This is a genomic window from Mesorhizobium sp. M1143, assembly GCF_040318435.1.
GTDB lineage: Bacteria > Pseudomonadota > Alphaproteobacteria > Rhizobiales > Rhizobiaceae > Mesorhizobium.
The window spans coordinates 114,079-168,512 of record NZ_JAMYMJ010000001.1 but is presented as its reverse complement, the minus strand read 5'-3'; the positions used below and the strand labels follow the sequence as shown (position 1 = coordinate 168,512).

The 54,434-nt window shown below is 61.8% G+C and carries 59 protein-coding genes, 1 tRNA gene and 3 pseudogenes (1 of these 63 running past the window's edge); 28 read left to right on the top strand and 35 right to left on the bottom strand.

Annotated elements, in window-relative coordinates; all coding sequences use genetic code 11:
• The 3 genes from NKH35_RS00855 to NKH35_RS00845 all read left to right on the top strand — a co-directional run.
• A protein-coding gene (locus NKH35_RS00855; RefSeq protein ID WP_023733388.1) for a tetratricopeptide repeat protein crosses the window boundary here: on the top strand, nt 1-46 show its 3' portion. The gene continues 1,724 nt to the left of window position 1, outside the view; the window shows 46 of its 1,770 coding nt (coding positions 1,725-1,770); the start codon falls outside the window, past its left edge; it ends in the stop codon at nt 44-46.
• Between the two features lie 103 nt (nt 47-149).
• Nucleotides 150-953 carry an alpha/beta fold hydrolase gene (locus NKH35_RS00850; RefSeq protein ID WP_023686188.1) on the top strand — a complete coding sequence of 268 codons (804 nt, stop codon included), beginning with the start codon at nt 150-152 and terminating at the stop codon, nt 951-953.
• A gap of 84 nt (nt 954-1,037) precedes the next feature.
• On the top strand, nt 1,038-1,655 hold the full coding sequence (locus NKH35_RS00845) for a hypothetical protein (RefSeq protein ID WP_023669959.1): 618 nt from the start codon (nt 1,038-1,040) through the stop codon (nt 1,653-1,655).
• Here NKH35_RS00845 and NKH35_RS00840 read toward each other — a convergent pair whose 3' ends face one another.
• Nucleotides 1,656-2,582 (bottom strand): metallophosphoesterase family protein, encoded by a 927-nt coding sequence (locus NKH35_RS00840; RefSeq protein WP_023683636.1) that lies wholly within the window; start codon nt 2,580-2,582, stop codon nt 1,656-1,658.
• Nucleotides 2,583-2,653: 71 nt separating this feature from the next.
• On the opposite strand from NKH35_RS00840, the gene NKH35_RS00835 reads away from it, so the two are divergent.
• Complete coding sequence (locus NKH35_RS00835) at nt 2,654-3,154, top strand: NUDIX domain-containing protein (protein WP_031195394.1); 501 nt, start codon at nt 2,654-2,656, stop codon at nt 3,152-3,154.
• A gap of 16 nt (nt 3,155-3,170) precedes the next feature.
• Here the strand turns inward: NKH35_RS00835 and NKH35_RS00830 are convergent, their stop codons facing one another.
• Nucleotides 3,171-4,157: a glutathione S-transferase family protein gene (locus NKH35_RS00830; protein ID WP_023699707.1), complete on the bottom strand. Its 987-nt coding sequence runs from the start codon at nt 4,155-4,157 to the stop codon at nt 3,171-3,173.
• A 271-nt stretch (nt 4,158-4,428) separates the two neighbouring features.
• On the opposite strand from NKH35_RS00830, the gene NKH35_RS00825 reads away from it, so the two are divergent.
• From NKH35_RS00825 to NKH35_RS00800, 6 genes and pseudogenes are all read left to right on the top strand, one after another.
• Nucleotides 4,429-4,965, top strand: a complete 537-nt coding sequence (locus NKH35_RS00825) for a GNAT family N-acetyltransferase (protein ID WP_023686191.1) — start codon at nt 4,429-4,431, stop codon at nt 4,963-4,965.
• A gap of 106 nt (nt 4,966-5,071) precedes the next feature.
• Entirely contained in the window at nt 5,072-5,833 is a 762-nt protein-coding gene (locus tag NKH35_RS00820) for a 3-hydroxyacyl-CoA dehydrogenase (protein WP_352913101.1), read from the top strand.
• A 6-nt stretch (nt 5,834-5,839) separates the two neighbouring features.
• Nucleotides 5,840-7,005 (top strand): annotated as a pseudogene (locus NKH35_RS00815) (CaiB/BaiF CoA transferase family protein).
• A 35-nt stretch (nt 7,006-7,040) separates the two neighbouring features.
• Complete coding sequence (locus NKH35_RS00810) at nt 7,041-7,811, top strand: HugZ family pyridoxamine 5'-phosphate oxidase (protein WP_023823373.1); 771 nt, start codon at nt 7,041-7,043, stop codon at nt 7,809-7,811.
• A 153-nt stretch (nt 7,812-7,964) separates the two neighbouring features.
• Entirely contained in the window at nt 7,965-8,303 is a 339-nt protein-coding gene (locus NKH35_RS00805) for an ArsR/SmtB family transcription factor (protein ID WP_023669951.1), read from the top strand.
• A 71-nt stretch (nt 8,304-8,374) separates the two neighbouring features.
• Nucleotides 8,375-9,169: a TrmH family RNA methyltransferase gene (locus tag NKH35_RS00800; RefSeq protein ID WP_023828145.1), complete on the top strand. Its 795-nt coding sequence runs from the start codon at nt 8,375-8,377 to the stop codon at nt 9,167-9,169.
• A gap of 38 nt (nt 9,170-9,207) precedes the next feature.
• Here NKH35_RS00800 and NKH35_RS00795 read toward each other — a convergent pair whose 3' ends face one another.
• Nucleotides 9,208-10,368 (bottom strand): coiled-coil domain-containing protein, encoded by a 1,161-nt coding sequence (locus NKH35_RS00795; RefSeq protein WP_352913099.1) that lies wholly within the window; start codon nt 10,366-10,368, stop codon nt 9,208-9,210.
• A gap of 155 nt (nt 10,369-10,523) precedes the next feature.
• Nucleotides 10,524-11,060 (bottom strand): DUF1134 domain-containing protein, encoded by a 537-nt coding sequence (locus NKH35_RS00790; RefSeq protein WP_245259859.1) that lies wholly within the window; start codon nt 11,058-11,060, stop codon nt 10,524-10,526.
• A gap of 389 nt (nt 11,061-11,449) precedes the next feature.
• On the opposite strand from NKH35_RS00790, the gene chpT reads away from it, so the two are divergent.
• Entirely contained in the window at nt 11,450-12,079 is a 630-nt protein-coding gene (gene chpT / locus NKH35_RS00785) for a histidine phosphotransferase ChpT (protein WP_023669947.1), read from the top strand.
• Between the two features lie 243 nt (nt 12,080-12,322).
• Complete coding sequence (locus NKH35_RS00780) at nt 12,323-12,691, top strand: response regulator (RefSeq protein ID WP_023821625.1); 369 nt, start codon at nt 12,323-12,325, stop codon at nt 12,689-12,691.
• 85 nt (nt 12,692-12,776) lie between these two features.
• Here the strand turns inward: NKH35_RS00780 and ctrA are convergent, their stop codons facing one another.
• Nucleotides 12,777-13,472 (bottom strand): response regulator transcription factor CtrA, encoded by a 696-nt coding sequence (ctrA, locus tag NKH35_RS00775; protein WP_006203583.1) that lies wholly within the window; start codon nt 13,470-13,472, stop codon nt 12,777-12,779.
• A 449-nt stretch (nt 13,473-13,921) separates the two neighbouring features.
• On the opposite strand from ctrA, the gene NKH35_RS00770 reads away from it, so the two are divergent.
• Nucleotides 13,922-14,299: a flagellar export protein FliJ gene (locus tag NKH35_RS00770; RefSeq protein ID WP_023669945.1), complete on the top strand. Its 378-nt coding sequence runs from the start codon at nt 13,922-13,924 to the stop codon at nt 14,297-14,299.
• Nucleotides 14,300-14,407: 108 nt separating this feature from the next.
• Here the strand turns inward: NKH35_RS00770 and NKH35_RS00765 are convergent, their stop codons facing one another.
• Nucleotides 14,408-14,809 carry a winged helix-turn-helix transcriptional regulator gene (locus NKH35_RS00765; RefSeq protein ID WP_023669944.1) on the bottom strand — a complete coding sequence of 134 codons (402 nt, stop codon included), beginning with the start codon at nt 14,807-14,809 and terminating at the stop codon, nt 14,408-14,410.
• Nucleotides 14,810-14,900: 91 nt separating this feature from the next.
• Here NKH35_RS00765 and NKH35_RS00760 point away from each other — a divergent pair, with 91 nt between their 5' ends.
• On the top strand, nt 14,901-15,830 hold the full coding sequence (locus NKH35_RS00760; protein WP_023825384.1) for an NADP-dependent oxidoreductase: 930 nt from the start codon (nt 14,901-14,903) through the stop codon (nt 15,828-15,830).
• A 64-nt stretch (nt 15,831-15,894) separates the two neighbouring features.
• On the opposite strand, the gene sciP is transcribed toward NKH35_RS00760, so the two are convergent.
• Nucleotides 15,895-16,170: a CtrA inhibitor SciP gene (sciP, locus tag NKH35_RS00755; protein ID WP_013529904.1), complete on the bottom strand. Its 276-nt coding sequence runs from the start codon at nt 16,168-16,170 to the stop codon at nt 15,895-15,897.
• Between the two features lie 257 nt (nt 16,171-16,427).
• On the opposite strand from sciP, the gene mnmA reads away from it, so the two are divergent.
• A complete protein-coding gene (gene mnmA, locus NKH35_RS00750; RefSeq protein WP_352913097.1) occupies nt 16,428-17,618 on the top strand; it encodes a tRNA 2-thiouridine(34) synthase MnmA in 1,191 nt (396 codons plus the stop codon).
• A gap of 64 nt (nt 17,619-17,682) precedes the next feature.
• On the opposite strand, the gene NKH35_RS00745 is transcribed toward mnmA, so the two are convergent.
• Nucleotides 17,683-18,642: a Gfo/Idh/MocA family protein gene (locus NKH35_RS00745; protein WP_023695851.1), complete on the bottom strand. Its 960-nt coding sequence runs from the start codon at nt 18,640-18,642 to the stop codon at nt 17,683-17,685.
• Between the two features lie 235 nt (nt 18,643-18,877).
• Between NKH35_RS00745 and NKH35_RS00740 the strand changes: the two genes are divergently transcribed.
• Nucleotides 18,878-18,954 (top strand) — tRNA-Met (locus NKH35_RS00740).
• Here NKH35_RS00740 and NKH35_RS00735 read toward each other — a convergent pair.
• From NKH35_RS00735 to NKH35_RS00725, 3 genes are all read right to left on the bottom strand, one after another.
• Nucleotides 18,911-20,539, bottom strand: a complete 1,629-nt coding sequence (locus NKH35_RS00735) for a recombinase family protein (protein ID WP_084561122.1) — start codon at nt 20,537-20,539, stop codon at nt 18,911-18,913. The two genes, NKH35_RS00740 and NKH35_RS00735, sit on opposite strands and share 44 nt — an antisense overlap.
• 479 nt (nt 20,540-21,018) lie before the next feature.
• Entirely contained in the window at nt 21,019-21,474 is a 456-nt protein-coding gene (locus NKH35_RS00730) for a helix-turn-helix domain-containing protein (RefSeq protein WP_023711097.1), read from the bottom strand.
• A 7-nt stretch (nt 21,475-21,481) separates the two neighbouring features.
• On the bottom strand, nt 21,482-22,162 hold the full coding sequence (locus NKH35_RS00725) for a hypothetical protein (protein ID WP_352913095.1): 681 nt from the start codon (nt 22,160-22,162) through the stop codon (nt 21,482-21,484).
• A 137-nt stretch (nt 22,163-22,299) separates the two neighbouring features.
• On the opposite strand from NKH35_RS00725, the gene NKH35_RS00720 reads away from it, so the two are divergent.
• Entirely contained in the window at nt 22,300-22,542 is a 243-nt protein-coding gene (locus NKH35_RS00720) for a helix-turn-helix domain-containing protein (protein ID WP_031199210.1), read from the top strand.
• Nucleotides 22,543-22,628: 86 nt separating this feature from the next.
• On the opposite strand, the gene NKH35_RS00715 is transcribed toward NKH35_RS00720, so the two are convergent.
• Nucleotides 22,629-22,844: a helix-turn-helix transcriptional regulator gene (locus NKH35_RS00715; protein WP_023711095.1), complete on the bottom strand. Its 216-nt coding sequence runs from the start codon at nt 22,842-22,844 to the stop codon at nt 22,629-22,631.
• Between the two features lie 129 nt (nt 22,845-22,973).
• A complete protein-coding gene (traA, locus tag NKH35_RS00710; RefSeq protein ID WP_352913092.1) occupies nt 22,974-26,021 on the bottom strand; it encodes a Ti-type conjugative transfer relaxase TraA in 3,048 nt (1,015 codons plus the stop codon).
• A gap of 172 nt (nt 26,022-26,193) precedes the next feature.
• On the opposite strand from traA, the gene NKH35_RS00705 reads away from it, so the two are divergent.
• The 3 genes and pseudogenes from NKH35_RS00705 (at nt 26,194) to NKH35_RS00695 (ending at nt 27,710) form a co-directional block, all read left to right on the top strand.
• Nucleotides 26,194-26,520, top strand: a complete 327-nt coding sequence (locus tag NKH35_RS00705; RefSeq protein ID WP_023711093.1) for a conjugal transfer protein TraD — start codon at nt 26,194-26,196, stop codon at nt 26,518-26,520.
• Between the two features lies 1 nt (nt 26,521).
• The gene (locus NKH35_RS00700) at nt 26,522-26,770 is read left to right on the top strand and encodes a conjugal transfer protein TraD (RefSeq protein ID WP_023711092.1); all 249 of its coding nucleotides are present in this window, start codon (nt 26,522-26,524) and stop codon (nt 26,768-26,770) included.
• 407 nt (nt 26,771-27,177) lie between these two features.
• Nucleotides 27,178-27,710 (top strand): annotated as a pseudogene (locus tag NKH35_RS00695) (Ros/MucR family transcriptional regulator).
• An 88-nt stretch (nt 27,711-27,798) separates the two neighbouring features.
• Here the strand turns inward: NKH35_RS00695 and NKH35_RS00690 are convergent.
• A complete protein-coding gene (locus NKH35_RS00690; protein ID WP_023669902.1) occupies nt 27,799-28,110 on the bottom strand; it encodes a DUF736 domain-containing protein in 312 nt (103 codons plus the stop codon).
• A 662-nt stretch (nt 28,111-28,772) separates the two neighbouring features.
• Here NKH35_RS00690 and NKH35_RS00685 point away from each other — a divergent pair.
• A complete protein-coding gene (locus tag NKH35_RS00685; RefSeq protein ID WP_155929562.1) occupies nt 28,773-28,964 on the top strand; it encodes a hypothetical protein in 192 nt (63 codons plus the stop codon).
• Nucleotides 28,924-29,155 (top strand): annotated as a pseudogene (locus NKH35_RS00680) (hypothetical protein). The gene NKH35_RS00685 and the pseudogene NKH35_RS00680 overlap by 41 nt, the downstream one beginning before the upstream one ends.
• A gap of 282 nt (nt 29,156-29,437) precedes the next feature.
• On the opposite strand, the gene NKH35_RS00675 reads toward NKH35_RS00680, so the two are convergent.
• The 8 genes from NKH35_RS00675 to NKH35_RS00640 form a co-directional block, all read right to left on the bottom strand.
• Nucleotides 29,438-29,677 carry a hypothetical protein gene (locus tag NKH35_RS00675; RefSeq protein ID WP_156935520.1) on the bottom strand — a complete coding sequence of 80 codons (240 nt, stop codon included), beginning with the start codon at nt 29,675-29,677 and terminating at the stop codon, nt 29,438-29,440.
• Nucleotides 29,678-29,805: 128 nt separating this feature from the next.
• Nucleotides 29,806-29,889: a YHYH domain-containing protein gene (locus NKH35_RS00670; protein ID WP_348529716.1), complete on the bottom strand. Its 84-nt coding sequence runs from the start codon at nt 29,887-29,889 to the stop codon at nt 29,806-29,808.
• 66 nt (nt 29,890-29,955) lie between these two features.
• Nucleotides 29,956-30,099: a hypothetical protein gene (locus tag NKH35_RS00665; RefSeq protein WP_023686252.1), complete on the bottom strand. Its 144-nt coding sequence runs from the start codon at nt 30,097-30,099 to the stop codon at nt 29,956-29,958.
• A gap of 651 nt (nt 30,100-30,750) precedes the next feature.
• The gene (locus NKH35_RS00660; protein WP_352913090.1) at nt 30,751-32,094 is read right to left on the bottom strand and encodes a hemolysin family protein; all 1,344 of its coding nucleotides are present in this window, start codon (nt 32,092-32,094) and stop codon (nt 30,751-30,753) included.
• 481 nt (nt 32,095-32,575) lie between these two features.
• Nucleotides 32,576-33,292 carry a HoxN/HupN/NixA family nickel/cobalt transporter gene (locus NKH35_RS00655; protein WP_023669894.1) on the bottom strand — a complete coding sequence of 239 codons (717 nt, stop codon included), beginning with the start codon at nt 33,290-33,292 and terminating at the stop codon, nt 32,576-32,578.
• Between the two features lie 20 nt (nt 33,293-33,312).
• Nucleotides 33,313-33,957 (bottom strand): DUF1007 family protein, encoded by a 645-nt coding sequence (locus NKH35_RS00650; RefSeq protein ID WP_156935507.1) that lies wholly within the window; start codon nt 33,955-33,957, stop codon nt 33,313-33,315.
• An 87-nt stretch (nt 33,958-34,044) separates the two neighbouring features.
• Nucleotides 34,045-34,572: a hypothetical protein gene (locus NKH35_RS00645; protein ID WP_023685957.1), complete on the bottom strand. Its 528-nt coding sequence runs from the start codon at nt 34,570-34,572 to the stop codon at nt 34,045-34,047.
• Nucleotides 34,573-34,726: 154 nt separating this feature from the next.
• Nucleotides 34,727-35,539: a class I SAM-dependent methyltransferase gene (locus tag NKH35_RS00640; RefSeq protein WP_352757735.1), complete on the bottom strand. Its 813-nt coding sequence runs from the start codon at nt 35,537-35,539 to the stop codon at nt 34,727-34,729.
• A 153-nt stretch (nt 35,540-35,692) separates the two neighbouring features.
• Between NKH35_RS00640 and NKH35_RS00635 the strand changes: the two genes are divergently transcribed.
• A complete protein-coding gene (locus NKH35_RS00635; RefSeq protein ID WP_023669890.1) occupies nt 35,693-36,337 on the top strand; it encodes a TetR/AcrR family transcriptional regulator in 645 nt (214 codons plus the stop codon).
• 229 nt (nt 36,338-36,566) lie between these two features.
• Here the strand turns inward: NKH35_RS00635 and NKH35_RS00630 are convergent, their stop codons facing one another.
• From NKH35_RS00630 to NKH35_RS00620, 3 genes are all read right to left on the bottom strand, one after another.
• The gene (locus tag NKH35_RS00630; RefSeq protein WP_031192964.1) at nt 36,567-37,604 is read right to left on the bottom strand and encodes a Cj0069 family protein; all 1,038 of its coding nucleotides are present in this window, start codon (nt 37,602-37,604) and stop codon (nt 36,567-36,569) included.
• 86 nt (nt 37,605-37,690) lie between these two features.
• On the bottom strand, nt 37,691-39,106 hold the full coding sequence (chrA, locus tag NKH35_RS00625; RefSeq protein WP_031199206.1) for a chromate efflux transporter: 1,416 nt from the start codon (nt 39,104-39,106) through the stop codon (nt 37,691-37,693).
• Between the two features lie 17 nt (nt 39,107-39,123).
• The gene (locus tag NKH35_RS00620) at nt 39,124-40,101 is read right to left on the bottom strand and encodes a chromate resistance protein ChrB domain-containing protein (RefSeq protein WP_023669887.1); all 978 of its coding nucleotides are present in this window, start codon (nt 40,099-40,101) and stop codon (nt 39,124-39,126) included.
• Between the two features lie 533 nt (nt 40,102-40,634).
• Here NKH35_RS00620 and NKH35_RS00615 point away from each other — a divergent pair.
• Nucleotides 40,635-41,609 (top strand): Fe-Mn family superoxide dismutase, encoded by a 975-nt coding sequence (locus NKH35_RS00615; protein WP_023669886.1) that lies wholly within the window; start codon nt 40,635-40,637, stop codon nt 41,607-41,609.
• Complete coding sequence (locus tag NKH35_RS00610) at nt 41,606-42,076, top strand: chromate resistance protein ChrB domain-containing protein (RefSeq protein WP_023669885.1); 471 nt, start codon at nt 41,606-41,608, stop codon at nt 42,074-42,076. Before NKH35_RS00615 ends, NKH35_RS00610 begins: the two co-directional genes overlap by 4 nt.
• Before the next feature lie 39 nt (nt 42,077-42,115).
• On the opposite strand, the gene NKH35_RS00605 is transcribed toward NKH35_RS00610, so the two are convergent.
• The 9 genes from NKH35_RS00605 to NKH35_RS00565 all read right to left on the bottom strand — a co-directional run bounded on the left by NKH35_RS00605 (nt 42,116) and on the right by NKH35_RS00565 (nt 51,119).
• Complete coding sequence (locus tag NKH35_RS00605) at nt 42,116-43,093, bottom strand: ABC transporter ATP-binding protein (protein WP_352913087.1); 978 nt, start codon at nt 43,091-43,093, stop codon at nt 42,116-42,118.
• A complete protein-coding gene (locus tag NKH35_RS00600) occupies nt 43,086-44,096 on the bottom strand; it encodes an ABC transporter ATP-binding protein (protein WP_023711083.1) in 1,011 nt (336 codons plus the stop codon). The genes NKH35_RS00605 and NKH35_RS00600 overlap by 8 nt, the downstream gene beginning before the upstream one ends.
• Nucleotides 44,093-45,004, bottom strand: coding sequence for an ABC transporter permease (locus NKH35_RS00595; protein ID WP_023711082.1), 912 nt, complete (start codon nt 45,002-45,004; stop codon nt 44,093-44,095). Before NKH35_RS00595 ends, NKH35_RS00600 begins: the two co-directional genes overlap by 4 nt.
• Nucleotides 45,005-45,008: 4 nt before the next feature.
• The gene (locus NKH35_RS00590) at nt 45,009-45,950 is read right to left on the bottom strand and encodes an ABC transporter permease (protein WP_023711081.1); all 942 of its coding nucleotides are present in this window, start codon (nt 45,948-45,950) and stop codon (nt 45,009-45,011) included.
• Between the two features lie 28 nt (nt 45,951-45,978).
• Nucleotides 45,979-47,541 (bottom strand): ABC transporter substrate-binding protein, encoded by a 1,563-nt coding sequence (locus NKH35_RS00585; RefSeq protein ID WP_352913085.1) that lies wholly within the window; start codon nt 47,539-47,541, stop codon nt 45,979-45,981.
• Between the two features lie 130 nt (nt 47,542-47,671).
• Nucleotides 47,672-48,112, bottom strand: coding sequence for a YqaA family protein (locus NKH35_RS00580; RefSeq protein ID WP_031199202.1), 441 nt, complete (start codon nt 48,110-48,112; stop codon nt 47,672-47,674).
• Nucleotides 48,113-48,121: 9 nt separating this feature from the next.
• Nucleotides 48,122-49,444 (bottom strand): MFS transporter, encoded by a 1,323-nt coding sequence (locus NKH35_RS00575; RefSeq protein ID WP_023711078.1) that lies wholly within the window; start codon nt 49,442-49,444, stop codon nt 48,122-48,124.
• A 56-nt stretch (nt 49,445-49,500) separates the two neighbouring features.
• Complete coding sequence (locus NKH35_RS00570; RefSeq protein ID WP_023711077.1) at nt 49,501-50,826, bottom strand: cation diffusion facilitator family transporter; 1,326 nt, start codon at nt 50,824-50,826, stop codon at nt 49,501-49,503.
• An 11-nt stretch (nt 50,827-50,837) separates the two neighbouring features.
• Nucleotides 50,838-51,119, bottom strand: coding sequence for a metal-sensing transcriptional repressor (locus NKH35_RS00565; RefSeq protein WP_023669876.1), 282 nt, complete (start codon nt 51,117-51,119; stop codon nt 50,838-50,840).
• A gap of 103 nt (nt 51,120-51,222) precedes the next feature.
• On the opposite strand from NKH35_RS00565, the gene NKH35_RS00560 reads away from it, so the two are divergent.
• The 3 genes from NKH35_RS00560 (at nt 51,223) to NKH35_RS00550 (ending at nt 53,077) form a co-directional block, all read left to right on the top strand.
• A complete protein-coding gene (locus tag NKH35_RS00560; RefSeq protein WP_032910829.1) occupies nt 51,223-51,612 on the top strand; it encodes a hypothetical protein in 390 nt (129 codons plus the stop codon).
• 114 nt (nt 51,613-51,726) lie between these two features.
• A complete protein-coding gene (locus NKH35_RS00555; RefSeq protein ID WP_050588606.1) occupies nt 51,727-52,395 on the top strand; it encodes a HupE/UreJ family protein in 669 nt (222 codons plus the stop codon).
• Nucleotides 52,396-52,429: 34 nt separating this feature from the next.
• Complete coding sequence (locus tag NKH35_RS00550) at nt 52,430-53,077, top strand: hypothetical protein (RefSeq protein WP_023711074.1); 648 nt, start codon at nt 52,430-52,432, stop codon at nt 53,075-53,077.
• A gap of 212 nt (nt 53,078-53,289) precedes the next feature.
• Here the strand turns inward: NKH35_RS00550 and NKH35_RS00545 are convergent, their stop codons facing one another.
• Nucleotides 53,290-54,360 carry an NAD/NADP octopine/nopaline dehydrogenase family protein gene (locus NKH35_RS00545; protein WP_023711073.1) on the bottom strand — a complete coding sequence of 357 codons (1,071 nt, stop codon included), beginning with the start codon at nt 54,358-54,360 and terminating at the stop codon, nt 53,290-53,292.
• Nucleotides 54,361-54,434: the final 74 nt, after the last annotated feature.

Genomic DNA, 54,434 nt, shown 5'->3' with positions numbered 1-54,434 from the left:
GCTGGTTGAGGCGCTGCGCGCCGCGGGCCTAGGCAACGCCAGCTAGTCTTTCCGGATCGCGAAAACTTTACTGGCCATCGGTCTGGACTGGGAGCAATCCAGCCTCGATTCGAATTTCCTCTCCAGTCTTGCAATAATCGCACATTTTCATGGTCTCATCCCTCTATGTTGCCGAGCGGGGCGCCGGGCCGAAGACGGTCGTCCTGCTGCATGGCTTCGGTGGTTGCCATGATATCTGGCGCGAGGTGACCGCGTCGCTAGGGCCCGATGTCAGGACCTTGGCCTACGATCTTCCGGGACACGGACTGTCTCTCGAATTTCCTGGCAGCGGCCCGGCCAAAACAGCGGCGCGAGCGGTTCTCGCCGATATCGCCGCACGCGGGATAGCAAGGGTGCATGTCGCCGGTCATTCGATGGGCGGCGCGGTCGCCTCCCTGATGGCGCTTGCCGAGCCTGAAAGGATAGGCTCGCTGACGCTTCTGGCGCCGGGCGGTGTTGGCCCCGAGATCAACGGACCGCTGTTGCGCCGCTACGCCGCGGCCGCCGACAGACGGGAAATCCGCGCCTGCCTTGCCGCCATGTCGGGACCGCGAAGCCCGCCGCCCGAACGCATCGTTGGCGTCCTGGCGGACCTACGCCGTCGCCCCGGCCAGTTGCGCAAGCTGATTGAGATATCGGCCGTCATGACCAGGAACGAGCGGCAGGGGGTCATACCCCGCGAACAGCTGGACACCCTCGACATGCCGGTGATGGTGGTTTGGGGAACGGACGATCCGGTGCTGCCCTTTACCCAGGCTGATTGTCTGCCGGCGCATTTTCATATTCATCACGTGCTCGATGCCGGCCATATGCTGGTCGAGGAAGTGCCTGATGTGGTCGCCCAGGCCGTGCGCCGAAACATGGCACGCCGCGGCAGGCGCCTGCGTCCGACATTCGAGGCCGCGGCGAGCTAACTTACTTGCGCCCCGCATCTCGCCAGTGCATTTTGCCGCCGCCTGTGTTAACTCGCAATTAACCATATCAGCGAGGCGACGCCGATGAAGGACACTGGCGAAAACATCACCCCCATCGACACCTCCCGCAAACTGTCCGACGCCGTTCGCGATGTGAAAAATGCCTTCGCCGATCGCGACGATGTCGTGGTCGACATGCGCGAGGCGCACCGGATGCGGCTTGATCTGCTCGCCGCCGAGCTCGCCCCGGTCTTTGCCGACGTGCCCGCCGACATGGACAATTTCGACTTCGTCGTCTCCTCCGGCCTGCAGCCCCGCCTGTGGATCGACGCCATCAGCCATGTCGCCATGGGGCGCGACCGCCGCACCTACCGCTTTCTCAGGGATACCCGCATCGGCCGCGTCGTGCTCGCCGAATCGACCGATATGAAACCGGTCGCCGATCAGGTCACGCGCTATGTGGCGGAGCGTATCGTCGAGCGTCAGCGCATGATGGAGGGCGGTGTCGAGCCGGCCGTCGCCGACCTGAAACGCGCCGCCGTGCCGGAAGCTGAGCCGCCCTTGCAAGCAGCCGTGCCCCGCAGGGGCTGGTCGACGTTCCTTTCCGGTCTCGGCTTGGTCGCCGCCGGCGCGCTTGTTGGCCTGGCGGTGGCGGCCGCGCTGTTTTGGGATCGCCTGATGGCGATGAAGATCAGCTTCTGATCAACGATCTGGAGGCCTCGGTGTCTGCGCGCCGAGTTCAATGACCTGCAGGTCCGATGGCGGCAAGGCCGGCCCGGTCAGGCCGCGCCGCGTCAGGCGAATCAGCCAATTGCCCTTCTCCCCGTCAATATCGAGCAGATTGTACTGTGCCGCCGGGTTCTTGCTGCCTGGCGACTGCCCGGCGGCGGCGACGCCGACGACCGGAATCCTGGCGCCGCGCCCGCCGATGAAGAACAGCGACGGCAGATGCGAATGGCCGTGCAGCACGAGTTCGGCGCCATGCCTATGAACGGTCTTGTGGAAGCGGGAGATGCCGAACAGGCGCTTTTGCTGGGCGACGGCGCCGCGCACCGGCGGATGATGGATCATGATCACCCGCAACAGGCCGCGTTTGTTCGTTGCGTCGAGCACTGTCGCCAGCCTTTGCGCCTGACCTTCGAGGAAGAAGCCGTTGGCCATGAACGGCGCCGTGGCGCGCGCCGTCGAAACGCCGATCAGCGCGACATTGCCGCGTACGCGCAGATAGGGAAAAGCGTTGCGGTCGATCGGCGCAGTCACGCCGTCGCCGCTCATCCACGCCGCCCAGGAGCGGCAGACCTTGTCGAAGGCGCCCGGCACATAGGCGTCGTGGTTGCCCGGCACCACCGAGACATCCTCCGGCGAACCCAGCGTCTCAAGCCAGTGCTTGGCCATCTCGATCTCGCCGTCGAGCGCCAGATTGACCAGATCGCCGGTAACGGTGAGGTGGTCGGGTGTGCTCGCCTTCATGTCGGCGACGATGGTGTCGATGACGGCATCGTGCATATGGCGGCGGCGGTTGCGCTGCCAGTTGACGTAGCCGACGACGCGCTTGGACGCGAGTTCGCGATAGGTTACACCGGGAAGCGGCCCCAGATGGACATCGGAAATATGCGCGAGCCTGAACATCCTTCCTTCATAGGCGACGCGCTCCCCGCTTTCCACTCACTGTTTCCTGCCCATCCACGGTTTCGCTAGTCATGGCTATATCGGACCCGGAGCAGGCGTTTCGCCAGACCGGCTGGGCAGGCCTCAGGGCAAGGCTGTTCCATCTCTATTTCCTGCTGCGGCGGCCGATGACGCTGGGCGTGCGCGGCCTGATCCACGATCGCGCCTCAAACACTGTCTTCCTCATCCGCCACACCTACGTTCCCGGCTGGCAATTGCCGGGCGGGGGCGTCGAAGTCGGCGAGACGCTCGGTGAGGCGCTGGTGCGCGAACTGGCCGAGGAAGGCAACATCGCGCTGACAGCCCAGCCGGTGCTGAAATCGATGCATTTCAACCGCCGCTCCAGCCGCCGCGACCATGTCGGCCTCTATCTCATCGAAACCTTCAACCAGACCGCGCCGAAACTGCCGGACCACGAGATCGCCGAAGCAGGCTTCTTTCCGCTCGACCGCTTGCCGCATGGCACGACGCCGGCGACGCTGCGGCGGCTTGCCGAGGTTTTTGAAGGCGAGCCGGTATCGCCGTACTGGTAGGCTGTCAATCCGATGCTCACGCCGCCTGCCTGAACCGCGCCCGGTCGTGCGGCGCGCCATAGTCGAGCCCAGGCCCGACCGGCACGATGCGCGTCGGGTTGATGCTCTCGTGGCTGCCGTAATAGTGCATTTTGATGTGGTGCAGGTTCACCGTGCCGGCGATACCGGGCACCTGGTAGAGGTCGCGCAGATAGTTCGAAAGGTTCGGATAGTCGGCGATGCGGCGCAGATTGCATTTGAAATGGCCGACATAGACCGGGTCGAAACGCACCAGCGTGGTGAACAGCCGCCAATCGGCCTCGGTGACACGCTCGCCAGTGAGATAGCGCTGTTTTGACAGTCGGCCCTCCAGCGTGTCGAGCGCCGCGAACAGCTCGCCGAACGCCTCTTCATAGGCCGCTTGCGTGGTGGCAAAGCCGGCGCGGTAGACGCCGTTGTTTACGGCGGGAAAGACCAGCGCATTGACCTTGTCGATCTCGCCGCGCAGGCCTGGCGGATAGGAATCGAGAGCGGCATCGCCCCACTCGTCGAACGCCGAATTGAGCATGCGGATGATTTCGGCGGATTCGTTGGAGACGATGGTCTCTTCCTTCTTGTCCCACAGCACCGGCACCGAAACCCGGCCCGAATAGGCTGGATCGGCCTTGGTGTAGATTTGGTGCAGGAAGTCGAGGCCGTAGAGCGTGTCGCCGGTGGCGCCATCCTCGGCCAAAAACGTCCAGCCCTCAGCACCGAGGAAATGATGCACGACTGAAACCGGGATGATGTCTTCTAGCTTCTTCAGCGCGCGAAAGATCAGCGTGCGGTGCGCCCACGGACAGGCGAGCGAGACATAAAGATGGTAGCGTCCGGGCTCGGCCTTGAAGCCGCGCGTACGACCTTGCGCCGGCGCGCCGTCGCGCGTGATCCAGTCACGCCACTGCGTCTCGGCGCGGATGAACCTGCCGCTGCTATCGACATTGGCCGGACGGTCCTGCCATTTGCCTTCGACCAGCAATCCCATACGAAATCTCCTTGCGTGCCTTGGCCAATGTAGTCGCAAGGCGGCAATGCCGAAGCCGTCATCTGCTGAACAGAGCGTCACTCGTATGAAACGCCGGATGAAAACAGCCGATTGCAGCCGCCGGAAATTGATGCTAGCGGACACTCCGCATGTTCGATCTTGGCTTGATCCGGTTTGACCGACGACGAAAGGGCGCCCGCGCTTAGAAAGCGCTGACTGGCGAACGCTGCCGCTTGCAGCAACCTTTCCTCTTTATCGGACCGCGAAGACCATGAGCCTTGCCGACGTGAAATACCTGCCGGAAACTCCGGCGCATGATCCCGAAATCGAAGCCATCAACGACGAAGCCTTTGGCCCCGGCCGTTTCGTGCTGGCCGCCTACAAGATTCGCGAGACCGGCGGCCACGAGCGCTCGCTATCCTTTGTCGCCATGGATGGCGACATCGTCGTTGCTTCGGTGCGCATGACCCGCATCGCCGCCGGCGCCGGACGCGCGCTGATGCTCGGGCCGCTCGCCGTGCGGCCCGCCTTCAAGAATCTCGGTATCGGCCGCCGGCTCGTGGCGATCGCGCTGGAGGCGGCCGCCAAGGCCGGCGCGCCGGCGGTGATCCTTGTCGGCGACGAGCCTTATTACGGCCCGCTCGGCTTCAGAAAGATCCCCCGCGGCCAGATCTCCATGCCGCGCCCGGTCGACCTCGACCGGCTGCTGTCGCACGAGATCGTGCCCGGTGCCGTGGCGCGGCTCTCCGGCGAGGTCGGCCATGCCAGCCTTGCCAGGATCGCGGAGCAGGCACCAGTGATGGCCTGAGCTCCAGGATCGGTCGCGGCACCGGTCGCGATGGATCCCCATTGGTCAGGTTGCACCATGGCGGCGACCTCCGTAGCATGACCCGGAACACCACGGAGCACGCAGCATGAACCCGAACGGCCAGATTGCGATCATAACCGGCGGCGGCTCCGGCCTCGGCGAGGCAACCGCCCGCGCGCTGGCCGACAAGGGCGCGCGCGTCGCCATTTTCGATATCGGCATCGAGCGGGCATCGAAGGTGGCGGGCGACATTGGCGGCGCCGCCATCCAGTGCGATGTGAGCAGCGCCGACAGCGGTGCGGCCGCGCTCGCCGAGGTGGAAACGAGACTTGGGCCAGCGCGCATCCTGGTCAATTGCGCGGGCATTGCCATCGGCGTGAAGACCATCGGAAAGGATGGTCCACATCCGCTGGACCAGTACCGCAAGGTGATCGAGATCAATTTGATCGGCACCTTCAACATGATCCGCCTCGTCGCCGACCGTGCCGCCAAACTCGAACCGCTGCAGGGCGGCGAGCGCGGCGTCATCGTCAACACCGCGTCGGTGGCCGCTTATGATGGCCAGATCGGCCAGGCCGCCTATGCCGCATCCAAGGGCGGCGTCGTCGGCATGACGCTGCCGGTTGCCCGCGACCTGGCGCGCTCCGGCATTCGCGTCTGCACCATCGCGCCCGGCATCTTCAAGACGCCAATGATGGCCGGCATGCCGCAGGAGGTGCAGGATTCGCTCGGCGCGGCCGTGCCCTTCCCGTCCCGCCTCGGCGAGCCGTCCGAATATGCCGCGCTCGCCCTGCATATCGTCGAAAACCAGATGCTGAACGGCGAAACCATCCGCCTCGATGGGGCAATCCGCATGGCGCCGAAATAGACGGCCATGGCGGCCGGCGCAGTGAAGACCGGTCCGCTGGCCGACCTGAAAGTCATCGAGATGGCCGGGCTCGGCCCGGTGCCGCTGGCCGGGCTGATGCTGTCGGACATGGGCGCCGAGGTGCTGCGCATCGAGCGCACCGGTTCGGACCAACCCCTGCTGCCGCTCTCCGATGCGTACAATCTCGACCGTCACGGCCGCTCCATCCTGCGCGTCGACCTCAAGCAGGCCAAAGGAACGGACTGCTGCTGCGCCTTGCCGAAAAGGCCGATCTGTTTGTCGAAGGCTTTCGCCCCGGTGTGATGGAGCGGCTCGGTCTCGGCCCGGATGCTGCATTGGCGCGCAATCCGGCGCTGATTTACGGCCGCATGACCGGCTTCGGCCAGGACGGGCCGCTCGCAGGTCGCGCCGGCCACGACATCACCTACCTCGCCTATTCCGGTGTGTTGCACGCCATCGGCCGGGAGGAAGGCCGGCCGGTGCCGCCGCTGAATCTGATCGCCGACAATGGCGGCGGCGCCATGATGCTGATCGCCGGGGTGCTTGCAGCGCTGTTCGAGCGCTCGCGCTCCGGCAAAGGCCAGGTGATCGACGCGGCGATGGTCGAGGGCGCTTCGATGCTGGCGGCCCCCATACACGCCTTCATGTCGGCAGGTCTGTGGAACGACCGGCGCGGCGCCAACCTGCTCGATTCCGGTGCGCCCTTCTACGACACCTATGAGACGGCGGACGCACGCCACGTTGCGGTCGGCTGCCTTGAGCCGCGCTTCTTCGCCGCATTCGCAAGGCTGCTGCCGCTCGGCGAGGATTTTGTCCGCGGCCAATACGACAAGGCGTTGTGGCCGGACATGCGCGCGGCCATTGCCGACCGGTTCCGGCAGAAGACACGCGACGGCTGGGACGCGCTGTTTGCCGCAAGCGATCCCTGCGTGGCGCCGGTTCTGTCGCTGGCCGAAGCCAGGGATCATCCGCACAACCGGGCGCGTCACGCATTTGTGAAAGCCCGTGCGCTCGAGCGGCCCGCACCCGCGCCACGCTTCTCGACCTCGCAGCCGGCGCTTGCCGGCATGCCTGAAGATGACGATCAGCGACATCAGACCGTGCTGGCGCGCTTCGGCTTTTCGACAGCCGAGATCAAAGCGCTTGTCAAAGCCGGCATGATTGGCCAATAACTGGATTTAGAAAATCAACTTACCTGGTGGGCATTTTGGACCAGCCGAAGAAGGACGTCATTCGCGCGACGGACGCCGAGGCGATCAGGCTGGCCGCAACGCTGATCCGCAGCGCCCGTTTCGGCGCCCTCGCGGTGATCGAGCCTTCGACCGGCGCACCGCTGGCCTCCAGGGTCGGAGTCGCCACCGACATCGATGGCACGCCTCTGATCCTTGTCTCGGCGCTGTCAGCCCATACCGGCGCCATCCTTGCCGAGCCGCGCTGCTCGCTGCTTGTCGGCGAACCCGGCAAGGGCGATCCGCTGGCGCATCCCAGGATAACGCTGGTCTGCCGGGCGCAGCCGCTGGAACGCGGGTCGAGCGCGCATGCCCGCGCCGAGCGGCGCTATCTCAACCGCAATCCCAAGGCAAAGCTCTATGCCGGGCTCGGCGATTTCTCGATCTTTCGCCTCGAGCCGGAGCGCGCCAGCCTGAATGGCGGCTTCGGTAAGGCCTACCTGCTCGACCGTGCCGATCTCATCACCGAGGGGTTGATCGTTGACGAGCTGGCCGCCAGCGAACAATCCGCTCTCGACCACATGAATGCCGACCATCTCGACGCCATCGCCGTCTATGCCCATCATTTCGCCAGGGTTGAAGGTGATGGTTGGACCATGACCGGCTTCGATGCCGATGGCATCGACCTGGCATCGGGCGACACCGTTTGCAGGGTCTATTTTCCGCAGCCATTGAAGACCGCGCGCGACCTGCGGCCGGTTCTGGTCGACATGGCCAAAGCCGGTCGTGCGCCAGCTACGCAAGGATAATCGTCATGAATCAAAAGCACGTCTTGAGATTTGGGCGAAATGATCTACGATTCAGGCGACGCTGAATCAGCAGCGTGATCCATAGCTGAATTATAGCAGCCAACGCTATTTGCCCCCATAGCGTTTGGATGAGCAGGAAAACATGGGGCATCGATGGTCTCGACCAAACTAATCGCCAATGCCGAATCGGCGGCGACATTTCTGACCCTTATGGGCAACGAAAAGCGGCTCTTGATCATGAGCTATCTGGCCGACGGTGAAATGTCGGTCGGCGCCATCGCCGAAAAGGTGATGCTCAGCCAGTCCGCTTTGTCGCAACATCTGGCCAAGCTCAGGGCGCTCGATCTTGTCGAGACCCGCCGCGACCGGCAGATGATCTACTATTCCTGCAAGTCCGAAGCGGTGCGCGAACTGTTGCGCATGCTGGACGGCATTTTCGGGATAGGCGACTTGTCCCAGATGGCAACGCGTCTGCGCCGCGCCGGGACTTGACCTGCAGGGCTTGACTGGCGGCTCCGATCGCTCCTTACCTCGCTGACGATTTTTCGCCGGCCGAGGTATTGATGGATCCGATCCAGATCGACGACGCGCGCGATCCACGGGTCGCCGCCTATCTCGACATCCGCGAGCGCGATCTCACCGGCCGCCATGGCCGGTTCGTTGCCGAAGGCAAGGTGGTGCTGGACGTCCTGCTGTCAGCCGGACGCTTTGCTGCGGAGTCGGTCCTGGTCCTCGAAAACCGGCTGGCCGGGCTCGACGACATCCTGCGCAAGGCCCCTGCCGACCTGCCGGTCTACGTTGCGGCAAGCGCCGTCATGGACAGGATCGCCGGCTTCCACATGCATCGCGGTATATTGGCGATCGGCAGCAAGGGCACGCCACAGCCTGCCGAGGCCTTGCTCGACACCTTGCCTGCCGAAGCGTTGATCGTCGTTCTCATCGGCATCGCCAACCATGACAATATCGGATCGATCTTCCGCAATGCCGCCGCCTTCGGCGCCGATGCCGTCTTCGTCGACGCCACCTGTTGCGACCCACTGTATCGCAAGGCGATCCGCGTCTCCGTCGGCGCCACGTTGAAGGTGCCCTTTGCGTCCTTCGGCGACACTGAAGCTTTCATCGCGAAGCTCGGCGAGTTGGGCTTCGGCCAGGTCGCTTTGTCGCCGCGTGGTGAGGCTGACATTCGCGATGCCGCGCGACCGAAACGACAGGCGCTCTATCTCGGCACCGAAGGCGAGGGCCTCCCGGAGAGCCTGCTTGCCCGCCTGCGGACGGTGCGGATCGCGATGTCGGAAGGGTTCGACAGCCTGAATGTTGCTGCCGCGTCAGCCATTGCGCTGCACCATTTTTCGCCCTGATAGGCGTAGTCAGGCAATTCCAAGCCGGGGCTTGAAACTCAGCTCGGCAAATCTGCCTTCTGCAACGCCCGCACGCGATCGGCGAGGCTGGTGGTTCCCGACCGCGTTTCCTGCGGCGCCGCCAGCGCCTTGGCGATCGGTGAATCAGGTCCTTCGAGCTTGGCCGTCAAATGGACGACCTCAGCCGCCAGATTGTTCATCTGTTCGCGCAAGGCAGAACCGGCATCATTGCCATTGCCGGGGCCATTCCCGGGCTTCGCGGATCCAGAACCGCCAAGCTCCGCCTTCATCCGCTTGTTTTCGCGGGCCAGCGTCGTCAGCCTGGCTTCGAGCCGCTCTCGGTCGCCTTCGAGCTTGGCGAGCGTCTTGTCGATGTCCTCGTTCCTGGCGCGGGCGCTGTCTTGCGCACCAACTAGGCCAGCAGCCGCGGCGCCTCCCGCAGCCTCGCCCTTCACCCGTTCGCGAAGCCGGGCCAGTTCCTTTTCGCGGCGATCGAGCTTGTCCTCGCGATCGGCAAGCGTGGCGAGCAGACGCTCGAGCTTTCTGTCGAGATCAGCGGTTCTTTTCTTTTCGGCCTTCAAGGCATCGCGCGTGGCCTTGGCCTCGGCGACGACTTCCTGACGGCGCCTGTCGGCCTCCTTGCGCTGGCCGCGCAGCACTGAAATGTCGTTGGCAAGTTTTTCCAGCTCGGATTCGCGAGCCACCAGTTCGATCTGACGATTGCTGGAGGAGAAGGACGCGTCGTCGTACATATGCTCGAGCTTTTCCAGCTCGAGCGCGCGCTTTTCCATCATGCGCTCTGTTTGTGCAAGCCTGTCCGACAGCTGTTGTATCTGCTGCTCGCGATGCAGCAGCAATTCGTTTTTTTCCCCGAGCTCCGAAAGCGCCTGCTTCTTGTCCTTGCGCTCGACCGCCAGGCCCTTCAGCGCCTCGCGGCCGCGATTGATTTCGACGAGTTGCTCATTCGCCTGCTCACGCAGCGTCTTGATGCTGATTTCGAGCCGGCGCGTCGTCATGGCGAACTCGGCCCGCAAGCTGTCCTTGTCGGCCTGGATCTCGGCCAGCGTTCGCGGCACCGACGCCTCGACACGCTTGCGTGTCAGCGCGACCGCCCGCCGCCAGATGGCCGGCGCGACCAGCAGCGCCAGAAAGCCTGCGCACAGAAAGCCGAGGGCGAAGAACAGGATCGACTGAACCAAGGTGACTACCCGTTACGGGCGGGCCGCTATCCGGCAACCGCCAAGTCTGGACTTTGCCATGTTCGCATGACGCAAATCCAGCGCTGCGGCAAGGGTTTGCCGCAGCTGCACCGGGTCAGAATCTGTTGATCGGGTCGAAGTGTGGTCGGAATCGCTCAGAAAGGATTCCAGGTCGGCCTCTGCGTCAGCTTCAGATAGCCGAGATTGACGCCAAGTCGCGCGCCGACGCCGGTGCGGATCGGCACCAGCAGCACCCTGTTGTTCTGCAGCACGTTGAAGCCGACGCCGGCCACGACATAGGCCGAACCGGCAACGCCGCCGAACCGATTGTAGAGATTGCTGACGTCGTCGAGGTTATAGACGAGCATCATCACCCGCGATCCCTCGCCGCCGAAATCCCAACCGAGCGAAGGCCCTTGCCAGAACACCTTATGGTCGCCGGCATTCTTGGTGTAGAGCGTGCCTTCGCCATAGGTCAGGCCGCCGATCAGCGCGCCGGAGCCCTCTTCGCCGAGCAGATAGCCATTGGGCAGGCCGTAGGAGGCAAAAATCTTCTCGACGACGGTTGCGAGACCGCCCGACGTCGCGCCGAAGAATTTGTGACCGGAATCGACGATCTCCTGAGCGGTGTATTCCTGTGCCCGCGACGCAGAGGTTGAGAAAGCGAGAGCGCCCATGAGGGCAATCGCCATGAAGAAGACGCGGACAAACGTCCGGTCGTAGAATCGGGAAACCATGCTTCCAATCTCCGTCAGGGAGCACTTTCGCCGACGCCTCGCACCCCGTCCGGCTCTTTAGGCGGCCGTTAAGGATGACTGTTACGGGCAAACTATGCCGTAATCCTTTTTCAACCATTAACCTCCCACATGAACATGGCGGTTCGAAGGCTGTTTCTGACTGTCTGCACGGGCTCCCATCCTGTGCAAAGATGCCGTTTTTCTCACAAGAATTGTGGATTGTTGCTGCACGCTCGGGCGCTGTGTATTCAGAATGCCTGGGGAGAGAGCGTGATTCGGGTGGTGAGCGTGGCTGTCGGCCGCGCGGCCACCAGGATGTGAATTTTAGCAGGGATTTTTCGCCGATGGCTGAGCTTTTCTCTCTCTCCGCACCCGATCTCGCAGCCTTGTTGTGCAGCCGAGTCTGCCACGACATCATTTCGCCGGTCGGCGCCATCAACAACGGCCTTGAACTCCTGGACGAGGGCGGCGCCGACGAAGACGCCATGAAACTGATCCGGCAGAGCGCCAGAAACGCTTCGGCCCGCCTGCAATTCGCCCGCATCGCCTTCGGTGCCGCCGGTTCGGCGGGCATGATGATCGACACCGGCGATGCCGAGTCCGTCGCCATCGCCTTCCTGAAGAACGAGAAGCCGGAGTTGATCTGGAACGGGGTTCGCGCCCTGCTGCCCAAGAACAAGGTCAAGCTGCTGCTCAATTTGCTGCTCGTCGCCAATGCCGCCATCCCGCGCGGTGGCAGATTGGTGGTCACGCTGGAAAACCTCGACACCGAGCCGCGCTTTGCGCTTGCCGCAAGCGGCCCGATGCTGCGCGTGCCGCCGAAATTCCTCGAACTCCATTCCGGCAACAAGCCCGAGGAGCCTATCGACGCCCATACCGTCCAGCCCTACTACACGCTGCTGCTGGCGCGTGAGGCCAACATGACGATCTCGATTCACGCGACCGCCGAAGAGATCGTGCTGTCCGCGGCCTGAGCGAAGCCGTTCGGCAGGACGCCGAGCATCAAGAACAATCAAGTATCTTTTCCCTCTGATATTTGCGGCAATTCAGAACAGGCAAGTTTCATTGCCGGCAACGCCCCTGCAGAATGGGGCTGCAAACGACATGTTTGTAAAAACTTTACCTAACGGCTTTTCTGCTTCTTTACCAGATCGGCCTAGTGTGCATCCCGATACCCGGATGCCGCCGGTTCGCCCCATGGCAAAGAGGACCCGGAAATGAAGCGCTGCATGTTTGTCGACGATTCGAGCGTCATCAGAAAGGTTGCAAAACGGATTCTTGGCGGCTCCGACATGGTGGTGATCGAAGCAGCAACTGGACTTGATGCTGTCGAGATGTGCGCTGCCGAGATGCCTGATGTGATTGTCGTCGACGGCGCCCTGCCGGACATGCAAGCGGTCGACGTCATTCGCCAGGTTCGCGCCATGGAGAGCACGATCAAACCGCAGATTCTGATCTCACTGGTCGAGGTCGATGTTGCCTCGATCATGAAGGCAAAGCGCGCCGGCGCCCAGGGTTATCTGTTGAAGCCGTTCAACCGGACGCAACTGCTCGAACGTTTTCGTACCTTGAAGGTTGCCGCCTGATTCGGCTCGTTTTCGGCCAAAAAGGACAGCAAAAAACCCGGCCTGAGCCGGGTTTTTTGCAATGGTTCAATCGGATGGTGTTCGCTCAGGCGCTGACGCGGATGTCTTCCGGCTCGCGCAGCACATAGCCGCGACCCCAGACCGTCTCGATGTAGTTCTGGCCACCGGATGCTGCGTCGAGCTTCTTGCGCAGCTTGCAAATGAAGACGTCGATGATCTTCAGTTCCGGTTCGTCCATGCCGCCATAAAGGTGGTTGAGGAACATTTCCTTGGTCAGCGTGGTGCCCTTGCGCAGCGAGAGCAACTCCAGCATCTGGTATTCCTTGCCGGTCAGATGCACGCGCTGGCCGCCGACTTCGACGGTCTTGGCGTCGAGATTGACCACTAGGTCGCCGGTGGTGATGACCGACTGGGCATGGCCCTTGGAACGGCGCACGATGGCATGAATGCGGGCGACCAGCTCGTCCTTGTGGAACGGCTTGGTCATATAGTCGTCGGCGCCGAAGCCCAGGCCGCGCACCTTGTCCTCTATGCCGGCCATGCCGGACAGGATCAGGATCGGCGTCTTCACCTTGGACAGGCGAAGTGTCCGCAAGACTTCGTAGCCGGACATATCGGGAAGGTTGAGGTCGAGAAGAATGATATCGTAATCATAAAGTTTACCGAGATCGACACCTTCTTCGCCGAGGTCGGTCGTGTAAACATTAAAACTTTCAGATTTGAGCATCAGCTCGATGCTCTGAGCGGTTGCACTGTCGTCTTCTATCAGCAGAACGCGCATTTCATTCCCCTTTTCTGCCGCCGGACCATGTCACAACCCATCCGGGACCGGAGCAGTGATTGCCTGAACAGAGGCTGCCATCGAATGGTTAACAAAACCTAATTCCGCACCAAGGACGGTACCAGATTTTTTAACCCCTTTCTACACCCTCTTGAATCTAATGATGAATCACAGAACCAAATCGCTAATGCAACACATTAATAAGTCGGACTAAGTGACTCAAGGGACTCGCTGGCCGGCTTCCGTATCGGGAGCCGGAATTTTTACCCGGCCTTAAGTCCTCGCCCTTATGATTAACAATGCGCGTAAACGAATGGTTACCGCCGGCAAAAAACTTTAGGGATTTGTTTCCCATAGTTCGGGGAATGCCGGTGGATACGGGCGGCGCCAGGCCCTGGCGGGCGGATTGGACGATATGTGCAGGTGTGCGTTTCCGGGAGTACCGAATCATGAAGTCACGTGAAAACCTCGTTCGGCTGAAGCAATTTCAGGTGAATGAGAAGCGGCGGCAGCTGCTGCAGCTCGACATGATGATCGCCGAGTTCGAGCGCATGGCCGTTGAACTGGAGCTTCAGATCACCGCCGAGGAGAAGAAGGCCGGCATCACCGACATCAATCATTTTGCCTATCCGACCTTCGCCAAGGCGGCGCGTCTGCGCCGTGATAACCTCAGAAACTCTCAAAGCGACCTCGCCCAGCAGCGAAGCGCTGCCGAATCATTACTCGGCGAAGCTGAAGCGGAGCTTTCCAAGGCCGAGATGCTGGAATCGCGCGACACCAAGATCCGCGACGCGGAACTCGGCGGTCGCAGCGCCATGATCGGCTGACGGCAGGGTTTTAACCCGACCGGCGCCGCCTGACGCCGCGCTTTGCTTTGCGTGTAGCGCGCCAAAAGGCTCCGGCGCTGCTGACCTGGCCGCAAGGCGGCCGCAGCTTCAGGCCCGTGTCAAATCCCCGTCCTGGTTCGCCGCCGCCCTCGCCCGCGCTTGCTTGATATCAGGCACATGCTCTTCCGACCAGGAGCGTATCTGGGTGAGCAGCCCCGCCAGGTTCTGGCCAAGTTCGGTCAATTCATATTCGACCCGCGGCGGGATCACCGGAAAGATTTCGCGCCGCACCAGTCCGTCGCGCTCGAGGACGCGCAGCGTCTGCGTCAGCATTTTAGGCGTGATGCCTTCGAGCTTACGCGCCAGTTCCCCATTGCGCATCCGGCCACGGCGCAGCGCACAAACCGTCAGATAGACCCATTTGCTGGCCAGCATCTCGAGCACGGCGTGCGAAGGACACGTCCGCTGGAAGGCGTCATAGCCGGAGCCGCAATCATTATCACTATCCATGAGGTGCCTATATATGGAAAAGGTACATACTGGACAAGGGAATATTACTATCCAAATGATAGTGGCACAGAAACCCCAGCAGGAGCCTCCCATGCGTGCCGTTGTCCAGAATTCAGTCGGCGGACCCGACGTCCTCGTCATCGCCGATCGCCCCGCGCCCTCGCCCAAGTCCGGCGAAGTGCTCGTGCGCGTGCATGCTGCCGGCATCAATCCGGTCGATGGCTCGGTGCGCGCCGGCTACTATCCATTGCTGGGCGAACCGCCCTTCACTTTGGGCTGGGATATTTCAGGTACGGTCGAGGCGGTAGGCCCAGGCGTCGATGGCGGCCTCAGGGTCGGTGACGCCGTGTTCGGCATGCCGCGTTTTCCCAAGCAGGCCGCGGCCTATGCGGAGCTCGCTGTGGCCCCGGCCGATGAAATCGCACCGAAGCCGCAAGGCATTGACCACAATCATGCCGGCGCGCTGCCGCTGGCCGGTCTGACCGCCTGGCAAGGCCTTGTCCGCCATGGCGGCCTGAAGCGCGGCCAGCGCGTGTTGATCCATGCTGCGGCCGGCGGCGTCGGGCATCTGGCGGTGCAGATCGCCAAGGCGCACGGCGCTTATGTCATCGCCACCGCCAGCCCGAAGAAACTCGATTTCGTCCGCTCGCTCGGCGCCGATGAAGTGGTCGACTACACCAAGCGAGATTTCACCGCCGAGGTCAGCGACGTCGACTTGGTGCTGGAGCCGATGGGCGGCGACCATGCCGACCAATCGCTGACAGTCCTGAAGGACGGTGGCGCCCTGGTGTCGCTGCTCAATATCCACGACACCACCCGAGCCAAGGCTGCTGCGCGTGGGATCCGCGTCGAGCGCATGTCCGTCGTGCCCGACCGTGAAGGCCTCGTCGAACTTGGCAAACTGGTCGATGAGGGAAAGCTTGCGGTCCATGTGGCAAAGGCGTTTCCGCTCGAACAGGCGGGCGCCGCGCACGCTTTTCTCGCCACTAGGCCGATCGGCAAGGTGGTGCTGACGGTCTGAAGCAGGCATTACCGACAGGCAAAAGGGCGCGGTTACGGCGCCCTTTTCTGTTGTGGTCCTGGCTCTAGTGCCGGTATTGCTGGATGCGCGTCGTGCGCAGCCCGGCAAGGCCGTATTCGTCGATCGACGCTTGCCAGGACAGGAATTCCTCGGTGGTCAGCTTGTAGCGCTGGCATGCCTCGTCGAGGCTCAAAAGCCCGCCGCGCACCGCAGCAACCACTTCCGCCTTGCGCCGGATAACCCAGCGACGTGTATTCGTCGGCGGAAGATCGGCAATCGTAAGAGGGCTGCCGTCAGGCCCAATAACATATTTGACTCGCGGTCTAACAAGATCGGTCATCGTACTCTCTACTAAAAACTCAAAGACCCAATCCCCACCACATTACCGCCACAGCTTTAAAAATTGCCTAAGCGAACCCTAATGAGTAGGTAAGGATCATGAACGCCGCGTTAGTCTTTTTATCGGCATTTGAGGCAACGGCGGGCAGGCGCGCAATTTTCCCGCAAAATCGGCACCGCCGCAAAGCTGGCGCCGCTGGTGTGGTTGACCTATATTCGCGCCACTGCCATTGAAGCGCCGCGCAGAACGAAAGAACCATGAACAGCCTCGACCTTCCCGCCAGCCCGCAAAACACCCGCATCGTCGTCGCCATGTCGGGCGGTGTGGATTCGTCTGTCGTTGCCGGCCTTTTGAAGCGCGAAGGCTATGATGTCGTCGGCGTCACGCTGCAGCTCTACGACCATGGCGCCGCAACGCACCGGGCCGGGTCGTGCTGCGCCGGCCAGGACATTGACGATGCCCGCCGCGTTTCCGAGACACTGGGCATTCCGCATTACGTGCTCGACTATGAGGAGCGCTTCCGTAAGGCGGTCATCGACCCGTTTGCCGAAAGCTACGTCGCCGGCGAAACGCCCATTCCGTGCGTCTCTTGCAATCAGACGGTGAAGTTCGCCGACCTTTTGGCCACCGCCAAGGACCTTGGCGCCGATGCGCTCGCCACCGGCCACTATATCCGCTCCGGGGCCAATGGCGCCCACCGCGCGCTATTCCGGCCCGTCGATGTCGACCGCGACCAGAGCTATTTCCTGTTTGCCACCACGCAGGCGCAGATCGACTATCTGCGCTTTCCGCTGGGTGGGCTGTCCAAGCCTGCGGTGCGGGCCATCGCCGAAGAAATGCGGCTGACCGTTGCCGCCAAGCAGGACAGTCAGGACATCTGCTTCGTGCCCCAGGGCAAATATTCCGACATCATCGCCAAGCTGAAGCCAGCTGCCGCCAACCCAGGCGACATCGTCCATATCGACGGCCGCGTGCTCGGTCGCCATGACGGCATCCTGCGCTATACGATCGGCCAGCGCCGCGGCATCGGCATCGCCTCGGGCGAGCCGCTTTACGTCGTCCATCTCGACGCCGACCGGGCCCGTGTCATCGTCGGCCCGCGCGAGGCGCTGGAGACCCACAAGATCTATCTGCGCAACATGAACTGGCTGGGCGATCGCGCGCTGTCCGACATTCCGGCCGCCGGCATGGAGCTGTTCGCCAAGGTCCGCTCGACGCGGCCGCCGCGCCCGGCCGTGCTGCATCACCGCGCCGGCAGCACCTTTGTCGAACTGGTCGACGGCGAGTCCGGCATCGCGCCCGGACAGGCCTGCGTGCTCTATTCCGACGACGGCAACGAAGCCCGCGTCTTCGGCGGCGGCTTCATCGAGCGCTCCGAGCGCGGCGCCGAGGCCGAAGCCATGCTCAGCCGGCTCGCAGCCAGGCCGGCGCAGATTCCCGCAGAGTAAACACTACCCTCTCGGAGACAGTTTTAGTTTCGATCTGCCTTAAAAGCAGAGTTTCGAAACGGTCTCAGGACTTTGTGTGCGTGACTGTACCCGCCGTCAGGATGCGCAGCACCCTGATGGCTTCCTCGCCGCTGGTGCGCGGCTCGGCCCGCGTCTCGATACACTGGATAAAGTGCTTGAGCTCGCGCGTCAGCGGCATCCCCTGGCCGACCGCGACATAGGACGGCTCGTTGGTGGTGAAGGCCCACTGGCCGCTGTCCTGCCACACCGCGTGGCGGTAGACGGCCAGCTTGCGCTCCCAGGGCTCGACATCGTCGAACACCGCCATTGCCTTGGTGCCGACCACGGTCAGCCGCCGCTCGCGATAGGGATTGAGCCGCGAGGTGAAGAGATGGCTGCGCAGCCCGTTGGGAAAACGCATGTGCAGATGCGCGAAATCGCTGAGATTGTCGAGGAGTGCCGCCCCCTCGCCCCTGACCTCGATCGGCTCGGTGCCGGTGATGGCCAGGATCATCGACAGATCGTGCGGCGCCAGATCCCACAGTGCGTCGTTCTCGGTGTGGAATTTGCCGAGGCCGAGCCGGTGCGAGTGGATGTAGCGGACCTCGCCGAGCTCGCCATTGTCGATCAGCGCCTTCAGCGTCTCGAAGGCGGGATGGAAGCGCAAGACATGGCCGACCATGAACACGCGGCCATTGTCCCTGGCCGCCTGCACGGCGCGCTCGGCGTCGGGCACGGTCAACGCAATCGGCTTTTCCACCAGCACGTCCTTGCCGGCCTCAGCGGCGCGCACGGCAAGATCGGCATGGAACTGCGGCGGCAGCGCCATGACGATGGCGTCGATATCATCACGCACGAACAGCTGGTCGGGCTCGATCGCCAGGCAGTCCTGCTCGCTGGCAAAGCCTTCGGCCCGCGCCCGATTGGCATCGGAAACCGCATGCAGCGCGCCGAGCGCCTTGAGGGTGCGGATGTGGTTGCTGCCCCAGTATCCGCAACCGAGGACTGCAATGCGCGGCTTCATCAGCTTCAAACTCTAATTTCTTGGCCGAGACATAGCGGCGTGCCCCGTCGAACTCAACCCCGGTGGCTTACCGGAGATGCCAGCCCGGCAAAGCTTTTACCGGCGACAATATGCCGGCGCCCCTCGCGCATCGATGCTTGACAGGCTCGCCCTCCCAACCTTATATCCGCGCGACCTTGGCGAACGCCTCGAAATGCCTTCGATTTAAGGCGGATTTCGGGCCTTTCGCCGCCCTGGCGGGGTAGCTCAGTTGGTTAGAGCACGGGAATCATAATCCTGGGGTCGGGGGTTCAAGTCCCTCTCCCGCTACCACCATTCCCCCCGCTCCTTTGACGCCGTGGGGGAAGGCACCCTCGCCCAAGAGTGCCGTTAACCGCCCAGCGATTTCGACTTCGACGCCGCCGATCCTCGATGGATCTCGAAACACCGTGACGGTTTCGACCAAGTCGCGCATTGCCTCTGCACATTCGGAATCGCCAAAAGCAATGCCCTTAGCAAGCCCGGTCCGAAGTTGGTTTAGTTGTTCCTCGTAGCGAGCGAGCACCGCAGGGTGCAGCGCGATCACTGCCGTAGCGGCGGGCACCCGATCCAACTCGGCTAGAATGCCCTTACGCTCTTCATTCAGCGTTGTTGATTGCGGTCCCAGCACGGCTGGGTCGCCATAGCCCTTGGCAATGGCGTTGACCAGGCGCTCGATCTCCCGAGTTAGTTCTTCAAGCCGTCGCTCCAAACGGCTGCGCCTGGCATCGGTGTCGGCTGCCAAGCGCTTCCGTTCTTCGTGGTAGGTCTGGACGTACTGGGCAATCACTTCGGGATGGCGCAACTCGGCGGAAAGGCCGTTCAGAACTGCAGCTTCGATCGTATCCAAATAGAAGGTCTTGGGAGCGGCGCATGTTCCGCTTTCAGTCGCGGCGGAACAGCGGATGCGAATGCGCTTGGACTTGTCCACGCCTTTCGACGACATTCCCGCACCACAGGCACCACACCTCAGGAGCCCCGTCAACATGTGCCGTGGTCGGCGCTGGTGGCTTGGATGAGTGGTTGCACGCGCCTTCTTGCGTGCTTGTGCTGCGTCGAACAGGTCGGACCGAACAATAGCGAGGTCGGGCACTGCGACTACTCGCCAGTCACCCTTGGGATTTGGGCGCGAGACACGTTTCCCCGTGTCAGGATCCTTGATCATTCTGACCCTGTTCCAGATCAGGCGGCCAGCATAAAGCTCATTGTGAAGCAGCCCCGTCCCTCTCTGCACATTTCCATTGATGGTGGAGGCATTCCAGGCACGACCGCGAGGCGGCGGTATGCGGTCTGTGTTTAGATCGTGAGCGATATCGCGCGGGGTTTGCCCTGCGACATACTCTCGAAAGACACGACGCACGATTTCCGCTTCATCCTCTGCGATCATCCGCTTCCCGGGATCGCCTAGCACGTACGAATAGCCATAGGTCAGACCGCCGGCGTGAAGCCCTTTGTTGACTCGGCCGGCTTGGCCCCTGCGGACTTTGTGAGCGATGTCCTCTCGGTATAGCTGGCCAACGAGACCGCGCAGGCCGACCAAGACCGTGTTCACCACGCCTTCGTGAACGGCACGAATTTCGATGCCGAGAAATGAAAGGCGTTTGTGAATGCCCGCAAGGTCTTCCATGTCGCGCGAGAGCCGATCAAGTGCCTCTACGACGAGCACGTCGAATTCGTGCTCACGCGCTTTGTCCATGAGCTGAAGTAATCCGTCACGGCCCAGGACGGAGCCACCGGAGCGTGCTCGGTCGTCAAACGTTGCGACAACGTTCAACCCCTCACGTTCTGCATATGCTCGGCACAAAGCGAGTTGATCGTCGATTGATCGCTCATTTTGGAGGTCGGTTGAGAAGCGTGCGTAGATCGCGGTTCGAGTCATGATAAGTTTTCTCGGCCTGTTCACGCTCGTGGTCTTCGCGAGCCGCTTGGCGCGCAAGTGCTTTTGCAAGGCGCAGAATCGCTCTGTCAGGCGCTCGGAACAAGGCCCTTTTTTGGTACCTCACAACCATTGCGAGTAGCGCTCGCTACGGATCGGCTGGGCTTCTGCTGAAAATAACAGTCCGCAGAATGCGCGGCTTGGTTCAATCCTGCCGAGATCATGATCTTGGTCCATGTCTCCCAGATGCGCGCATGCAGGAGATGAGAAAAGCCATCAAATTGATTAGTCGCAGAATTGGATAGCAAGGCGTGCTTTTCGGAAATCCGCAAGTCCCAACCTCAAGCCGCAAGCTATTCCGGGCGGCTCTGGAGAAGCTCTCAGGCATGTCTGGCGGGATCGCCTGACTACACCCACCGCCGTCTTTCCGAGGTTGTAGGCAACAAGTGGCGCGGGCCCTCACGACCTCCTCAACCTCGTTTCTAATACTCGTCTGGGCATTGCACAGGATCGATTCCCTTTCCCAATTCAAAGAGCAGAGACGACACGCGGTTGCGCACACGCGGGGGGAGTCGCATCAGCCTTTCGATCAAGCGTCTGCCTTCCGCGCTGGCGATGAAGCCCAGGCGTTCGTCTACGGGCAGGAGCGGAGCGGTTGCCTCGCCATTGCCCGGCAGACCATCGAAGAAGCGGCTGACAGGAACATCCAGCGAGCGGGCGATTTCGTAGAGCGTGGAAGCGCTGACGCGGTTGCGCGCGCTTTCGTATTTCTGGAGCTGTTGAAAGCTGATGCGGATCGCACGGGCCAGTTGCGCCTGCGAGACGTCCGACTGGACTCGCAGAGTCGCGATCTGCCTGCCGACGTGACGGTCGGCCGGATGGGGACCGACCTCACCGTTAGGTGCCACACCGCTTTGAAAACGATCCAAGATTTTCATCAAGGCTTCACCTGCTCTGTGAGTTTTGCTGCTTTGCTGAGCTTGGGTTCGTCGCAGCGTCTAAACGGTGAAGACGGATGAGGTCATGCAGTACCGATCGGATGTGCGGCCAGGGAAAATCGTCTGGATGTTCCCAGTGCTCACCGTCACGCAGGATGACCTTGAGCTTGGCCAAAATGCCTTCGATGGACGTGGCCGCTGTCTGCGGTAGATCATCCAGAAGTGCCCCTTCGACTGTTTCCGATTGCCGGATCAGTTCGTCTGTTCTCGAATAGCCGATCTCAGCATCAGCAGCGTCCCAGCGCGCCTGGTGTGCCACGAAATCCGCAAGCGCCCTGCCCCATTCGACTTCATTTTCAGGAGAGTGGGCATCGTTCAGGCTCTGGATGGAATGGAGCGTCACGTCCGTACCATCGGCAAGCCGCACCTTGGCGCAGGGAAAGCCAACTATCCTGGCGAGGTGTGTCTCCAACCGCCGCTGTTCGCGGCACAGCGCCAGTGTCTCATCATGGATTCTTTGCCAGCTCCCACACAGACGAAGAGCAGGATCGGCCGCGCTGCCGTCCGTCAGTTCGCCAGCCAGCGATTTTGCCTGGAAGGGCCATGCCGCCGCGCCCGTGGCCGTTCCCGTCAGCAAGCGCCGCCGGGTGATGAAAAACAAATTTATGCTATCGTCGGAATCATCCATGATCCGAGCTCCAAACAGCTTTGCATGGTTGGTGATACAGCCAAACGCTTTGGCGGCCTCAGCTAAATATCTGAATTTAAGATAACTGAAAATCAGATATAAAGGAAGCCCCCATCTGAGTTCAGATGAGGTGATAAGTGGTCGATACACTCGGTACGAATCGGCACAAAGCTTTGATCGCGCTGCTGATCAAAAACCGTGAAGCGGCAGGCCTTACGCAATTTGAGTTGGCAACCAGGCTCGGCCAATACCAATCGTTCGTAGCTCGACTAGAAAGCGGACAGAGACGTGTTGATGTCGTGGAGTTTATAAACCTCGCCGAGATTCTCGGTTTTAGCGCTCCGTCAGCCATCAAGAAGCTATCGGAAGTAACAGGTTGAGCGATGGGAGCGTGTGACCGCGCTAGTGCAAATTGACAATTTTGCAGAACCGGCAAGGAAGCCCCCAAGTTGTTGCACCTACCCGTTCAATCGAACCTCTTCACCTCAGCCTTCGACCCCCATCGAATGGGATCCTCAACCCAGCGGTTGATCTCGGATTCATGCCACCCGGCGCCATTGGTGCTGATCCTCAGTTGAGCCGGGAACGTGCCGTCGGCGATCTTGCGATAGATTGTCGAGCGGGACAGGCCGGTCCTGGCGAGGACTGTTTTGAGACGAACGATACGATCCGGCTCGGACATAGCTTGCGTCCACCTGAATGGTTGTTGCTGATTTCTGTTGGGACAGACAGGACGAACCCATGCCGGAGGCAATCCGATTTTTCGCTTCATCCGCCTGTAGCGTGAAAACGGCGGCAAATCGGAGGGGTGTCAGAGCCCAAGGCCCCGCCCCTTTCCGATGCCATGGCTGAATGCCAGTTCCACACCCAGACGCCGGCCGGATTCGACCTCGATGCCAAGCGCCTTCTTATGATTGGCAAGCATGGATTCAAGCTGCGGATCGCGTTCAAGGCTCTTGGCCATATCGGACATGGCCGAACGCGTTGACTTGTAGCCGGACATGTCGCCGGCCTGATATTGCTCCCGTCCCGTCCGATCGAGCTTTTGCCAGCGTTCGACGAAACGGTCGGCGCGGCGGCCTGGATCGATGTCCATCCCGGTGCGGATTTCCGTCTCAAGCTGGAGAGCAAGCACGATGCGGCGGACGCGGCCAGCCCCCGCCTCGTGGACAAGTTCGGGATTTTTCACATAAGCCGCTTCGGCATCGCGCCAGCCAAAGGGCCGCACCTTCTCGAAGGCGCTACGTGCATCCCTCAACTCGCGCATCTGCTCGGGACTGCCCAGCCCATCCGCATCTCCGTTGTGCGATATCGCGTCGATAGCGCGCGCGTGACGAACAAGCGCCTTCGTACGAGCGCTGCGCAACGCCGCTTCCGCGTCCACCGGCACATTCGCGCCGCGTGGCACTCCGGTGGCGAGATTTTCTCTGCCGGGCGTCGGGTCCGCATCTCCGATCCGTACCTCTACACTCTCCCTTCCCGGCCCAGGTCCACGTTCCTGCATGGGCACGGCGTCTGCAGGCGAGCGCAACCCGTCGAGCAGTCCGCCTATCCTGTCGCGCAGCTTCTCCGGGACGATCCGGCGCACGATCTCGATCACGCGCTCGCGGAATGTGATGCCGCGCCGCTCGGCATAGTGTTGTGCCGGGTCGACCTGCCCGTAATCCAACGCCATGTCCTTGGCGCGGTCCCGTGACAGCGTCCGGACGAGGCGTTCGCGGGTCGTAAAGTCATCGCTGCCGTAGTGCAGGTCCATTCCGTCTCGATGCCGCGACAGTGCGACGTAGCTGCCATGCGCATCCATGCCCGGTGTAGCGAGCACATGGGTCCGGTCAACCGTCATGCCCTGCGCCTTGTGAATGGTTGCGGCATAACCGTGGTCGATGTGGGAATAATCTTTCAGGTCGAAGCGAACCGACCTGTCGTCATCGGTGCGCACGGTCATGCTCTGTGTGCTGACTTCCTCTACAATGCCAAGCGTGCCGTTCTTGACCCCAAGCCCGCGCTCGTTGCGCAGGAACATGACCCGGTCGCCGCTGGTGAAGGCTCTTGGGCCGCGTTCGACATCCACCTGAACCTCGTCGCCGAGATCGCCGGCAGCGCGCATGCGCTCGCGCGCTGCCTGGTTCAGGGCGCGCACCTCGTCGTTTGTGTGGGTGAGGATGATCCGGCTTGCCTCTGGATGCGCCTGCCTGTCGCGATCCCAGCGCTCGACGAGTTCACCTCGCGCCTCATTGCGCGTTGCAGCCTGATGCACCATCCCTTGCACGTCGTAGGCGCCGATCGCGGCGCCGATCCTGCCGGTTGCCAGATCGCGCGTAGCGTCACGCTGCCAGTCCTCGCGCTGCCGGCGCACCTGGCCGATTTCGACGCCGCCATGACGCTCATGGATGGCGCGGAATGCAGCGCCGGCTTCGATTGCTTGCAACTGCTGCGGATCGCCGACGAAGACAACTTTTGCGCCAACGTCGGCGGCATGGGAAAGCACGCGCTCCAACTGGCGCGTGCCGACCATGCCGGCCTCATCAATCACCAGGACATCGCGAGCTGTGAGCAGATCGCGGCCCTGTCCCCAGCTATGCTCCATACTGGCGATGGTGCGTGATGAGATGCCTGATCCGCCTTCCAGATTCTCGGCGGCAATGCCGGAGAGTGCCGCGCCTCGAACCTCGTAGCCCGCCGCTGCCCATGCCTGGCGGGCAACCCCCAGCATGGCGCTCTTGCCCGTTCCGGCAAAACCGACAACGACACCAAGACCGCGACCATCGGTGATATGTGCAAGCGCATCGCTCTGCTCGTCTGAAAGGATAAGCCCGCGTTGCGCAGCCCGCGCCAGTGCTGCCTCGCGATGTGCGTCACTCACCGCATGACGCTCGTCCAAATCCATGCGTTCCGCAGCGCGGTGAAGGCGCTGTTCGGTCTCGATCATCTGCCGGGTTGTGAAACGGTCTTCGCCGCGCCTGTCTTTGCCGAGCTCGATCAGATCGGGTGCGTTGCTGATGGCTGCCACCACCGCGTTGAACTGCTCTACTCCATCGCTGTGGCGATGCGCAAACTTCGCAATTTCTTTTCGGGTGAAGGTCGATTGCTGATGGGTGATGGCGTCGAGCGCCAACGATGGATCGGCAATGATGCGCGCACCATTGTTGCGCGCGATCTCGCGATGCAGTTCGGCGCGATCTGCTTCATCGTGGCCAGCAGCAAGGCCACTGCGCTCGATGCGTTGAGCCGGGGCGCCGATCTGAGTTTGCGGCTCCAGCGCAATGCCTTGCGCTTCCAGACTGCGATGATCGATGCGGGCGTCGATGTCGAGTTCGGCCAGGCGTTCATTGGCCAGCTCCGCCCACCGCTCGCGCCAGCGCTCGACCAGCTGGGTAGCATTCCAGTCTCGAACCTTGGCACCAAAACCATTCTCCTCCACGGACCGCATGGTGAGCATGACATGAGCATGTGGCTTGGGACTGCCATCCTCCGCCCTGTCCCAATGCACGTTAAGATCGGCGACCATGCCCTTGCTGACAAACTCGACTTGTACAAAGTCACGCGCCAACTCGATGCCTTGCGCCTGGCTGAGTTCACGCGGGAGCGCAAACTCGACCTCGCGGGCAAGTTGCGCATCCTTCCTCACCTCGAACGCCTCGACATCGTTCCAAAGCCGTTCGCGGTCGCGCCAGGCCTCCGGTGCATGCTCTGGCAGCATCACCTCGGAATGAACAACACCGCGCTTGGCGGAGAAATCGTGGCTTCGTTCAATCCGCTCGTCGCGCAGCCGCGAAGCCGAGCGGTAGGCAGCGGACGCCACAGCGCTTGAGCCTGCCTTGCGGCCAATGACCTTGACATGAAGATGATAGATCGCCATCGCGACCAGATCATTTGCACGTCAAAGCGTACGTCGGCACGACGTATAAGCGCGCCCTCCCTCGAAAAAATCTCGGGATGGACCAGCCCGTCCCGGGCTGTCTCGGCAACCCTGAAGCCTTCCGGCAGCCGCTCGCCTATCATTGCCACACCGACAATCAATGGAGATAGCCATGCGCAAGCCACGTGACTTCGACGCCGAACTAAAGGCGCTTGAAGAAAAAGCGCGAGAGCTCAAAACGCGAAAGGTGCAGCAACTTGGCGAACTGGTGATCGCCACCGGCGCCGATCAGCTCAGCACCGACGAACTGGCCGGCGCACTGGTAGCCATCGCCGAGACGAAAGACACGGCAAAGCGTGAGGCATGGGCCAAGCGTGGGGTGATGTTTTTCGAGAGCAGGTCCCGGCGAACTGCTTCGGCATCTCAGCGCAACCCTCGCGGCGCTCCAGCGCAACCGGGCAGCGCGCAATCGCCGGCAGGCGGCACAGGCTCGCAATGACATGAGAACATGGCAGGTGGAGCGTCGCAAACGCACCCGACAGCTGATCGAGCTTGGCGGTCTCGTCGTCAAGGCAGGCATTGTCGAGCTCACCAATGACGATCGCGCAATCATCTACGGCGCGATGCTCTGGATCGCCGCGAAGCTGCAGGGCCATGACGGTAAGCATGCGCGGGAGCTTTTGGCCGCGAAGGGAAAGCAGGCATTCGATGGTGAACGGCGTGAAGAGCAGATGGACTGGCGAACATAGCCACAGTTGGCGCGAGCAGCGGCCAGTCCGAAGTCGGAACAGCAAACTTCCGCCGGTGTGCCAGCGCCGCAGTCAAGCGCTTGCGCAGGAAGCTTTCGCGATCTCCTCGCGACCGCCGACAATCTTCTCTCGCGAGCCTTGATCCTGGTGATATAGAGCGCAAGGCTCGCGTTGGCGACGCTCGTCAAAGCGGGCGCTGCCCTATGAGCGAACTTCAAAATCCAGATCGTGCCCTCGAAACCTCCCACGCCCTCCAGATTCGATCATGCACACTGCGCATTGATACAAACTCTATAGCCAGGGCGAGAGCCAGCGGCACGGCTTTGCACAGCTGGAACGGGCGGAAAAGCCAGGGAAGCTCCTCGCTTCGGCAAAGGCATCCCAGCCGATACAAAAAGGGAAATTATATGACCGCTGCTCTCGAGCAAGGCAACAAACTGGATACCGTGTCGATAACGGCTGACATTGTCGCCGCCTATGTATCGAACAATCCAGTACCGGTTGGCGAGTTGCCGAAACTCATCGGCGACATTCATGCCGCCCTGAATGAATGGCATCGGCACGCCGGCGGTAGAACCTGTGGTAAAACAGGACCCGGCAGTTTCGATCAAGAAATCGGTGACACCTGACTTCATCATCTGTCTGGAAGACGGAAGGAAATTCAAATCGCTCAAGCGGCACCTTCAGCACTTCAACCTGACCCCCGACGAATACCGGCAGAAATGGAACCTGCCGTCCGACTATCCGATGGTGGCGCCGAACTACGCGGCTACCCGGTCGGCTGGCGAAATCAATAGGGCTCGGGCGCAAGGCGGCGACGCCCACGTCTGCCGCGGCGGAAAAACCAAAACGGGCTACTCGTGCGGCGGCAGCGGCGACGACTGCGGCGGCCATGAAGTCGCCGCTGAAGAAGGTCCGCAAGGCGCCGGCCAAAGCGTAACGCGCTGCACCTAGCGGACGTGCCAAGTTGTATAGGACCTGAACATGGCAAAGCCCCGCCTTGCGGCGGGGCTTCGTGTTTTGTCGGGTCACTCTGCGGCGCGGCGTGACCAGATGAGCGAGAACTCACCCTCGGTGTCGGTCTCGACCAGGCTCGCATAGATCGGAGCGGGGAAGCTGGGATCGTCGAGCTTGACCGAGTGGTAGTCGCGTCCCTCGCGCGAGGTCTTCTTCCATGCCGCCCCGAACTCGGTGGCGCCAGCGAAGATGCGGAAGTCGGGACCCTTTTCATTTTCGCCATCCGTCGGAGCGAACGTTACCGTCTTGACGTTGAGATTGAGGGTCTTGACCGAGCCGGAGAAGCCGTTCGCGGTGCGGGAGAAAGTGCCGATCGTAGCCATGGTGATGTTCCTTTGTGTTTTCTCGGGCCGCGCCCAAGGCGGCCTCGATGGTGGACGTGAGACCGGAAACGATCGGTCTGCATCCCGAAGGGGCTGAAACGAAGTGGAAGACGGCGACGCGAGGCTTTCTTGGACCGTGAGGAATGGACGCGCAGCGGACAGGGGAAGAAAACGCAGCGCCGACGTTGCGAGAAGACGATCGAGACGGAGTGAAACGAAGACGGTCTTCGGTCAGACCCAATCCATTCGAGGACGCCTTGGGCGTGGCCTGGAAAGAATACCCGGAAGGAACGCCACATTGGCTAAGATCCAGTCAGGGCCATTGTAGCTTGCGCCCTGCGCTTCTGAATTTCGGTCACAGACCTTCCTCACGCGCCAGGGCGGTGTTGGTCCTACTCCTAACCGGTGAAGAAGGGACGTCCGATTTCCCTAATCTTTGGGCTGAATCGTCATCGCGTTCGGGGCGGCTCCGAAGGCGACCAATTGATTGCTGAGGGCAGCACTTCTAAGCCGACAGATGCCGACGATTTCCTATAGATGCGTCACACCTGATCCTCCACCGCATGGCCGAATGTTCCCGCTGCGGTCACGCCGACGCGCGGTGAGGCATTGCTGGAAGGTCGGATTCACGCCGGGCGTCTGACGCCGAGGTGATGCGCTGCGTGACTTTCCCGATAAGAGTGGTGGAAATTCCCGGTTCGACCATTGGTTTGGAGGTGCATCCCGAGCATCTGCCGAAGCGCTTGATGATCCACAAGCCGATGAAGATCGACGGCAAGGTCGTCTGGCACACAGAGATTTCGAGGGTGGGACATGGCCAGGTCGAAAGGTTCGCAGCAATTATCACAGGCTGAAATTGAGCGCTTTGTGACGGCAGCGGAGGCACTGCACTTAAGTATCATCAAGCCGTTTATATCGCCCGATAGCGACCACTTACCGGCAGACGCGCGTCCTGCATGAGGTGCTGTTGAAAGCCGTGCGGGAAGTCACCGGGAAGGAAGTGGCGTTCATCCAGTGGAACGGGACAGGGCCGTCCAAGCCGTAGCGTGGCTCTAGCCGTTTTCGCAGCCGATCCCATCGCCGTCGCGGTCCAGATCATAGATATCCCTGCCGACAACAGTGACCGGGCCGCGTACATAGGCGGACCATTGCCCTTTCCGGAGGAGCAATCGACGTCGCTGGCGATTGGAACGCAGGCTCCCGCGTAGTTTGGGGCGCACGCGTCTTCGGCATGAGCGCAGCCGATGAAAGATGCCACACCAAAAGCGACCGCGCCTACACGACGGGAAGCCGCCGGCTGGATCCTTATCCGAATCAGCGCTGTATCTCAGTCGTCTATCTCTTCGCCTTCATCGTCTTCGTTCGAACCGCGAGACGAGTCTTCGACGAAGGTTTGGCAGCCCTCATTAAATGGTTGGCTGTTTGAGCTGCAGTCGCTGTCGTTGGAAATCTGATTTTGCTCAGCCCAGTCGTAGCCAGCTTTATGCCCGGAACAATCTTCGGTGCAGTCATTTCCTCCGAAAGTCCCCTGCGCATGACATGGCGTGGCTGATGCCGCCGCAAGCATCAATGTGCCCAAGTGGAACAGCCTTCGAATTCTCATCTGCGCCCCCCCCATGGTGAGCAACGCTGCTATCTAGGCGCCGCGAATATGCCTACTCGCACGAACCCAAATCACGCAATTTGGTCCTGATATCAGTGGCAGTGATACTCGCCAGTCTTGTGGTTGGTATGGCATCCATTGGCATCGGTGCCGCCGCCGTGTGCGAAGGTATCCATCGAAAATGCGAACATGGTCAAAGCCGCCATGGCGGCAAGGAAGCCCTCCCATGGCGAGCGACGGGCTTAGACGCCCAATTGCGCGGCCATCATTTGCGTGGCCGCCGTCGTCCGGTCAATGCCGCTGGTGATCGACAGCAGATGTCGTTTCGTCGAAAGAAATTCGGAGTCGCTGCAATCGGCCACAGCGCGCTTGAACAGGGCTCGCATGGCGAATCAGCGCGACCTCGCCGCTACCAGATCACAGACCAGCGAGGCATCTGTCGGCGCAAGTTGATTTGCGACGGCCTTTCGGATCGCAAAGCTTCGCGAACTCGGCTTTCTCAAAGCGGGTCAACGGCGCGGCGGCGGAAAATCAGGGGATTTCGGATTGGTCTTGGCCATGACTTCTGTACACGATTCAAAAATCATTCTTCGCCGCAAAAAATTGCCGCATGCCGCATCTGTGGTCGCTCGTCGACACGCAACCGACATGTCCCTCCGTCGCGCAGTCGCTGTGGTAATGGGGGTGCCACCGCCACGGCGCCACAACGGCCTGTGGCGAGTGTCGATCAGCCTGGCTGACTCATAGCAGCCCGAATGCCATTGCGGTGAGAAAGGCCACCACTAGCACCACCAGGACCCCAATAATCAGCCAGACGGCGCTCTTGGCGTCCATTTAGACCCTCAACTGTCGGTTCCATTGATCACATAGCGCGACGCGAAAACGCTCACCAGTCACTGTGACTCCAGCGGATACGCGTCCTGGGCGAACTGACGGGCGTTTGTGGATAGGGACTACTGTGGGAGCGTGGGTTCGAAAAGTGGGAATATTCGCGCGCAAAAGGCCGGCCGGCTTACCGGCCTGTCGCGCGGTCAGTCTCAACTGGTTGCCGGCTTGGATGTAGGCGGCTCACGGCGAGCGAGCAGCTTGTCGATCCGCCTTCCATCCATATCGAGGATCTCGAAGCGCCAGCCCTCGTAGTCAAAGTGCTCACCGGCTTCCGGCAAGTGCCCAAGGCTGGACAAGGCGAACCCAGCGATCGTGTGAAAATCCCCTTCGGCAGACCCCGATCGGAATCCTAGGCGAGCGAACGCATCGTGCGCCAGCATCATTCCGTCGATGAGCAAGGACCCGTCATCGCGCTCGATGACATCAGGGTCCTCATTGTCCAGGTCAGGAAGGTCCCCTGCGATGGCTTCGAGCAGATCGGTCTGGGTGACGATCCCCTCCAGAGCGCCATATTCGTCGATGACGATCGCCAGACGCACCGGCGTCCGCTTGAACTGATCGAGTACACGGAAAATCGGCGTTGCCTCGTGAACGATCAAAGGTTCTCGGATGACCGCCATCGGGTCAAGCGTTTTGCCGTCGAGCACCTGGTCGAGAAGGTCCTTCTTCAGAATCATGCCAAGCGGTTCGTCTATCCCCCCACGGCCGACCAGAAGCTGCTCATGGCGACATTGCCGGATGGTGCGCAGAATCTCGTCAGGGATGTCGTCGGTATCGATCCAGTCGATATCGCGTCGCGGTGTCATGATGTCGGCAATGCGCCGATCGCCGATGTTGAAGACACGCTCGACCAGTTCCTGTTGCGTCTGATGAAGGAGCCCTGCCTCCTGGCTTGCCGCCACGAGCAGCTTCAGCTCTTCGGGCGAATGCAAGGACTCCTCGCCTGTGCCCGGACGCAGACCGCACAGACGCAGCACCAGATTGCCGAGACCGTTGAGAACAAGAATCGCCGGCCTGAGCAGGAACAGGAACAGACCGAGAGGGCGGACGACCCGAAGTGCCGTGCTCTCGCTGCGCTGGAGCGCCAGACTTTTCGGCGCTAGTTCACCCAGGACAATGTGTAGCGCGGTTATGATGATGAAGGCGATTGCGACGGCAATGGTGTGCGAAGCTGCCGTGGCCAGCGACCCCATCACTCCCAAGAGGAGTGGCTCCATCAGATGAGCGAGTGCAGGCTCGCCGACCCAACCGAGCGCCAGCGATGAGATGGTGATGCCGAGCTGAGTTGCTGCAAGGTTCGCATCGAGATTCACCAAAGCCCGTTGAAGGAGGCTGGCGTTCGAGCGTCCAGCTGTAGCCAATTCGTCGACGCGGCTTCGTCTAACCGCGACCAGCGCAAATTCGGCGGCGACAAAGAAACCGTTGGCGCCTACGAGTAGGAGAACCAACAGAATTCCAAGAATGTCGCGTAGACTACCATCGTCCGCAGGCATGATATCCTCTTTATGAAACAGCCACTCTCATCTCTCAAGCGCGTATGCCGCCGTCGTGGAACCGCCGTTGGCCATCATTGCGGAGCGATCACCGCAGCTCCGCCTCTGACAATCAGGGGCAAGATAGCCAAATCCGCGCTGAGTATCCTACCCCCGCAAAAAATCCGCCGGCGCGAACCGGCGGGCCAGAAATCGGATAGAAAAAGAACCGGTCATGCCGGCCGAACTAAATGTGGCATCTGGGTAGTCGAAGTCAATGGACCCGCCGCGTAGAGATCGCCTTTGATCCAGTGATTTAGCAATATCACCCCGATGCCGGCGAGGATCGCCAGCGCTATCATCCAAATGATCTTCTGACGGTCGCTCAATGTTCTAAACCCAAACCCGAACCGCGCGTGCCGGCACTTAATGGCACGACGTCGTTAATTGCAATGTGATCCCTATGAGAATCGCTGTGGCCTTGGCGGTCGGTCAAACTTTCTCATTTCGACGAGATTTGCCAGACAGCCACGCCAGTAAGAATAAGGCCGGCGGTACCTTCGATAGTTCGCGATATCACATCGAACAGGCGCGGCCGACGGTCGAAGAAATGCACCAGCCGTTCCCGAAACAGGATCGACAGAACTGCCACGCAAGACAACGTCAGTGCCACGCCGGCCATCATGGTGATTGCAAAGAGTATGCCCGCGACCGGAACACCTCTTGAGATCGCGAAGGTCATCGCGAAGAGCGTCAATGGACATGGGATCAGGCCGGCCATGACGCCCACAACCTCGCCTTCATGCTGATGGTGATGACCGTGGCTGAGCGCCCGCCAAAGCATCCACAGACCAATTAACCCGAGCAGGCCACGACTGACATCCTCCAAAAGCGGCGCCCGGCCGACGCTGCCCAGCGCAATCGAGACCAATGGCAACGAGAGGGCTGCAATCACAACGGCAATCGTGACATGGGTGAAGGAGAGTGTCAGCGACACCAGTAGGCCGCGACGGATGCTGGCATCCGATCCGGCCAAATAGGTAGCCAGCACGGCTTTGCTGTGTCCGGGTGTCAAAGCATGCGCAGCTCCGAACAGGACACCCATCGGCAGGAAGGCAGTGAACGCCAGCCAGTCGCCCCCGGCTGACAGCAATTTGATCTGTTCGGCGAGCGCCAAGTATATCGTGCGTTGAAACTCGACCAGGGTTTGGAAAAACACGTTCTATCCGTTCCGCCGCTTCAACTGCACGTCAATTCAAGGCGTGTCGCGAATATCTTGCCGAGATCGGTTCCGGTCGGATCGCTGAAGAAGGCATCCGTCAATTTCGTCTGATTCTGTGCGATTGCGGTATTCGGATCGGGGCGGACGACGGCCCTCGTGCAATCTTTCGGTAGGCCAGCCACGGCGATCTTATCGTCATCGGTGAAATCGATCGCGGTGTAGAAGGTCGGATCGTAGACGCCGATGCTCACCTTGCCGGCGAGCGCCAACGTGTCTTTCGGCTGCGTCTCGAATTGGATGATGAGTTGATTGTTCTCGTAGCTAGTGACCAGCCTCGCCGGCGGCGTCATCGCCACGTCCTTGCCTTCCACAGTGACCATTTGGAAATAATTGTATTCTTCCAGTGAGGCATGGATGGTGAGGGCGGCGGCGTCGAGTTCTTCGGCGTCGAGAGTAAGGTCGGAATTCTTGTCGAACTCCATCAGCACCGTCGAGGAGAAGAGCTCGTCGAACCGCCAGAGATGCTTGAGCGACTTAACCGACTTGTCAGCGCCAACCGTTAGGTCCAAACGGGCTTCCGCGAAGACATGAGGATGAGCGCCGACCGCGACGGTGGAGGCGAGCAGGAGCGCCATGCCAAAAATCGTGCTGGTCAGTCGCATTTGCGCTCGCTTTCTCGTCATTGCGCGCCAACCGAGTGATCTGGCAGCGCAAGCAGGCTAAATTGGGACGCGGCCCGCGAAGCCTTTTCAATCATCGACGATCGAACTTGCTATGATGGCGTTCGCTGTGCCCCGAACGGCTGGCGACGTCAAATGCACGAGCTGCTTGCGATTGCCCGCGATCAGTATGAACAGCCGGGAAACCTGCCTGCCCTTCCTCTCCTCGCCGATTTTTTCGGCGTCGGTGCGGTGGAAGAACCGTTTTTCAAACTCGGCGCGGTCGACATCGAAAAGCTTGAGCGAGCAGGTCTGGACGGACCTGCCGTCCATGGTCGCCCTGGTCACCGCGACCATCGTTCCGGCCGGAAGGTCGTCGCCGGTGACCTGCCATCCGCGGAACGCCTTCATGGCATCCACAGGAGCAAGTGCCGCGCCGTCGACGAGCGGCGTCCATCCGCGCGTCTTTGCCAATGTCGCGGTTCGCTCGAAGTCGGGGCCGTGCGCCAGGCATGTCGCGTGGAAGGCATCCAGCGCCCGGTCGACGCCATCGGCATGCGCAAGCGGTGATGCCAACCATGCGGCCGCAAGCGTCAAGGACAAGTAGGTCTTGGGCATTCGGTAGACTCGCGTATCGAAGCAGGCCGGGATAGCCAATCGGCAAGATAGCGCCGCGGCGGCTACGCACGCAATGCAGCGCGGCCCGCGACTACCGGCCCGCGCGTCTTCCTGGCGGCGGCGCGCCCGGTCCGGTCGCCGCGGCATGCGGCGCTCAGGCAGGCAGGATCTTGTCCGTGGTCGCGCGCACATAATCGAGGTTCATGGTCCCGACGGCGCCGGTATCGTCGACCCTGAAGCCTGTCTCGACCAGTAGAGTTCCGACCGCATTCATGTCGATATGCCCGTGCCGATGGAGCCTCGGCAATCTGGATTCGTGCAGCGGCCTTCCGAAGTCGATCAGCAGCAGTCGGCCTCCCGGCTTCAGAACCCGCTCCGCTTCACGGAAGAAGGTCGATCGGTCGGGTTTCGGCAGGTGATGCAGCATGAGCGTACCGATCACGATGTCGAATTGGCCATCCTCGAAGGGAAGTTCCTGGGCCGTCGCCTGGACGAAGGTAAGATCAACGCCGGCTCGCGTAGCCTTGACGCGCGCCCTCTCGACCATTTGGACCGATGCGTCGACGCCCGTGACGCGTCCGACCGCTCCGACCAACCGTCTCGCGGCTATGGCAAGCGTGCCCGTACCGCAGGCGACATCGAGCATCGCCTCGCCGGGCTGGAGCCTTGCCAGACGCAGCATGAATTCACGGAACCGGTCCTCGCGGCCCCAAGTCAGGACGCGCGCAAGCAGGTCATAGCCGACCGCCCTATGCAGGACGATGCCGATGCCCCTTTCGCCGGCGCCATGCGCGCCGGCAGTCCGCATGTGATGGAAGCCGCCCCAGAGTGCGAATGCCGCGACCGCAGCGAGGATGAGGCCGTGGACTGCAGCCGTCCAAGCACCGGCATTGAGATAGCCGTCCCCGAAATGAAGCATTAGCAGAAAACCGGCGACCAGCGACAGTTTGACGAGCACAGCAAGCATAATAACACCCTTTCGCGAATGCTGTCCGTTTCCAGCCCGATGACCAAATTGGTGCATTTCCTTTTGCCTCCTCGTCCGTTTCCGGAGTGCTCAAGGCATTCTTGAGCTTCTGGACTCGGCGTATCATACTGGACAGATTGTCCATTAGCGCTGTTGCTGGACAACGGACCGCTGAACGTCCCAAACCGCACGGTGGAAAGAGCAATGACCATTAAAATCGAGCGGCCCGACGACAGGGGTACGATCGACCGTCGTGTCGCGCGCACGCGCGCCATGCTGCAGGACGCGCTGATTGCTCTGATCCCAGAGTGCGGCTATGCGGCTCTCACCGTGGAAGACATCTGCCAGAAAGCTGATGTCGGCAGGTCGACCTTCTATACGCACTATGCCGGCAAGGACGAATTGCGCAGCGCGGCCCTTGAGGCGCATCTGCTGTCGCTGAGCAGGCGCGTGTCGGCAGACGAAAAGACAGGCAATCGCCTGTTCGAATTCAGCCTGCCGATGTTCGAGCACGCGCGGGCGTTCCGGTCGCTTCACAAAGCGCTACTTGCGAGCAGCGGCGACACGATCCACGATCAATTGCGTGAACGCATACGGCGCGCAGTGCGAACCGAACTGTCTGGCAAGCGGATCGGCGACGCGGGCGTGCCGCTGGAATTCGTCGTCCAGTTCATATCGGGAGCCTTTCTCTCGGTGCTTGCCTGGTGGATCGCCGAGGACTCCAGCCTATCGCCGGCCCAGGTCGACGACCTGTTCCAGCGGATGGCGGGTTCAGCTCTTCCGGGGCGGTCACCCTAGCAAGACCTTCCAAATCCAGATCTCGCGCCGGTTGAGGCTAACGTTCCTCGGGCGGCCGAATCTTGCGAAACGTCATGAGCAAAGGATTTCGTAGATGGTGTTCAAGCCACCGGCGACGAGAATTGGTCAGCCGAAACCGGAAACGGCAAGCAGGGGTCCGGCGACCGTCGGACTGACCGCCGAACCGCGTTCGGCCAGAGCCCCACTCGGACCGCCAATCTTCGTCGATTCAAAATCGCATGGCAACGAGTCGAGCTATTTCGGCCGGCGCTTGATCGGGGATGGCAAAGACCGAGCTGACGTTGATCTCACAAAGCGCATACGTGTCTTCACCTGACACAGTCCGTGGTCCGTAGAGAAAATCGGCATCCCAAATGATCGGCAGCGACCTGGCATCGACGCCTAGCACAGCCATCATTTGCGGCGTCCACCCGGTTTCCATATTGGTCCGCAGCGACTGAAACGGTTCGGCCGTGGCGGGATGCATTATCCGCGGCCCTGGTTGCGCAGCCTCGGAATCTGGCCCTTCAGGAGGTGGTGGGATTAGGGCCTTGATGAACTGGTGGCCAAAGCCGACCACCTTGTCGGCGCCCATGTAACAGCGGATCATCCCGTCGGGTAAACGCGGTTGGAATGGCTGATCCACGATGCAGCCATCGGGTGTCAAATACACCTCGCAGCGCGCCATGAAATCCGGCAGTGCGAGTTCTTCCGGCATACTGCCGCGTCGCGCGTGCAGCACCCGAACCGCCGGCTCTCCGCCAGGAAGCGAACCGATCAGCTCGACCTTCCATACTCCCTGGCCGCCATTGCCGCGGTTCTGCTTCAGCACCCGTGGACCGGCCGTCCGAAGCCGCTCCGGAAACGCCTCGCGAAAAGCCTCGGCGGAGCCGTAGAGGTAAGTATCGGTTCCCCATCCGAGATGCTTCGTACGGTGCAGAACTTCCTTCACGCCCATTTTCAGGATCACGTCTGGATGTGCACTCACCCAGGGGCCGCGTGCCGCCACGTCGCGCAGCAGCGGGTCGAGCACCGCACGGGTTTTTCCCTCGTGCAAGGGATCGACCCAGACCAGCACGCCGTCCGTCGCCAGGAGCTGGGTCCGAACCTCCTCGGCAAACTCTTCGTCATAAACGGCCGGTTCGGCGTGAACACCGATCGCAGCGAGTTCCTCGAACACGCGATGAAACCGGTTGTTCTGCGGTGTCGCCGTGCGACGCGCCTCCCGGTCACCGCGCCAGACCACAGCCACTCGCCTCGTGCCCATTATACCTCGCCTCCTACTTGCTCGCCCATCAGGCAGCCCCGATACGAAATAGACTGCGATGCTCGCATCCGAGCAGAAAGATCGCCCTAGACCGAGCCCGCCGCGACGCCGAAAAGCACGCCCAGGATCGAACATGCCGCTAGCACCGGGATCACGCCGACCTTGAAGCGGAATACCGCCAGCATCGCACCGACGGTCAGTACGAGAGACGGAATGTTGAGGGAACCGAGGACTGGCACGTCGAGCCTCATGCCCAGCAAGCCGATCTCATGCAAATCGCGAAACAGGACATGAAGCGCGAACCACACCGCGAGGTTCAGGATCACTCCAACCACCGCTGCCGTGATGGTCGACAGTGCGGCTGACAGGGCCTTGTTGCTGCGCATCGTCTCTATGTACGGCGCGCCGAGAAATATCCACAGGAAGCACGGGACGAAGGTCACCCACGTCGTCAGAAGGCCGCCGAGCGTTCCAGCGACCAACGCGTTAAGAACCCCCGGCTCCCGGAATGCTCCCATGAAACCAACGAATTGAGTGACCATGATCAGCGGACCCGGCGTCGTTTCGGCCATGCCGAGGCCATCCAGCATTTCTCCAGGCTTCAGCCAGCCATAGTGCTCGACTCCTTGCTGGGCGACATAGGCAAGCACCGCATAGGCCCCGCCGAACGTCACCACCGCCATCTTGGAAAAGAAGATGGCGATGTCGGTGAAGACATTGCCTTGCCCAAGAAACAGCAACAAGAAAAGGACCGGAACGAACCATAGCAGCAGAAACACCGCCGCAATCTTCAGCGACCATTCGATGGATGGCCGGGCATGCGCCGGCATCCCTTCGCCAAGCGCCGAGTCGACATCATCGACCTGCTTGCCACCAAGCTTGCCATGTCCATTGCCTGGCTGGAATGCGGCCCAACCCATCTTGCCCCCGACGTAGCCGATCACGGCCGCAACCAGGATGACCAGCGGGAACGGTGCATGGAAGAAGAACAGGGCGATGAAGGCTGCCGCAGCGAGGCCGACCATCACATTGTTCCTGAGCGCCCTCCTGCCGATCCGCAGGACCGCTTCGAGCACGATGGCCAGAACCGCCGCCTTCAGGCCGAAGAAGAGCGCCTGGATAGCGCCAACGTTGCCGAAGATGGCGTAGATCCAGCTCAGGACCATGATGGCGACCGCGCCTGGCAGCACGAACAGGATTCCCGCGACGAGGCCGCCTTTGGTCTTGTGCATGAGCCAGCCAATATAGATGGCCAATTGCTGCGCCTCCGGACCTGGCAGCAGCGTGCAGTAGTTGAGCGCATGCAGGAATCTCGTCTCGCCGATCCAGCGCTTTTCCTCAACGACGATCCGATGCATCATGGCGATCTGGCCGGCCGGGCCGCCGAAGCTGAGCATTGCAACGCGAGCCCATACTCGCATGGCGTCCGCAAACGAAATGTCATGGTCGTGGGTTTCGGCCAGAGATGGCGGCGTCGTGACGGACTGCTCCAGATTGGCCATAGTTTGAGTCCCTGCGGTCATCCGCGTTTCTTGCGGAAATACTGATAGAGGTTGTCGAAGACAGGAGCGCCCTGCGCGATCCGCTGTTCGTCGCTCTCGTTCGCCATGGCGATGCCTGCAATCAGACTGGCAATCCCAGTCGCCTCCTCGCGACCGAACTTGTTGTCCTTGAGGTCGATGTCATGGACGATCTCGGCGATGGCCTGGAGTGCCGGATCATTGATGCCGGCGCGGGTAAGCAGAACTTCGAAGCTGCAGCGATCGCCCTCATGGGTGATTTCGCCTTCGAACATGTCGAAGCGCAATTCCCCCTCCTTTGGCACGTATCCCTTGCCCGCTACGAAGCGGATGATCGCGTCAGCATCGATGAACCGGCGGATCAGCCAACTGCAGGCGATGCGGTCGACATGCACGTCCCGGCGCGTGACCCAGATTCGGCCCTTGAGCTCGCTCGGCTCGGCGGCCTTCTTCGGTTCCTTGGTCATGGCCTTGTCCTCTGTAAGCTGTGTTTCAAGTTCGGCGATCAGTCCCTCGATCGTGAGGCGACCGCTGGCACCAAAAAAGTCGATCATCACCACTTCAGTGAGCCGCTTGCGCAAGCGACCAAGTTGCGGACGCGCTTCTGCGTGTTTTTCCGATGTCGCGTCGGCCCCAATCGCTGCAGCCAGCTCGCGCGCTTCCCCAGCGATCTCCGCATAGTCGGCATCACGGGCCGCGTCGAACATCGCCCGCACCTGCGCGTCCGACAGACCGTCGACAAGGCGCGCCTCGCAAATCATGGCCTCGCCGCCGCCGGCGACGATCTCCTTCAGAAGCCATTCGAAATCCTCCTGCATCTCGGCATTGGCCGGCAGGGCGTAAACGGTGCTTTTGACTGCGACCGCGCCGATGCCTTGCAACCGTCGCCAGATCTTCACCCGGAAATAGGCGGGCTTGCTTGGCAGCTGATATATCAGGAGCAGCCAGCGCTGCTCCTGCGATTGCCCCTCACTCATAAGTGAACCGTATCATGGACTGAATTAGATGCAACACTTGTATCATGGCTCATGCGCAAATCATATGCGGGCGAAGCTCATCGTCGGTTGTCGAAGCGCCCCAGCGCACTTCCGGGCGAAGAAAGAAAGCTCATGTGGCGCCCCTCGAACGTCGTCCGGCAGGAATGGAGGCCCCGGAAGTAATGGCGACGGCACCTTCGTGTACACAGTCACGGACAATCGCATCACACGCCTCGCCATCAAGGCTGGTGTCACCGACAACGGTCGCGTCGAGGTGACCGCGGGCCTTTCGGAAGCGACATCGGTGGTGGCAACCACCCAAGGCGTGCCGCCCCTGAGGACTGCGGTTCAGCCGCAGATGGTTCGCTCCTCGTCCTTGGTGGAATACCCGGCGCAGCTGGGATCGATTCCCTCTCGCCCATAAGTGACCCGTATCAAACGCCTGAGCAAGATGCAACACTTGTATCATTTCTCGTTTGGGCATAACGTGCGCCTGCTCACGGATGGGCCGTGCCGCCGAGCGAGGAAATCCAATGCCGCACCAGATCATGCCGCTGCCGTTCAAGCCGCCCAGGCTCGTCGGACTGTCCGAACGCCTGCTGGCCAGCCATTATGAAAACAATTACGGCGGTGCGGTTCGCCGCCTCAACGCTATCGAACAGCGGCTCGATGAACTCGACTGGGGCGCAGCACCCGTCTTCGACATCAACGGGTTGAAGCGCGAAGAGCTGGTCGCGGCAAATTCGGCGATCCTGCACGAGATCTATTTCGATGGGCTCGGTGGTTCCGGCGATGCCGGAGGCGATCTTGCCGCAGCACTGGAGCGCGACTTCGGCAGCGTGGCGGCATGGCGCGCCAAGTTCATGGCTTGTGCTAAGGCGCAGGCCGGAGGCTCGGGATGGACGCTGCTGACCTGGTCGGAGCGCCGCGATCGGCTGACGATTCAATGGGCGGCGGATCACACCAATTGTCTCGCCGGCGGCATGCCGATCCTCGCGCTCGACATGTACGAACATGCCTACCACCTCGATTTTGGCGCCAAGGCTGGCGCCTATGTCGACGCGTTCATGAAGAACATCCATTGGGAGCGGGTTGCCGCCCGCCACCGGCGGGCTGTCGCGCAGCGCGATCCTTCAACAGGACCTGCATCGGACAATAAGGTTCCAACTGTTGCGCCAGAGGAACTGCGGGCCCGACTCGACCAGGGCGAAGATCTGGTCGTGCTCGACGTCTGCCTGGCCGACGATCTGGCAAAACGCAGCGATATGCTGCCGGGCGCCAAGCTCCGCGCTCCCGAGACCATTGCCGATTGGGCCGATGAACTGCCGAGGGACAGGCCTGTCATCGTCTATTGCGTGTACGGCTTCCAGGTCAGCGGCGACGCAGTCGCCGAACTGCGTCGCCGCGGCGTCGATGCAACGGCGCTCTCAGGCGGCATCGCCGCCTGGCACGCCATCGGCGCGCCAACCGTCCCTCTGGTGATGAGCGAAGAAAGGATTGCGTCATGAAATGGGTTACCCGTGAACGCCCGGTCATCGACCGCATCGCCTGCCCCTGGCTGATTGCACGCTTCATCGACAAGGAACCTGATTTCCTGTTCGCGGCACCTGATCAGGTGATCCGTGTTGCCCAGGAAGCGGGCGCGACACCCTACGACGTGCCCGGCGTCGAATTCACCCATGTCGGCGACGGTTGCAGCTTCGACACCTTCGTCTCGAAATTCGGCCTCGATCGCGACCCGGCGATCGTGACCATTGCCGCGATCGTGCGCGGCGCCGACACGGATCGGCACGATCTCACGCCACAGTCTGCAGGACTGCTCGCGATCTCCATGGGGCTGCGGGACGTGACGCCCGACGACCACGAGATCCTGAAGCACGGCTTCGTCATTTACGATGCGCTTTATGCCTGGGCCTCACGACGCAAGGCGGAGACCCATAGCTGGCCACCCGTCACGAAGCCGGCGGCGGCCTGAAGTAGCGGGCAACGAGGGCAGATCAAGTCGGCACTCAAATCACCGGCCGCCGCTCGCGTCGGCAAGGTGGCAGGCCGCGACCCCGCCATGCGGCACCGAGCGCAACATCGGCTCCTCGGTCCCGCAGACATCGATCGCCACAGGACAGCGGGTGTTGAAGCGGCATCCCGGTGGCGGCGCGCTGGGGCTTGGAGGGTCGCCCGCGAGGATGATTCGGCGACGGCCGGCCTCGATACGAGGATCCGGCGAAGGAACCGCCGAAAGCAGTGCCTGGCTGTAGGGATGGGCCGGCTCGCGAAACAGCGGCCGCGTCACGCCGGCTTCCGCGATGCGGCCAAGATACATCACCGTCACGTTTGAGCAGACCTCGCGCACGATCGCCAGGTCATGCGCAACGATGACGATGGTAAGGCCAAGCTGTTTCTGCAATGATGTGAACAGGTTGACGATCTGCGCCCGGATCGAAACGTCAAGCGCGCTGAGCGGTTCGTCGCAAACCAGGATCGATGGCTTCAGCGCAAGCGCGCGAGCGATCGAAACGCGCTGGCGCTGGCCGCCGGAAAGCGAACGCGGCAGGCGGTCGAGCACGGTCGCTGGCAGCGCCACCAGATCCAGCAGCTCGCCGATACGGCGCCGGCGCTCGGCCGGAGATCCGAGGCGATGGATCTGCAGCGGCTCTTCCAGCGTCTGGTAGACGGTCTGGCGACGGCTCATCGAGCCCAGCGGATCCTGGAAGACGAACTGGACCTCGCGGCTGAACGATTTGCGGTCCGACTTCAGCCACTGGGCGCGATCCCGCCCGGAGATCAGCACCGTACCCTCAGTCTCCTTCTGCAGGCCGACGACGCTGCGAGCCAGCGTGGTCTTGCCACAACCGGATTCGCCAACGATGCCATGGAAGGCACCACGCGGAATGGTCAGGTCGATGCCGTCGACCGCCCGCACGGCGCCTGTGCCGGAGCGGTTGGCGAAATGGACCTTCAGGCCCTTGACCTCAATCGCCGCAATGTCAGCCATGGATTGCTATCCCTTCCCGCCTCAGCACCACCGGGCATCCCACCTTGTGCGGCGTCCCGCCCGTCGAGATCGTCTGGAGCGGCGGCCGATGCACGCGGCATTCGGGCTCAACCAGTTCGCAGCGGGCAGCGAAACGGCAGCCCGGCTCCAGCCTGATCTGGTTCGGCGGCAAACCTGGTATTTCCTTGGTCGCGGCGCGTTCGTCGGCGCGGAAATCCGGTACAGAGGCAAGCAGCCCGCGTGTATAGGGATGCGTCGGCCGCGTCAGCACATCCATCGCGATCCCCTCCTCCGCCACCTGCCCGGCATAGAGCACCATGACCCGGTCCGCGACCGAGGCGACGACGCCGATGTCATGCGTGATCAGCACGACCGCGATGCCTTCCTCGCGCTGGATCTGGCGGATGAGCTCCAGGATCTGCGCCTGCACCGTGGCGTCGAGCGCAGTGGTCGGCTCGTCGGCGATCAGCACGCGCGGCCGGCTTGCCAGGGCCAGTGCGATCATGGCGCGCTGCAGCATGCCGCCAGACATTTCATGCGGATAGCGATCGTAGCGGTCTTCCGGGTCAGGGATGCCGGTGCGGGCGAGCAGCGAGACCGCTTCCTTGCGGGCATCCGCATGCGAGAGATTGGCAAAGCGGCGCGCCTGGCGCGCCAGTTGCGGTCCGATCTTCAGCATCGGGTTCAGCGCGCTCATCGGGTCCTGGAAAATGACGCCGAAATAGCGGCCGCGAAGGTCAGACAAGCGCCTGGACTCCATTCCGACCAGTTCGCTCGCTTCGGCTCGCGCCGATCCCTTGATATCGACGGTGACGCCCTCGGGCAGCAGCCCGAGCGGCCCAAGCGTCATGACGGTCTTGCCCGAACCGCTCTCGCCGACGACGGCGACTGTCTCGCCGGGACGGACGTTGAACGACACCCCATCGACCGCGCGCACGGAAACGGTCGTGGCGTAGAGATCAATGACCATGTTTTCTATGGAGTAGATCGGCTCGTCGCTCATGGCGCGGCTGTTCCCGTTTCGACGGCGTTCCGCTCCGCTTCCTCAAGGGCGCGCGCCTTGCGACGCTTGCGCAGCAAACCGCCGCGCACCGGCCTCGGCACCTTTTGCAACGCGAAGGTCTCGCCCAGCAGATTGAAGCTGACCACCACCAAAGTGAGCGCAAGGCCCGGAAGGACGACCAGCCTTGGGTATTCCTCGATGTAGCTCATGCCGTCGACCAGCATCTGGCCCCATTCCGGCGCCGGCGGCGCGACGCCCAGGCCGAGGAAGCTCAGCGTCGCGATGGCCAGGACAAGGGCGCCGGCATCGGCGCTGGCATAGACCACGACGAGGGCCAGGACATGCGGCAGGATATGGCGCACAAAGATCCACAGATGGCTGGCGCCCATCACCCTTGCCGCTTCGATATAGGGCTGTTGCAATTCGGCGGTGACCACGGCGCGGCTCATGCGGGCATAGTTCGCCCACCACGCCAGCGTCAGCGCCGTGATCATCGACCAGTAGCCGGTGCCGAGAATGCCGATCAGCGCCAGCGCGATCACCAGGCTTGGCAGCGCCAGCGCGATGTCGATGAGGCTGATCAACACCAGCTCGACGCGCCCGCCGACATAACCGGCAAACGAACCGATGCTGACGCCGATGGCAAGTGCAGCCACCAGCACGATCACCATCGCCACCAGCGATATGCGGGCGCCGCCGATGATGCGGCTCAGAATATCGCGGCCGAGATAGTCGGTGCCCAGCCAGTGAGCCCAGCTCGGTCCCGCAAGCGTGAGGTCGTAGTCTTGCGCGCCGGGATCGTAAGGCATGATCGAGGGACCGAGCACACCGACCGCGACAAAGAAGACGACTGGCAGCAGCACCAGCCAGGGCCAGTCCTTCATGCTCCTGAACAAGGACATGTTCATCGGATCAAGCTCCTCTCGCCCTACGCATGCGCGGGTCGACAAACATGCAGATCACGTCAACCATCAGGTTGACGACAACGAAGAACACCACGAACAGCAACAGAACCGACTGCATGCCGACGAAGTCGCGGAAGCGGATTGCATCGATAAAGAAGGCGCCGACGCCGCGCAGCGCAAACACCGTTTCAACCACGATCGAACCGATGATCATCAGCGTGAACTGGGCGCCGAAGGTGGTCAGGAACGGGATGGCGATGTTGGGCAGAGCCTCGCGCATCAGCACCTGTGTCCTCGTGTAGCCCTTCGCGAAGCCCGTCGTGGCGAAGGGTCGCGACATGGCCTCCTGGAGGTTGACGCGGACGACGCGGCTCAGCACCGATGCCGGAAACAGGGCGATTGTCACCCACGGCAAGAGCCACGAGGTGAAGCCGCTGACGCCGAAGGTGGGCAGCCAGCCCAGCATCACCGAAAAGACGATGACCAGCAGCGCCGCCACGAAGAAGTTCGGCGTCGAGGCGCCGACCAGCGAGAAGGCGTGGAGGAACCGGTCCAACGCGCCACCATTGCTGACCGCACCGGCAACGCCGAGCGCCAGCGACAGGAAAAAGGCGAGAATGCCGCCGCCCGCAAGCAGCGCCGCTGTCATCGGGATTCTGGCGGCGAATTCCTGCGCGATCGGTTTGCCGGTGCGCAGCGAGACGCCGAGATCGCCGGTGATGGCGCTGAAAAGCCATCGGCCGTAGCGGACCGGCAGCGGATCATCGAGCCCGAGGTCCTCGCCGATCTTCTTGATCATTTCGGCATCCGCGCCCGGGCCTGCCGCACGCTCGGCCATGAGCGCGGCGACGTTGCCCGGCGCCGCGGCAACCAGGGTAAAGGTCAATGCCGATGCCGCCACGACAAGCAGACAGGCAAGCAACATCCTTCGCAGAATCGTGCGTCTCATCGGAACTCCCCCAGGAGGTTCGAGGCGTTCAGGCCTTCAGCGTGATCGCCTTGAACGGCAGGTCGTAGTCCGTCGCGGGAAGCGCGAAGTTCTCGACGCGAGGATTGTGCGCCCACAGCCGCTGGCTGACAACGAGCGGGCAGATCGCCCGGTTGTCGTGCAGCCAGTCGTAGAGCGCCTGCATCTTGGCTTCGCGTTCGTCGCCGCTCGCTTCGAGCGCGGCCTTGACCACGCCATCAAGCTCCGGGGAAACATAGATCTTGCCGTCCGGCCCGCTGTCGGCGGTGGATACGAACGCGTTGCCGAGCGTGCCGTGCGGATCATAGGGCGCGCCATAGGTGGTGAAGAAGGCAAGATCATATTCGAACGCCGGGCGACGGTCGTGCATGGTGGCGTTGTCGACTGACGAGACCTGAACCTGGAAGCCGACCTCGGACAGCTGACCCTGGATCATCTCGGCGATGCGGCGCGAACCCGGCAGCGATTCCTCCGATACGAGGAAATCGATCGCCAGCGGCGCGCCTTCCTTGCTCCAGGCGCCTCCGCTTTCGCTCCAACCGCCATCGGCAAGGATTTTCCTGGCCGCGGCGACGTCGCGTACCGGCACGTTATGCCGCTTGCCCGAGGAAGGCACGTTGGCCGGAAAGAGATCCGCCGCCGGATCTGCGTAGCCTTCGAACAACACCTTGGCGATCGCGGCGCGGTCGAGCGAGACATAGATGGCCTCGCGCACGGCCTTGTCGGCCATCATCTTGGCCTTCGGCGAATAACCGAGCAGCATGGTTGCGGTGCCGGCCTCGGCCACCACTTTCATGCCGTCCTTTTCAAGCGCGCGGGCGCGGCGCGGCGACAGCGTCGCCACCCAGTCGCCGCCGATCACGTCGAGGTCGCCGGAACGCAGCGCGTTGGCGCGGGCGAGTTCGTCGGGAACCACCTTCAGTTCCATGCGAGCAAACAGTGGCTTCTCGCCCCAGTATTTGTCGTTGCGCACCAGCACGGTGCCGGAGGAATCGTAGCTTTCGACGATCCACGGTCCGGTGCCGACCGGAGCGGTCTGCTTGCCGCCGGCGTCGACCGCCTTCGGCGACAGGAAGCGCACCGGACGCACTATGGTGAGCTCCAGCAAGGCGGCGGGCACCGGACGCTTTAGCTTGATCGTCAACTTGCTGGGTCCATCGGTGACGATGCTGTCGAATGCGTCGGATACACCGATCCATGAGAAATCCGCGACGCCCAGCCAGCGTTTGAGATTCCATTCGGCGGCGGTCGAATCGAAGGGCGTGCCGTCACTGAAGGCAACACCTTCGCGCAGGTCGAAGGCGATCGAAAGCTGGTCGTCGGCGACAGCCCACTTGGTGGCGAGCCCGGGCTCGAGCGCGCCGTCCTGGCCATAGTGTATGAGGGCGTCGAACACGACCGTGTAGGAACTCAGGGTGGAGACGTTTTGCAGCAGGTCGAGATCGCCGGTTTCGGCGGCAATGGCGACCTTCAACGTTTCATGCCCCTCCGAGTACGCGGCGCGCGGAAACGCGGCAATGAAGGCCAGGCCGGCTGTGGAGGCCAGGAAATTGCGGCGGTCGAGAGTCATCATGTTAGTTCCCCTTTTTGTTTGATTGGCAACGATCATGTGCACGCTTGCTAATTTGTATAGACATAAGACATAAAGTCGGAAAACCGTTTGAGAGTTTTACCCCAGCGACCCACTTGGTCGCGGTTGCGGCCTACAGCCAGTTCAGCACCGCCGCCGAGAGCGCGAGATAGCGGCCGGCTTTCGCCATCGTGACGATCGCAACGAAGCTCCAGAGCGGCTCGCGCAGAACACCGGCCATCATCGTCAGCGGATCGCCGATGACGGGAACCCAGCTCAGCAACAGGCTCCATCGTCCGTAACGGCGGTAGCGCGCCGCGGCGCGATCGAGCGCAGTGGGCTTGACCGGAAACCATCTGCGGTCGCGAAAGCGGTCGATGCAGCGGCCGAGCAGCCAGTTGACAACCGAACCAAGCACGTTGCCGATCGTCGCGACCAGGATCAGCGCCGCCGGTGACTGGCTTCCGGCCAGCAGCAGGCCGGCCAGCACCGCCTCTGACTGCAGCGGCAGAATTGTCGCTGCGGCGAACGCGGTGAGGAACAGCGCGCCGAAGGCACCAACATCTCCCAGCATTGGGGCCGCTCAGCTCGCTTTCGGCCATTTTGGGTGCCTATCGTTAACGACATAACCATGCGCATGCTCGAAGCCTGCTTCGGTCCAGACGGCGTCCTCGAGGTGCGAATGCCCGTCAGACAGATCGTCATGGGCGTGGCTGAGAACGTCGGGATCGTGACGCGGCCACAACCACATCGCGGCAAAGAGTGCCGCGGCGCCAATGACGCCAAGCAGGATAAAGGTGAAGGGCAGGCCCATCGCCGCGCCGACGAGTCCGGCGATCGGATAGGTGATGAGCCAGCAGGCGTGCGAAAGCGCGAATTGCGCGGCAAACAATGCCGGCCGGTCGACGGGATCGGCCGAGCGCTTGATCAGCCGCCCAGACGGGGTCTGCGCCAGCGAATAGCCCAGCCCGAGCACGAACCAGAGCGGCAAGAGCAGCTGATAGCTGATGGCGAACGGCCCTGCGAACACGCCGGCAACCAGCAGGCCGGCGCCTGACAACATCGCAACCCGATCCGGGATGCTGTCCAGCAGCCGCGGCAGGACCAGCGCCGCGATCATCGAGCCGCCACCGAAGGTGGCAAGGGCAAGTGCCGTGTCGCTCTGGGAAAGGCCGAATTTTGCCTGAACCAGCACGACCGTGTTGACGATCACCATGGCACTGGCGGCGGCGACAGCGAGGTTGAGCGCCAGCAGGCCGCGCAATCTCGGCGTCGCCAGATAGATACGGATGCCGCGTGTGGTGCGCTCGTAAACGCCGCGCGGCTCAGAGGGTTTCGGGCTCGGCAGAACCACCGACACCACCAGCGCGGCCGACGCCAGGAAGCCGATGACCGTGCCTGCGAACAGGCTATGGAAGCTGATGACGGAAAGCAGTGCCGCCGCCAGTATCGGACTGACCACGCTCTCCAGATCGTAGGCAAGCCGCGACAGCGACAGCGCCCGCGTGTAGTCCTTTTCCTTGGGCAGCACGTCAGGGATCGATGCCTGGAAGGTTGGGGTGAAGCCGGCCGAGGCCGCCTGCAGGATGAAAATCAGGACATAGACCTGCCAGACCTCGGTGACGAAGGGCAGGAAGACGGCGACCGCTGCCCGCACGAGGTCGAGCGAAACAAGCATGGTGCGGCGCGGCAGGCGCTCGGCGAAGGCCGCCGCCACGGGCGCCACGCCGACATAGGCGATCATCTTGATGGCGAGCGCGGTGCCGAGCACGGCGCCCGCATTGGCGCCGGCAAGATCGTAAGCCAGCAGCCCCAGCGCCACTGTGGCAAGGCCGGTGCCGATGAGCGCGATGACCTGCGCCAGGAACAGGTGCCGATAGGTGCGGTCGGCAAGGACTTCCAGCATGATGTCTGTCTTCTCGGAATGCGTGGGAGGCGTAAGGTGCCGCGCCAGTCGTGAGATCAGTGATGGTGGCCTTCCGGCTCGACCATCTTGAATGGCAGGATCTGTTCCCTGTCCTTCACGGTCAGGATCAGCTTTGCCTCGAACTCGTGCGGCTCGGCCGGGGCAACACTGCTTTCGAGGCGGTGGTGATCGCCCGCGACAGGTCCCAGAGGCAGCGTCTCGGGTCCCTCGTGCCGTTCGATGATCACTGTCGCCTCGAGATCGTCGGCGTGGCTGTCGATGGTGAGGCGCATGCGCTCGCCGGCGGGCGTGTCGACGATTTCCAGCGTCCCCGACGCCAGATCGCAAGCGACCTTGAACGGATCGGGCGCGTGGTGAGCGTGTCCGGAACCTGCCACCACGGGTCCGCCTTCGCCCTCCAGGCGGATATTTGCCTCCGAAAGCGCCGGCAGGTGATCGAACAGTTCCCCTCTCAGCGCTTCGGTTATGCCGAGCACGTCCTTCGCCGTCGCGCTGTCGGCCACCTTGATGGCGACATCGGCATGCAGGCGATGGCCGATCCAGCGCGCCTGGGCCTGGGCGACCTGCTCGATGCCCCGCACATGCTCGGCCGCATGATGGATTTCCTCGACAATGCCGGGCTCTACGCCGTCCAGCATGCGCGTCAGAACCGCCTTCGATGACTGCCAGACGATGGCGAAGATCGCGATCGTGATCAGAAGGCCGATGATCGGGTCGGCGAGCGGAAAGCCGAGCCAAACGCCGATTGCCCCAAGCACCACCGCGAGACTGGTGAAGCCGTCGGTACGGGCATGGTAGCCGTCAGCGATCAATGCGGCGCTGTTGATCTCGCGGCCCACGCGGATGCGGAACACGGCGACCGCCTCGTTGCCAAGGAAGCCGATCAGGCCGGCGATCGCGACCCAGCCGAGAAACGCGATGGGTTTCGGATGGATCAGCCTGTCGATCGCTTCGTAGCCGGCGACAATGGCGCTGAAAAGAATGATGAGAACGATTATGATCCCGGCCAGGTCTTCAACCCGGCCCAGGCCGTAGGTGAACGTCTTGCTCGGCTTGCGGCGGGCCAGCACGAATGCGACCCACAACGGAATAGCTGTGACCGCGTCGCCGACATTGTGGATTGTATCGGCCAGCAGCGCCACACTGCCTGAGAGGAACACGACCACCAGCTGAAGCACCGCAGTGATGGCCAACAAGACGAACGACCATTTGATTGCCCAGATGCCACGTGTCGTAGTCGCGATCGTCGGATCGATGACGCCGTGCGTGTGGCCATGGCCACCCTCGCCATGGTCATGGCCGTGCCCGCCCAAACCCTGTGACATCGGGCCGAAGCCGAACCAATCGCGTATCTTGTCCATGACGACGTCTCTCACAGGTACTTGGTGATATCTTTGAACTCGTCGATCGAGCGGCGCTGCTCGAGCGCCAGCGGTCCGACGACGTCCTCAAGGCAGTGGTTGAGGTGGTCTTGGATCAGCGTCTTCTTCGCCTGGGCGATGGCCTTCTCCACGGCATGAAGTTGCTGGGCGATGTCGAGGCACGGTCGGCCGGCCTCGATCATCTCCACGATCCCGCGCAGATGGCCGTCGGCGCGCTTCAGCCGCTTGATGATGGCAGGATGGGTTTCGTGGACGTGGGGACGCTCATTCATGCCTTGATGCTATCCCCCCAGAGAGGATATTCCAAGCCTCAAAGTGGCCTCGATTCTGGTGCACGCAACCATTCGTTAGGATTTTAGAGAATAATCGTTAAGCATGCCGAATTGGATCCATAGCGCAGCCTTTCGCCTCGTCATCGCTTTCGCGATGACGCTCGGCGTGCTGCTGTCCCCAATGGGTAGTTCGGCCTCGCATAATCCGACTGCGCTCGCTGCCGCCGAGGCAGCGCGTCACGCAGAGCTGGCAGCACAGATCGAAAAGCACGGCCACAGCCATGACGATGGCGAAGCCGATGAGCAGAGCTTTGGTCATACCCACGGCCACAATCCGGCCGACCACACCCATGAGACGGCGAGCACGCTTCCGGGCTTCGCGCAGCCATCACCGCCTATAGGCCGGAGCTGGCTGGTTTACCCGCCTTCGTTTGCCGATCTCGAAATCCGTTTCCGGCTTGAGCGCCCTCCCAGGCAGATCGTCATCGTATGATCGCGGCCGCAAGCGCGGCCATCCTCAACGACGACGATTGGAATTCTCATGCAAGGATCCTTCTACGAGGGTCCGCCACGCACGCCTTGCGCGCGCTGGCGGTTGGCCCTTCCTATGCTTATTGCTCTCCTGACCCTCCCACTTCTTGCCGGGGCTGCTTTCGCCCATGCCGTGGCAGAAGGCGACAAGGGCTATATCCAGGAAATCACGGGCATCAATCTGCTGCCCTTCATCTATCTCGGCGCCAAGCACATGGTGACGGGATACGACCACATCCTGTTCCTGTTCGGCGTGATCTTCTTCCTTTACCGGATGAAGCACATCGGCATCTATGTGAGCCTTTTCGCGCTCGGCCATTCCACGACGATGCTGCTCGGCGTCTATTTCAACGTTGGCATCAACAGCTACATCATCGACGCGATCATCGGCCTGTCGGTCGTCTACAAGGCGCTCGACAATATGGGTGCCTTTCAGAGGTGGCTCGGCTTCCAGCCGAACACCAAAATCGCGACGCTGATCTTCGGCTTTTTCCACGGCTTCGGCCTGTCGACGAAGATCATCGAATACAACATCTCGCCCGACGGGCTCGTGCCCAACCTACTTGCCTTCAACGTCGGCGTTGAGGTCGGTCAGCTTCTGGCGCTCGCTGCTATCCTTATCGTCATGGGCTACTGGCGCCGGACCGACAGTTTCTGGCGCCACGCATACACCGCCAACACCATCATGATGACCGCCGGGTTTGTCCTGATCGGCTATCAGCTCACCGGCTGGGTCGTCTCCTGAACCTCCAAGTAAAGATCAAAAAAGGAATTCTCCCATGTACAACACAGACATCCCGACCCGCGCTGAACTGCCGACATCCATGCAGCTCCTCCGATCTACCCTCATCGCCATTGTCGCGGCAGCGGCCATCCTGGTGACCATCGTACTGCCGGCCGAATACGCCATCGATCCCACCGGCATTGGGCGAGCGCTCGAGCTCACCGAGATGGGCGAGATCAAGACACAACTCGCCGAAGAGGCCGAGCAAGACCGCCGTCGCGAATTGCAAAACGGCACGCCGACCGCAGTGCCAGGCCAAGATCAGCAGTCGAGTCTTCTGGAGCGCGTCTTCGCTGAACTGGTGATTGGCTCCGCCTCTGCCCAGGAACTGCGGACGGACGAAATGTCGGTCACCCTCAAGCCCGGCGAAGGAGCTGAGATCAAGCTCGTCATGGCCAAGGGCGCAAAGGCAAACTACTCTTGGACAGCCAATGGCGCGGCGGTGAACTTCGACACGCATGGTGACGGCGGCGGCGAAAACATCTCATACGAGAAGGGACGCGGGGCTGCAGAGGACGAGGGCGTACTTGAGGCAGCCTTTGACGGCAATCACGGTTGGTTCTGGCGCAACCGCACCGGTGCCGACGTCACCGTGACGCTGAAGACGAATGGCGCGTACACCGACATCAAACGCTTGATGTGATCGATACGGCACGTCTTATCCGGCGCCGTTTGGCGCCGGGGGAGATCAAGCAGGTGAAATAGCCAACTAGGACCAACACAGTTTGATAATATCCAACCTGTGTTGGTCCCCTTCGGACGTCGTTGGCGTTAGAATCAGCTCGCAATGATGTAACAGGAGAGTCGCGCTAGCTTCCCCAAAGCGTAATCACGCCGCATTGGCAGCGAGCGCGATCAAAACCCCTTGCGGCAAAGGGCTTCAAGATCCGTCTTTGTCATTTTCTCGATGCCGAGCGCAGGAAGAATGTCATTATCTCCCTTGAGGTCGCGGCCATAAGCCGCCGACAAGATGGAAATTCCGGATTCATGGAGTGTCGCCGGATTTCCGCTGATCTTCCCCAGAACGGCGGTCGGTAGCAGGCCGAACGGAACATCCTCGAGAATATAGCGGCTCTCGATGGTTGTCGGGCCAAACCCGCCGCGACCTTGACGATCCATCTCCTGGTTCATTTCCGAAACAGTGCTCATGGGTACGTGGAACGATAATGAAAAATGTTCCTGGACCGTACGAACCGCGATGCCGAAATGGGCAGCGATGGCCAACCGTTCGGCATCCAGAGCCTCGATCAAGCGACCAACGGCAGGTGTGACATTTCCCCCCTGGCTCCACTGCTCGGCCTTTTCCATGCGTGTGAGATTGAGAAGGGCAATTCCCAGATGGTTCTGCGGATTGAGGTTGCTGAGCGCAATCGCCAGCAGACCATCCCGCTTGACGAAACGATCGCCGAACAAGGCCGTGCAAAGCTCGTACCCTTGGTCGAGCGCATCGAAAGGCAGCGTCGCAACATCAAGCTTCCGGCGAATGGAAGTGACATTGACTTCGCTTGATCCGAGCTGGCGGCCAGTCAGTAGCGTTGTGCCCCAAACGACGATCGGCAACCTGATCTTGCGCTCGGCCAACCGCTTCCAGAGATACAGAGCCCCGAACGAACTATGCGAACTGATGATGACCGGAATTCCATCTGCCAGATGAGGGACGGCGGCGTCCATCACCATCTTGTGGCCGTAAGCCGGAAGCGCGATCACCACCACGTCCGCGTGGTCGATAGCATCTCTACAATCCTTGGCAATGCGCACCGGCACCGTCGCCTCGATATCCCCCGTCGCCTTCAACAATTCGCCAGTAGCCAACGTTCTGGTGCGGCGTCCCGACGGTGACCAAAGCGTTGGCGAGTGTCCCGATTGTGCCAAATAGGCCGCAAGGCCATAGGCAATTGCTCCGGCGCCCAGAATACTCACGCGCATAACATTCCTCCTGTTGCAGGCTTTATGGTTCGAGAATCCTTGCAGTCCCGGCCTACAAGTTTTTCATCACGAGG

Excerpts from the sequence above, each read along its gene's own strand:
- chrA (WP_031199206.1), bottom strand. The coding sequence starts at position 39,106 with ATGGCCAATCTGGAGCAGTCCGTCACGACGCCGCCATCTCTGGCCGAA.
- NKH35_RS00670 (WP_348529716.1), bottom strand. The coding sequence starts at position 29,889 with ATGGATACCTTCGCACACGGCGGCGGCACCGATGCCAATGGATGCCAT.
- NKH35_RS00570 (WP_023711077.1), bottom strand. The coding sequence starts at position 50,826 with ATGGACAAGATACGCGATTGGTTCGGCTTCGGCCCGATGTCACAGGGT.
- NKH35_RS00835 (WP_031195394.1), top strand. The coding sequence starts at position 2,654 with ATGGCTATATCGGACCCGGAGCAGGCGTTTCGCCAGACCGGCTGGGCA.
- mnmA (WP_352913097.1), top strand. The coding sequence starts at position 16,428 with ATGAACAGCCTCGACCTTCCCGCCAGCCCGCAAAACACCCGCATCGTC.
- NKH35_RS00620 (WP_023669887.1), bottom strand. The coding sequence starts at position 40,101 with ATGAGTGAGGGGCAATCGCAGGAGCAGCGCTGGCTGCTCCTGATATAT.
- NKH35_RS00665 (WP_023686252.1), bottom strand. The coding sequence starts at position 30,099 with ATGCGAGCCCTGTTCAAGCGCGCTGTGGCCGATTGCAGCGACTCCGAA.
- NKH35_RS00660 (WP_352913090.1), bottom strand. The coding sequence starts at position 32,094 with ATGCCTGCGGACGATGGTAGTCTACGCGACATTCTTGGAATTCTGTTG.
- NKH35_RS00590 (WP_023711081.1), bottom strand. The coding sequence starts at position 45,950 with ATGAGACGCACGATTCTGCGAAGGATGTTGCTTGCCTGTCTGCTTGTC.
- NKH35_RS00575 (WP_023711078.1), bottom strand. The coding sequence starts at position 49,444 with ATGCTGGAAGTCCTTGCCGACCGCACCTATCGGCACCTGTTCCTGGCG.
- NKH35_RS00805 (WP_023669951.1), top strand. The coding sequence starts at position 7,965 with ATGGTCTCGACCAAACTAATCGCCAATGCCGAATCGGCGGCGACATTT.
- NKH35_RS00545 (WP_023711073.1), bottom strand. The coding sequence starts at position 54,360 with ATGCGCGTGAGTATTCTGGGCGCCGGAGCAATTGCCTATGGCCTTGCG.
- NKH35_RS00630 (WP_031192964.1), bottom strand. The coding sequence starts at position 37,604 with ATGGGCACGAGGCGAGTGGCTGTGGTCTGGCGCGGTGACCGGGAGGCG.
- NKH35_RS00845 (WP_023669959.1), top strand. The coding sequence starts at position 1,038 with ATGAAGGACACTGGCGAAAACATCACCCCCATCGACACCTCCCGCAAA.
- NKH35_RS00595 (WP_023711082.1), bottom strand. The coding sequence starts at position 45,004 with ATGAACATGTCCTTGTTCAGGAGCATGAAGGACTGGCCCTGGCTGGTG.
- NKH35_RS00565 (WP_023669876.1), bottom strand. The coding sequence starts at position 51,119 with ATGAATGAGCGTCCCCACGTCCACGAAACCCATCCTGCCATCATCAAG.
- NKH35_RS00735 (WP_084561122.1), bottom strand. The coding sequence starts at position 20,539 with ATGACTCGAACCGCGATCTACGCACGCTTCTCAACCGACCTCCAAAAT.
- NKH35_RS00640 (WP_352757735.1), bottom strand. The coding sequence starts at position 35,539 with ATGCTTGCTGTGCTCGTCAAACTGTCGCTGGTCGCCGGTTTTCTGCTA.
- NKH35_RS00840 (WP_023683636.1), bottom strand. The coding sequence starts at position 2,582 with ATGTTCAGGCTCGCGCATATTTCCGATGTCCATCTGGGGCCGCTTCCC.
- NKH35_RS00560 (WP_032910829.1), top strand. The coding sequence starts at position 51,223 with ATGCCGAATTGGATCCATAGCGCAGCCTTTCGCCTCGTCATCGCTTTC.
- chpT (WP_023669947.1), top strand. The coding sequence starts at position 11,450 with ATGGCTGAGCTTTTCTCTCTCTCCGCACCCGATCTCGCAGCCTTGTTG.
- NKH35_RS00760 (WP_023825384.1), top strand. The coding sequence starts at position 14,901 with ATGCGTGCCGTTGTCCAGAATTCAGTCGGCGGACCCGACGTCCTCGTC.
- NKH35_RS00765 (WP_023669944.1), bottom strand. The coding sequence starts at position 14,809 with ATGGATAGTGATAATGATTGCGGCTCCGGCTATGACGCCTTCCAGCGG.
- NKH35_RS00800 (WP_023828145.1), top strand. The coding sequence starts at position 8,375 with ATGGATCCGATCCAGATCGACGACGCGCGCGATCCACGGGTCGCCGCC.
- NKH35_RS00580 (WP_031199202.1), bottom strand. The coding sequence starts at position 48,112 with ATGCTGGGAGATGTTGGTGCCTTCGGCGCGCTGTTCCTCACCGCGTTC.
- NKH35_RS00605 (WP_352913087.1), bottom strand. The coding sequence starts at position 43,093 with ATGGCTGACATTGCGGCGATTGAGGTCAAGGGCCTGAAGGTCCATTTC.
- NKH35_RS00820 (WP_352913101.1), top strand. The coding sequence starts at position 5,072 with ATGAACCCGAACGGCCAGATTGCGATCATAACCGGCGGCGGCTCCGGC.
- NKH35_RS00675 (WP_156935520.1), bottom strand. The coding sequence starts at position 29,677 with ATGCTTGCGGCGGCATCAGCCACGCCATGTCATGCGCAGGGGACTTTC.
- NKH35_RS00850 (WP_023686188.1), top strand. The coding sequence starts at position 150 with ATGGTCTCATCCCTCTATGTTGCCGAGCGGGGCGCCGGGCCGAAGACG.
- NKH35_RS00830 (WP_023699707.1), bottom strand. The coding sequence starts at position 4,157 with ATGGGATTGCTGGTCGAAGGCAAATGGCAGGACCGTCCGGCCAATGTC.
- NKH35_RS00745 (WP_023695851.1), bottom strand. The coding sequence starts at position 18,642 with ATGAAGCCGCGCATTGCAGTCCTCGGTTGCGGATACTGGGGCAGCAAC.
- NKH35_RS00585 (WP_352913085.1), bottom strand. The coding sequence starts at position 47,541 with ATGATGACTCTCGACCGCCGCAATTTCCTGGCCTCCACAGCCGGCCTG.
- NKH35_RS00550 (WP_023711074.1), top strand. The coding sequence starts at position 52,430 with ATGTACAACACAGACATCCCGACCCGCGCTGAACTGCCGACATCCATG.
- ctrA (WP_006203583.1), bottom strand. The coding sequence starts at position 13,472 with ATGCGCGTTCTGCTGATAGAAGACGACAGTGCAACCGCTCAGAGCATC.
- NKH35_RS00730 (WP_023711097.1), bottom strand. The coding sequence starts at position 21,474 with ATGAAAATCTTGGATCGTTTTCAAAGCGGTGTGGCACCTAACGGTGAG.
- NKH35_RS00725 (WP_352913095.1), bottom strand. The coding sequence starts at position 22,162 with ATGGATGATTCCGACGATAGCATAAATTTGTTTTTCATCACCCGGCGG.
- NKH35_RS00780 (WP_023821625.1), top strand. The coding sequence starts at position 12,323 with ATGAAGCGCTGCATGTTTGTCGACGATTCGAGCGTCATCAGAAAGGTT.
- NKH35_RS00690 (WP_023669902.1), bottom strand. The coding sequence starts at position 28,110 with ATGGCTACGATCGGCACTTTCTCCCGCACCGCGAACGGCTTCTCCGGC.
- traA (WP_352913092.1), bottom strand. The coding sequence starts at position 26,021 with ATGGCGATCTATCATCTTCATGTCAAGGTCATTGGCCGCAAGGCAGGC.
- NKH35_RS00825 (WP_023686191.1), top strand. The coding sequence starts at position 4,429 with ATGAGCCTTGCCGACGTGAAATACCTGCCGGAAACTCCGGCGCATGAT.
- NKH35_RS00770 (WP_023669945.1), top strand. The coding sequence starts at position 13,922 with ATGAAGTCACGTGAAAACCTCGTTCGGCTGAAGCAATTTCAGGTGAAT.
- sciP (WP_013529904.1), bottom strand. The coding sequence starts at position 16,170 with ATGACCGATCTTGTTAGACCGCGAGTCAAATATGTTATTGGGCCTGAC.
- NKH35_RS00790 (WP_245259859.1), bottom strand. The coding sequence starts at position 11,060 with ATGGCGATTGCCCTCATGGGCGCTCTCGCTTTCTCAACCTCTGCGTCG.
- NKH35_RS00555 (WP_050588606.1), top strand. The coding sequence starts at position 51,727 with ATGCTTATTGCTCTCCTGACCCTCCCACTTCTTGCCGGGGCTGCTTTC.
- NKH35_RS00600 (WP_023711083.1), bottom strand. The coding sequence starts at position 44,096 with ATGAGCGACGAGCCGATCTACTCCATAGAAAACATGGTCATTGATCTC.
- NKH35_RS00650 (WP_156935507.1), bottom strand. The coding sequence starts at position 33,957 with ATGCGACTGACCAGCACGATTTTTGGCATGGCGCTCCTGCTCGCCTCC.
- NKH35_RS00645 (WP_023685957.1), bottom strand. The coding sequence starts at position 34,572 with ATGCCCAAGACCTACTTGTCCTTGACGCTTGCGGCCGCATGGTTGGCA.
- NKH35_RS00610 (WP_023669885.1), top strand. The coding sequence starts at position 41,606 with ATGAAATGGGTTACCCGTGAACGCCCGGTCATCGACCGCATCGCCTGC.
- NKH35_RS00700 (WP_023711092.1), top strand. The coding sequence starts at position 26,522 with ATGAGAACATGGCAGGTGGAGCGTCGCAAACGCACCCGACAGCTGATC.
- NKH35_RS00715 (WP_023711095.1), bottom strand. The coding sequence starts at position 22,844 with ATGTCCGAGCCGGATCGTATCGTTCGTCTCAAAACAGTCCTCGCCAGG.
- NKH35_RS00705 (WP_023711093.1), top strand. The coding sequence starts at position 26,194 with ATGCGCAAGCCACGTGACTTCGACGCCGAACTAAAGGCGCTTGAAGAA.
- NKH35_RS00615 (WP_023669886.1), top strand. The coding sequence starts at position 40,635 with ATGCCGCACCAGATCATGCCGCTGCCGTTCAAGCCGCCCAGGCTCGTC.